The sequence below is a fragment of the Segatella hominis genome (assembly GCF_004535825.1).
Taxonomy (GTDB): domain Bacteria; phylum Bacteroidota; class Bacteroidia; order Bacteroidales; family Bacteroidaceae; genus Prevotella; species Prevotella hominis.
This window is the reverse complement of record NZ_SGVY01000012.1, coordinates 1-57671: the sequence shown is the minus strand read 5'-3', so window position 1 is coordinate 57671 and position 57671 is coordinate 1. Positions and strand designations below refer to the sequence as shown.

The following is a 57671-nucleotide window of genomic DNA, read 5'->3' as shown; positions in this document are numbered from 1 at the left end:
TTTGATTCCTCAGATTATTTTTGGCTGATTCCAAATATATCACGTATTACTTCCTTATCATCGAAATGATGCTTTACGCCCTTAATTTCCTGATAATCTTCGTGACCCTTTCCTGCAACGAGGATTACATCGCCCTTCTTGGCCATCATGCAAGCTGTACGAATCGCTTCCTTGCGATCTACAATGCTAATGACTTTCTTCATCTGTTGCGCATTCAGACCTGCAAGCATATCGTTGATGATGTCCTGTGGCTCCTCGAAACGTGGATTGTCACTGGTGATGATCACTTTGTCGCTCTGCTTTACTGCCTCCTGTGCCATGAGAGGACGCTTACCCTTGTCTCGGTTACCGCCAGCTCCGCATACGGTGATGACTTCACCTCCCTTGCCGTCCAGTACCTCGTGGATAGCATTGAGCACATTCTCCAATGCGTCTGGAGTATGTGCATAGTCAACGATTGCGGTATAGCCTTCTGGTGATTGGATTGGTTCCAAACGACCGTTGACACTATGCAAAGTGCTCATTACTACGAGTATATCTTCTGGCTGTTTTCCCAGCATAATGGCTGCGCCATATACGGCAAGCAGGTTGCTTACGTTGAATTTGCCAATAAACTGCACCCCAACTTCTCTGCCATCTACCTCAAGATACATACCTCCGAAATGGCATTCCAGAATTCTTGCCTTGAAGTCTGCCATGCTTCTGGTAGAGTAGGTTTTGATAGTTGCCTTGCAGTTCTGTACCATAATCATGCCGTTCTTGTCGTCAGCATTCGTAATGGCGAAAGCTGTCTTTGGAAGACCATCGAAGAATGCTTTCTTGGCATTACGGTAGTTCTCGAATGTCTTGTGATAGTCGAGATGGTCACGGGTCAGATTGGTAAAGATACCGCCTGCGAAATTCAAACCGCCGATACGCTTTTGTGCAATAGCATGAGAAGAACATTCCATGAATGCATATTCGCATCCTGCCTCTACCATTTTCCCAAGAAGTTCATTCAGTTCTATCGGGTCAGGTGTGGTGTGGTCTGCTGGTATTGCCTCGTCTTCAATATAGTTGCATACTGTAGAAAGAAGACCGCATTTATGACCGAACTTTCTGAACATATTATATAATAAGGTGGCGATGGTCGTCTTTCCGTTTGTACCGGTGACACCTACAAGTTTCAATTTTCTGGATGGGTCGCCATAGAAGATGGTAGCAGCTTTTCCGACTGCATCTTCTGTAGAAGCTACTTGAATATAGGTAACCCCTTCAACAGGTTCCTGAGGTAAATCTTCACACAATATGGATTTAGCCCCAAGCTCAATGGCCTTTGGGATAAATTTGTGTCCATCTACTTGTGTTCCCTTCATTGCAACAAAGAGATGACCATCCTTAATCTTTCGAGAGTCGATGTTCACTCCTGTGACTTCGATTTCTGCATCTCCGATTATTTGGATCGGTTTGATGTTTTTGAGCAATTCTTGTAACTTCATATATCGTTTCTTTTTTTATATGTTACTATTATATATATTAAATAGGTATATCATATACCTTATTATATTGACTTTAGCGTTTTGCTGCAAAATGTAGCAGTAAGATGTAATCTGTGCTCATCACTCAAGTGTGATGACACAGAAGGCACCTTGCTTAACCGGTTTGCCCGCCATGAGGGATTGTTTGGTAACTTTTCCTCTTCCGTACAACCTGGTTTTTATGCCTCTGCTTTCCATCATGAATACTGCATCTCGGGCTCCCATACCGATGATGTCTGGTACCGTTCCCTTACCATATTGCTTTTGCTTTTCAAGTTTCACATAACGGTTGCCAACTTTTTCGGCTTTTCCCCAAATTGGATTTCCTGTCAGGTAACTTCCGCTCCAGTTGGTATTGGTCTTTATACCGAGATGGGTCAGGACGTAGTCAGCAGCCAGTATGTTTCCGTTCTTAACATCTGGTATGATGACTGATGCAGAGTCTTGTGCATCTTTTACATCCAGTTTCAGACTTTGAGCCATGATACCTTCTGAGATTTCATGGAAGACCTTACCACTCATTCCGCCACCTGATGCAGGAAGTCCTGATTTCTGTATGCAGACGATGCAACTGTAGCGTGGGTTGTCTGCAGGGAAATAACCGGCAAAACTCAGGAGGTAGTTGACGCCACCTGATTTATAACCGCCAGCACCTTTAGACATTTGGGCAGTTCCGGTCTTTCCTGCAACGAGGAAGTTAGGTGAACCTGCTTTCTTTCCCAATCCGATACTGACCACCTGCTCAAGGATGGTCTGTATCTTCTTGATGCTTTGCTCCTTGGCTATACGCTCATGGAGAACTTCCGGTGGAAATTCCATGATTGTTTCTCCATCCTTGACAACCTTCGTTACAAAACGGGGTCTCATCATCTTGCCGTTGTTGGCGATTGCGTTGTAGAACGTGAGCGTAGAGATAGGCGGAACTTGCGTCTCGTAGCCGATACTCATCCATGGCAAAGCCGTCTTACTCCAGTTGTCGTACTGTCCATGACTGTTTTTGTGAGGCATTCGGATTCTTGCCGGTGTTGCACCTACAAGTGGAATTTTTAAATCATCCGCCAGACCTATACGATGTATGCCTTTTACAAACTTTTCAGGGTTGTTGCGATAATGATCATCGATGATTCTGCTCACGCCGATGTTTGAACTGTACCATAATGTCTGGGCAAAAGTAAGTCTTCCATATCCTCCCTTTCGCCAGTTATGGTCTTTCATGTCTCGTCCGTACATCGGCCATACACCTCCGCCGGTCTCTACAGAGTAAGTCGTGTCAACCACGCCGTCATCGAGAGCCACCAGTAACGAGGCGGTCTTGAATACCGAACCTGGTTCTAGCAAGTCGCTGACAGCATGGTTGTGGATTTCTCGGTATTCGCCATCAAAGCATTTTTCCATGTTTACAATGGCTTTGATGTCGCCAGTCTTCACATCCATCACGATGGCTACGCCTACGTTTCCGTTGATTTCCTTCAACTCGTTAATGACCGAACGTTCTGCAAGGTCTTGCATGCCGACATCAATTGTGGTTACGATATCTGCACCATCAATAGGTGGAGTATCGGTAATGTCAAGGAACTTGTTGCGAACTTTTCTTCTGTGTACAATACCATTGGTACCGCGAAGAATGGAGTCGTACGACAATTCCAGTCCGAATCTCGCCGTATCTTTAGCACCGAACATCGCTCCGATAGTTCTGCCAGCCAGCGAACCATACGAACGTTTACGGGCATTGTATTCCTCCCAATGGAATCCACTCTTGTTGGTTCCAAGTCTGAAGAGAGGCAAATCTTTCACTTCCGTGAAGGTATTGTAGTTGATACGCTCGTTGTAGATCACCCAATGCCTCTTCTTCTTGGCTTTTCCTTCTTCCAGGTGAGCCTTAAACTCTGCTGCACTCTTGTCTGGGAATATTTTATGAAGTCCATCGCAGATGGAATCTTCCTTGACGTTCCATAAGGAGTCTCCTTTTGCCTCGCTGAGGGCAACAAAGTCCATGAATACCTTGAACTCAGGCAAGGAACTGGCAAGGAGTTGTCCTGTACAGCTCAGGATATTTCCTCGGTTAGGCTTAACGGTCACCGAGTCTTTCTTCTGTCTGCTGGCTACCTTCATCCAGTAGTCGCGCTTGGCAGTCATGATATATAGTGACTTGCCGACTACTAATACGGCAAAGAAAATCAGGCCAAATGAAATGGCACGATATCTGGGCATCACTTTTTTTGCATCAAACTTGCTCATTGTTCGGGTACATTTATTATATATGGAGGTTGTGTGGCAATGTGCAGAACGCTGTCTTTATTGTTTTTGAGCATTTCTAATACGTTGCTTTCACGACTCTTCTCTGTTATCTGGCTACTGCTGGAAAGTGCTTTGTATTTAGCATCCTGTAGTTCTTTTTGCAATTGGTCTATTTCTATCAAGTCTTTTTGAATACTATATCTGTTGGATATGTAAATGATGACGAAAAAAACGACCAGGATGACTAACCATATCTGCCGTCGTATGATGCGCGCAGTCAGGATGTCACCACCAAGGATTTTACGTAGCGAGAAGTTGGAAGATAGGGGAGCTTCACCCTCTATCGCCTGTTCTGCGATAACTTGTTTCAGTTCAAGTTTATCGTTGTTTTCCCTCGGCTCGCCTTTAGTCTTGTCTTCCTTCAGTTCCTGCTTGGACTTATCTTCTTCGGCCTCCAGCTTGGACTTGTCTTCTTTATTGTCTTCCATCATTTCTTTTCTGCGATTCTAAGTTTGGCACTTCTGCTTCTTGGGTTTCTTTCCAGCTCTTCAGCGTTAGGGACGATTACCTTATTGTTGATAAGTTTAAACGGTGTCTCTATTCTGCCGAAGAAGTCTTGTGTGATTTTTCCCTCGGAATTGCCTGATTTCATGACGTTCTTGACGATTCTGTCTTCCAGAGAGTGGTAAGTGATGACGGAAAGTCTTCCACCAGGTTTCAATATTTCTGTAGCAGACTTCAGCATTTCCTTGAGTGCATCCATTTCGTGGTTTACTTCGATGCGGAGCGCCTGGAAGAGCTTAGCCATATCTTTCTTCTCCCGTTCTCTCTTGAAAAGCGGCTCTACTGCCTTGATGAAGTCGGTAGTAGTCTCTATCCTTTTTTCTGTTCTGGCTTTGACGAGAGCAGAGGCGATACGTCGGGAATTCTTTAGTTCTCCATAGAGATAGAAAATATCTGCCAGCCTGCTTTCTTCATAGTCATTCACAATGTCTGCAGCAGTTTTTCCAGCTCTCTTGTTCATTCTCATGTCGAGTGGGGAATCGTATCTGAAAGAAAAGCCACGTGTCTCGTCATCAAAATGATGACTGGAAACACCTAAGTCTGCGAGCAGACCATCGATTCCGTCCACACCATAGTATCTCATCCAGTTTTTCAAATATCTGAAGTTGGAACATACAAAGGTGAAGTCTTTATTGGCCACAACATTTCTTTCTGCATCAGCATCTTGGTCGAAACTGTAGAGATGACCGTTGCCGTTGATTCTGGCAAGGATTTCCTTAGAGTGTCCACCACCTCCAAAGGTAACATCCACGTAGATGCCACCTGGTTGTATATTTAGGCCATCTATACTCTCGTTGAGAAGTACCGGCACATGATATGTTTCTGCTGTCTTTACCATCTCTCTTGTAGCTTAATCTTCGTTATTAAATGACATTACTTCCTGTAATGCCTTACTGAACTCTTCCTGTTCCATGAAGGTTTCTCCTTCTTCCTCGTTTTTCCAGATTTCTATGGTATCTCCCATGCCGACGAAGCGGATGCTCTGTTCTATGTCAGCCTGTTTGAGCAGTCTCTTCGGAATCAAAAAACGTCCGTTGCCATCGAGCGTCAGCAAAATGGCGTCTGCTATGAAAGTTCTGTATATCTGCTGTTCCTTGGCATTCCATCGGTTGAGTTTCTTTCTCAACTGGTCCAGCAGTTCATTCCATACGGATTCTGGATAAACGACCAGGCAGGGCTGAAAGACGTCTTTTCTGAGGACAAGGTTTTCCTCGCCAGAAACTTGTAGAATCTTGCGGAAAGAAGCTGGCAGGAAGGCACGTCCCTTCGCGTCAGTTTTAGCCTCTATGTTGCCTAAAAAACGCATACGTACATCTTATATAAAAGAATTCGGGTTCAAAGGTACACATTTTTCCCCATATTCCCCCACTTTTCCCCACAAATTTTTAAAAACTTAATAAAAAAGTTGATTGTGTGGGGAAACGAGCTTGTTTCGTAAGTGTACTTTGATGCGAGGAAAAACGTATTAAAGTGGGCAAAAATAAAGAGAAAACTGCCTTTTTCCAACTAAATTTATGTGTTTTTTGATTTTTTTTCGCAAAAATGGCACGTATTTAAAAAAGTTGAGTTATTTTTGCAGGTAGTTTAGCTGAATAATGAAATGAGTGAAGCAATAGAAAAGACAATCGACATAGATAGGATACTGAAAGGCAAGATGGGTGCAAAGGCTAAATTTGTGCCTGGATTTGTCGTGTCTTGGCTCAAGAAACTCGTTCACGAAGACGAGGTTAATAAGTTCTTATGGGAAAGTCGCCATCTGTCGGGTACGGAGTGGCTGACTGAGTGTGTGAAATATCTGAAGATGGATATTGAAATTGTAGGAGCAGAAAACTTGCCTGACAAGAATGATGGCAAGCTCTATACTTTTGTTTCTAATCACCCTTTAGGTGGTCAGGATGGAGTGGCTTTGGGTTCCATCATCGGACAGCATTATGATGGTAATTTCCGTTATCTGGTGAATGATCTCCTGCTCAATCTTCCTGGTTTGAAACCTGTGAGCATCGGTATCAACAAAACCGGACGTAACAGTCGTGACTTCCCTCGTATGGTAGAGGCTGGTTTCCAGAGCAAAAATCACATGTTGATGTTTCCTGCAGGACTTAATAGTCGCAAGCGTGATGATGGTACGATTCATGACATCCCTTGGAAAAAGACTTTCATTTCTAAGAGTGTTGAATATCAGAGAGATGTCGTGCCGATTCATTTCGGCGGTCAGAACTCAGAACGTTTCTATCGTATTGCCAGATTTAGTGACAAGCATCTGCCGTTCAATCTCGCCATGATGTTTCTGGTAGATGAGATGTACAAGAATGTGGGCAAGCATTTCAGAATAGCAATAGGAAAGCCGATTCCGTGGCAAACTTTTGATAAAAGTAAAACGGCTACAGAGTGGGCGCAGTATGTAGAAGATAAAGTTTACGAATTATAGGATTTCTATAAAAAGAAAATGGAAGAAGAGATTATACAACCAATAGACAAAGCCTTGCTGAAGAGTGAGTTAACTCCCGACAAGCAACTTCGTATGACTAATAAAAGTCATAACGAAATCTATATTGTAACGGCTAATGATTCTCCTAATGTACTGAAGGAAATCGGCCGCTTGCGTGAGATTGCTTTCCGTACCGCTGGTGGTGGTTCTGGAAAGTCGATGGACTTGGATGAGTTTGATTTCGGAGAGAATTGCTATAAGCAACTCATTGTCTGGAATCCCGAGGCTGATGAGATTATCGGTGGTTATCGCTATTTGTTGGGAAAGGACTGGAAATTGGGTGAGAACGGACAGCCTATATTGGCTACAAGTCACATGTTCCACTTTTCTGATAAATTTTTAAAGGAGTATATGCCTTATACGGCAGAATTGGGTCGCTCATTTGTTTCTCTTGATTATCAGAATGTGCGCAAGAATTCGAAAAGTATCTTTGCTTTAGATAATCTATGGGATGGTTTGGGAGCCTTGACGGTTCTTTATCCTGAACTCAAGTATTTCTTTGGCAAGATGACGATGTATCCTTCCTACATCCGTCGAGGTCGCGACATGATTCTCTACTTCCTCAAGAAGCATTTTGATGATAAGGAAAACCTGGTTATTCCGATGAAACCTCTTCGACTGGAAACTCCAGAATCTGAGTTGGCTGCTATCTTTACAGAGTCTGATTTCAAGGCAGACTATCGTATTTTGAATAGCGAGGTGCGTAAACTTGGTTTCAACATTCCTCCGTTGGTTAATGCCTACATGAATTTGAGTCCTACGATGAAGCTCTTCGGCACAGCCATCAACTATGGTTTTGGTGATGTGGAGGAGACCGGCATCTTGATTGCCGTTGATGAAATCTTGGAAGAAAAGCGTGTGCGCCACATCAATACGTTTATCCAAGAACATCCTGAAGCTCTTAAGATTACGAGTGGAGCTAACAATGTTATTTATAAAGAAAAAGACAATTAACCATGATATTTTGTGCTCCCATTTCCTCTTCTTGAATAGGTGAGGAAGTGGGAGCGTTTTTTTGTTCTTATGTAATATGAAAAGTAGAATTATTCTATTTTTACTAACATTTCTCTTGCTGATAACACTAAGTGCCTGCAGGCATCGATATCCTAAGGTCTTGGTAGAGACGGATTGTTTGATTTGTTCGAATCCCCAAATAGCTTTGGCAAAATTGGATTCTATTGCGAGTAACATGGATACTACAAAAACGGAAGACGTTATGTATCTTCGTTTGTTAAAGATGATGGCGAAGGATAAATTGTATATGCCTTTAGGAAACTTAGATAGTATTAGTACATTGGTGGATTTTTATAAAACCAATGATGATTACCCATTGTTGGCAAAAGCGTATTATTTGTTGGGAAGGAAACAAAGCGATATGGGAAATTATCCATCTGCTTTAAGAAGTTTTCGAAAAGTCGTCGCTCTGTTGGATGAGAATGAGGATATAAAGCTACGAGGCTTAACCAATGCACAGTTAGGAGAAATCTTTGGACATGAAGAAAATCTTAGCTTAGCTATTTCTTTTTTCAAAGAATCCTACCGTTGCGATAGTATAATGAAAGATAAAAAAGGTTTATTGTATGATTTGAGGGACATCGGGCTTTCTTATGATTATTTGGGTTATATGGATAGTGCTCTGTTTGTTTATAATCGAGCAATACCCCTAGCGAAAGAGCTCAAAGACAAGGAGTTGGAACGTGAAATATATCTTCAAATATCAAATTGCTATATAGATAATAATTCAGATTCGGTAGTAAAATATATGTCTTTAGTAAATTCGATGTCAAGCACATGCGATGCCGAGGAGATATATGTAAAAGCGGTTTATCATCAGATGAAAGGTGATGATAGTTTGGCTGCATCTTTGTTCCATAAAATATTGCCGATTTCTGAAAGAACTTTCAGACTTGAAATTTTAAGGAGATTAATATGTATAGATGGCAACCAATTGAATGTTCAAGAGGCAAATAAATATGTAACAGAGTACTTTGAACTATCGGATTCTTTGAAGCGGATAGATGCTGACGAACAAGCAGCTAAAGGTAAGGCATTGTTTGATTACGCTTATCAAATCGAGAAAGTGGCTGAATTGGAAATACAAAATAAAAATAAACAGTTAGAGTTGTTGGCGCTAATAGTTAGTGTTGTAATAATATTTTTCTCATTTTCCTTTTATTGGGAATTGAGTCTTGTAAAAAAGTTGAAGCTTCAGAATAAAATCAAAGATTGGAAACTCATGGCTTTGGGAAAAACTTCAAGTAAGAAAGGTTTTATGTCAACTAAATGGAATTATTACTTAACAAAAAACAAACATTTAACAGATGAAGAATGGGGGAAGTTGGAGATGGAAGTAGAACAGTCTTATCCTAAATTTAAGGATAAATTATATAGTTGCAATAAACTGTATAGTCAGCAGTTTCATGTATGTCTGTTAGTCAAAATTAAAATGCCAACATCAAAGATAGCAATATTGACTAGTAAAGCTCCTTCTACAATATCAACGACAAAACAGCGGCTCTATGAAAAGATAACTTCTAATAAAGGAAAAGCAGAAGATTTGGATGATTTCTTGGAACTGATTTAGTCGATGAAATCGGAGGTTTTGAAATGTGAATCTTAATGCGAATACTGGTTTGATGAATTTTCTCTGTTTTTTTATACTTTTGCGGCATTGAATGTTTTAATATTAAAAAGTATGAAAAAAGTATTTTTGTTATTTTTAGCGTTAGGGCTATTTATGAGTGTTGGTGCTTCAAATATGAACGGAAGACGTGTCGTTATGAGACCAACGGCAAATGGGTGGTTTAGCACCCATAGACCACATCGTGTTCCTGCTAAGGAACTTGTGAGTCTCTATCAAGAGAATGATATTTTGCATATAAATGCAGAAGTTGAGTTAATGATGACGATTACAATTAAGGATGAGGAAGGTAATGTTCTTTCTCAGACAATTGTATATAGTTCTGAAAATGATGTTGTTGTTCCAACCGATGGAACCATTGTTGAGGTGAGCTATAATGATATTGATTTAGTGGGTATATTGTACTAAATTTTGTAAGGCTTATGAAATTAAAAAATAAATTATTATTATTTTCTTTTCTATCTTGTAGTTTGGAATTTAGTGCCCAAAATAAGATAGGCTTTAGCTATGATGAGGCAGGAAATCGAGTAAAAAGAGAAATTATTATGTGTCAATCTCAGAGTAATGCTAAAAAACGATCTGTTTCGTATTCTGATATGGTTTCAGATAGGCAAATTAAGATTTCTCCCAATCCAACAAAGGGAGTACTACATGTTGAGTTGCTGAATAATAAGGAACAAGTAGCTGGGAATATTGCTGTTTATTCACTTTCAGGGGCAAAAATTACGTCTTGTCCTATAGCGAACAATAGGGCTGATGTTGACATTAGTTTTAGTGCCAGTGGCATCTATGTGCTTCGTATAAACATAGGTGAGTATTCTAGTAGTTGGAAAATTATAAAGGAATAATATCATGAAACAAAGAATACTTTTTCATTCAGTACTGACAATGCTGTTGGTGTTGATGCAATTTTCATTTGTGTTTGCGGATAACATATCTACAAGCAAGAGTGTTGGTACTCCAAAGGGTGTATTGGAAGTTTCTGCAACGGGAGCAGCGACTTATACAATCCCTATTAGCTGCCCGAAAGGTTATGGCAAGATGACACCTAATTTGTCTTTGGTGTATAATAGTCAATCTGGTTATGGGTATGTTGGCTATGGTTGTAATGTCTCGGGCTTGTCTGTGATTACGCGTGGTTGTAAGGATATATATCATGATGGAACGGCATCTGGGGTTAAATATGCAAATGACGATGCTTATTTCTTGGATGGTAAACGGTTGATTTATCAATCTGTTGAACAAGGTGAAGCAGTGTATGTTCCGGAAGGTGAGCCTTTTTCCAAGGTGATTTTTCATGTCAACGAAGGCTGGCTGGAACTGAAAACCAATGACGGCCTTGATTATTGTTATGGAAAATGGTCTGATTCTAGACAAACGATAGATAATTTATCAGACAATCCAGTGAATGCATGGTATTTGACTTATGTCTCTGACACCCAGCACAGATTTATGCGTATCTATTACTCAAAACGTTCCTTGTCCATTTATCCTTCTTCAGTTTCCTATGGAATGGAGGGAGGAGTGACTAGCACAATTCGTTTTACTTATGAGAATATAAAAAATAAGAATACCGCTAAGTTTAATATGGGTGGTACGGAGGATGCTATTCTTGTGCGGCTAAAAAACATAACCACAGAGACTAACAACCAGGTGTTTCGTAAGTATGAGTGCGTATATGACTCTACGCTGGATGCTTCTGGTGTTAAGTACTCTCGATTAACACAAGTAATAGAGAAAAATGGCAAGGGAGAGGCTTTGAATCCGATTCAGATAACTTGGAAAGGTCTTCCTAATGTTAGTTATAAGATGAACTTGCCAGAGATTCAATTTCTGCGTACAAGAAATATAAATTCCAGAATATTCTATAGTGGGGATGTAAATGGTGACGGTTTATGTGATGTCATAGAATTTACAGATGTAACAGATGAGAGTAATAGAAGTGTATATGCAACTTATTATTTGGCTAATCCTAACAAGGATGGAACGTTGCGTTTTGGTCTTTCAAAATCCTACAATTTAGGTCCTAATTTCTCTACGAAATGGATAGGCAGCAATAGCTCCAGTTTGCTCATGGACATTGATGGAGATGGCATCAACGAGATGGCTTCACCGTCAATAAACAGTGCTAAGGGTGTGCCTGCTACGGTATTTGCCAGGTATTATAAATATGGTCAAACGGATCCTATAGGGCATGCTTTCAATCTAAAGGTAAGCGAGGGGATGCCTCTTTTTATTTCCTTTGATGCAGACAAAGATGGAAAGGATGAATTCATAGGTTTAGAAGTGGACGGAAAGAACGGAAAGTATGCTGGCTTCTTTGACAAGTTGGCTTCTGGCACAAACTTTGAAACAACTGATTTTACTTTAAGTTTGCCACAGCAGCCTAAGCGTCTTTTTGTTGGCGACTACAATAATGATGGCTTGGCAGACCTTTTGGTTCTCTATCAAGATGGTTATACTGTCTTTTATAATCAAGGAGGTAGAAATCTGCGAACATTATTTGATGACAACCATAAGTATAGTTCGAATACCATCTCGGAAAAATGGCGTATAGAACAAGGTGACTTTGACGGTGATGGCTTGGTGGATTTTATTTATGCAGAAAAAAGCGGTGATACATATTTCGCCTTGAATAAGGGAAATGGAACATTTGAAACGAAGTATGCCATAAAACTTGATATGGTAGATAAAAAGACCGGGCAGGATGATGAACGGTTCTCTTTCTTGACTTTTGATATGGATGGTGATGGAAAGATGGATTTGTTGGCAGCAAAGACGGACTATGGTTATCATGGCGGAATTTTTCATACAAAGCATTATACTTATAGGGAGACTAGAATGGAATGGTTGCGTTCTAATGGTAACAATTTGGTGTTGGATAAGACAGTACTAACTAATAATGAGGATGATGCACGTAATGGATATGTTATAGCAGGTGATTTCACGGGGAATGGACATACTCAAGTTCTCAACTATGGCAAGAATATTTATGATGCAAATCCTTCCGATGTGGTTAAGTTGAGAATGTATTGTAATACTAATCTCAATGTAGCTTCTGGGAAAATATGCAAGATTGTGGATGGCTTAGGGAACGAGAGTACGTTAAATTATGCATCTTTGTTGGATAGGTCAGTAAACCTTGCTACTTTAAATAATTATGGACTTTCAACTTCAAATTCGAGTTCGTATCCTGTTCTTCATGTCTCTGTTCCTCTTTCTGTTGTAAGGAGTATGCAGTCCAATGGTAATGTCATTAATTATCAATATGGTAATTTGAAAGTGCATGTGTTGGGCAAGGGCATGTTAGGCTTTGATAAATTGATTGCCAAGAATGAAACAACAGGCGAAACAGTCGAAAATATCGTTGAAAAATGGGATTCTATATATTGGACACCCACAAAAACGAGAGTACGCACTCTGGTGGGAGAGGATTGCGCATATACAAATTCCACTAATACCGTAGTTCCATTGAACCATACTTATTTCTCATATATGTCCCGTCAAGATAATACGGATTTGGATGATGATTATACTTATTCTGAGTATGTTTACAATACGCAGTATGGTTATTTGATGTCTCAAAAGACAAATTATAGAAATGACAGTATGTATAAGTTAACCAGATATGATAGCTATGTTAAAATAGGTAGAGTTTATCTTCCAACAGAGATGATAGAGAGCAAAATGCATGCTGATAGTAATGAAGAGACGTTTATAAGAACCTTTTGGGGATATGATGACTATGGACAAATTGTGCTTAAGGAAAGACATGGTCAATCAATCTTGACCACCCATTACGAACGAGATAAGTTTGGAAACATTGTTTCCATGCGACAAGTAGGTGATAAGGTTTCTTCTGTTCAAAAAAAATACAAATATGATTCGACTGGTAGATTCCTTGTAAAGGAGTATAGCGTTCCTTCTTTTACAACGATATGTTATTCGGTCGATAATTGGGGTAATATTACTTCTCGAACGGATTTAACAAACGAGAACCATCCATTAGTAACAACTTACACTTTGGATAATTGGGGCAATGTGATACGTACAGAGGCACCAACTGGCGTAATAAAAACGGTAACAAAAAAATGGGGTAACTCAAAAGAACGCAGGTATGCTGTTGTAGAAGAAGAAACTGATATGCCTGCTGTTACAACTTGGTATGATAGCCTGGGAAGGACAGTAGAGAGTAGTTACTATGGTCTTTTGGGTACTCCATTCAAAAAGGCCTACAGCTATGATAAGAAAGGACTCTTGATTGAGGAGACTCAACAGAAAGGAGAAAATTGTATCAAGGACACAAAGAACTATGATGCAAGAGGTCGGGTAGTTTCTGAAATAAACAATTCAAAGAGCATATCTTATTCTTATTGTCCAAAAACAGTGACGACTCGGGTAGCAGAAAAAACATATACGAAATCGTGGGATGCCTGGGGTAATCTCAATTACATAGAAGATCCTTTAAACACGGTCTTTTTTACCTATAGCTCAGTAGGAAAGCCTGAAAATGTAAGTATAGGAAAAGTCTCCATAAAAATGGGCTATGATGATGTTGGCAATAGACTTCGGTTGGACGATCCTAATGCTGGAACCATACTGTCAAAATATACGGCAGACGATAAAGTTCTATCTACAACAGATGCAAGAGGTGTGGTTACTAATTACGCATATGACGAGTTTGGACGCTTGTCCTCTATTAATGTAGGTGGCATCGTTACGACTTATCAATATGGTGGAAGTTCAGACCGTATGCAACTAAAAAGTATTACGCAAGGTGATAAAAAAGAATCTTATGAGTATGATGAATATGGGAGAATGATAACCAAAAGGAGAACGATTGGTAATAAGGGGTCTTATGAGTACAATTATTCCTACGACTCCTCTAATAGGCTGTTGACAAAAACATATCCTGGTGGGTTAGTTGTGTATTATGACTATGAGGCAGGCTTGTTGAGAAGGATTATGACTAATAGAAATATTGTATATTTTTTGGCAAAAGACGATGGATATGTACAAAAAGTAACTGTAAACGATGGTAAAATGCAGTATGATTCTACCCTGGACGAGCGTGGTAAGCTCTCTAATATAAACGTCAAGAATCCGTTGACAGGTAAAGAACTTTTCGACATGAACTTGTCTTATGATGCCAATACAGACAACCTTATGTCTCGTACCGGTATGAGACCTGAAAAGGAAACTTTTGCTTATGACAAGCTGGACAGACTCGTCTCTGTTTCTCAAGACGATTCCACGATAATGAATGTTAAATATTCAGCGGATGGCAATATTTTGTACAAGACCAACGTTGGTACTTATGAATATGGACTAAAACCTCATGCAGTGATGAACGTAGAAAATCCAATAGGCTTGATACCTCATGCAAGCTTGACAACCCAATTCAATGAATTGGGTAAGGTTGAGCGTATTGAAGACGGCAATACCTTGCAGTCTTTAGAAGTGGAGTATGGACCAGACCAAGAACGTTGGATTTCTACTTTGTCTCGTAATAATCAGATGGCAAGTACTCGAATATACTTTGACGATTATGAGAAAACAACAGACTCGACAGGAACTCATGAGATTTACTATCTGGGCGACCGTTCCATTTACATTCGGGATAATGGTGGCGATTTTAAGTGCTATTTCTTGGTCAAGGACAATTTGGGCAGTATTGTCAAAGCTTACGACACAGATGAGAACCTCGTGTATGAGGCTTCTTATGATGCCTGGGGCAAGCAGACCGTCACGAAAGATTCAATAGGCTTGTATCGTGGCTATTGTGGTCATGAGATGTTGAATGATTTTGACATCATCAACATGAATGGTCGTTTGTATGACCCTGTACTCGGTCGTTTTTTGAGTCCGGACAACTATGTCCAAATGCCAGATAACAGCCAGAACTTCAATCGTTATAGCTATTGCTTGAATAATCCGTTAAAGTATATTGACCCAAGTGGCAATTTGTTTGGTATAGATGATGCAATATGGGCATTTGCGTTTTTTGGTGCAACATCAAATGCTATATTGGCAAATAAATCTGGAAAATCGCCTTGGAGTGGAGCCTTGGTAGGTGGTTTGTCATCATTGGCAAGTTATGGGGTAGGTTCCTTGTTTGGACATAGTATGGGTACCTTTGGTCACGAATTATTGCGTGCAGGTGCTCATGGTCTAACTTCTGGAACATTAAATTGGATAAATGGTGATAATTTCTTTACTGGTGCGGCGAGTGGAACAGCAGCGTCACTGATGGGGTCAGGTGCTCAGTCTCTTCGTTTTGGGGCAGAAGGAGTTTTGGCGGCCGCTTCAATAGGTGGTGGCATTGGATCTTTGGCAACAGGGGGCAATTTCATGGATGGCTTTGGAATTGGTTTTAATATAGGCTCTTTAAATCATAACGGAAAAGCTGGAAAAATAATAACTATTGAGAGAAAATTACCTCCAGTTGTGTGTGTCGCAGATAATTTAAGCTATCGTAAAACATTTGGGTATTGGTTGTTAGGAGTTGGTAGTGGAGCATCTTCTGGTCCTTATAGAATGTGGAATCCTGATGCGATAAGTATGAGTGTCGGTGGAACTGTTCAAATAGGTTCGTTTCATCTAGGAGGGGATGTTGGCTTGATGATGGGACCTGGTAAATTGTATCCTTATATAAATTATGATAAAGGTGTTGATATCACTTCTTGGGGATTTAATATCTCTTCGTCTTTAAATGTCAATATGTATGTCAATAAGGGTGATATGCCTTTGTCTTTGTCGGCTTTGGAAGGACAAGGGTATAATGCTGGCGTGAATTTGGGAGTGGGTTCTTTGGATTATGGTGTTGGTGTTGATTGGCTTGGTCTTCCAACAAGTGCCCAATACAAATCATATGGTATAGGTATTGGACCTGGTGTCGGTGTCCATGGTAACTTCTCAACAACACAATATCTTGTACATTATTAATAACATTGGCTATGGAAGATTTAAAAAATATAATTAAAATTGTAGGTTGTTTAGTTGGCGGATTGTTGTTCTTCTATTTTTATTTCTTTATTTTGCCTTCTAGGAATGAAGATATTGACAAAGATGTGTTAGATAACTGTTTACCTTTGCAGTATGACTTTAAAGTAATGTCGTTTTATAGTGACCGATATTATAATTTTGAGGGTAGAACAAAAGAAGGGCGTGTTGTCAGGTACAAATTACCTCGTAATTGGAGTCTTGAAAACGTATGTACAGAAGGGGATAGTATTCATAAACTGGCAGGTGAAAAAGAACTTTATTTGATAAAAACAGACACAGTTATTAAATTGCCATTAAAAGTACATGGTGAAGGAATATAATTGTTAAGGTTTTAGATTGGAGTAATTTATGAAACAGCTAAGAAAAAAAATATCAATAATATTGAATGGATTGAACATCGTTGTCGGCTGTGTATTGCTTGGTTATGTGATGTTCCGTTTTTCACACAAACAATATGTTATGGATGATGATGTAAAGGAATATTGTGTGTCAATGCATTATGATTTTAAAATTTTGGATGCTAATGAAAATTCATTTTACAATTTTTATGGCGTGACACGAGAAGGAAAACGAGTAACCTTTAAGATTCCAAAAGTTTGGAATCTTAAAGGTGTTTATTCCGTAGGTGATAGTATTTGTAAAATCTCAGGAGATAGTGTCCTTCGTGTTGTAAAATCAAATGGTGTCGTGTCGTTAAATCTAAATGAATAAGCTACTCTCCATGCCTTTGACTTTGGGTATGGACTTCATGGTGGCGTTGTAGAAAATCCTTATATATTTAATTTTTAAATTATGGATGATTTTAAAAATATATTTAAAGTTGTTTCTGTTCTTCTGCTTGGAATGGCTTGGTTCTTTTTTGAGTTCCATTTGTCTGATACAGATGCGAATAAAAAAAAGCAACTTATAGAGACAGAACTTCCCAAGGAGTGTGATTTTCGTATAGAAACGTGTGAAGAATACCGTGGCTTTAATTTTATGGGAAAGAATAAATTTAATGAAACGAATTTCTGTAAGTTTTCTTCTTCTTGGGATTTAGATCAAAAGTATCATATTGGTGATAGAATTGTGAAGAAAAAAGGTTCTTTAGAAATCTTGCTGATTCGTCAGGATATTGATACTATTAAGGCTCATTTGTATTTCAAAGGAGATGAAATCTTGGAAGAAAAGCGTGTGCGCCACATCAATACGTTTATCCAAGAACATCCAGAAACTCTTAAGATTACGAGTGGAGCTAACAATGTTATTTATAAAGAAAAAGACAATTAACCATAATATTTTGTGCTCCCATTTCCTCTTCTTGAATAGGTGAGGAAGTGGGAGCGTTTTTTTTGTCTCTGTACCCACTTTTATTTTTCCCTGCCCACGGAAAAATTCTTGCGTGGGCAGGGAGAAAAATATACCAGGGCAGAGAAGGGAATTGATAACTACCATCTTACAGAAATCTATATTGCTTATTCCCTAAGTACAAATGACTTGTTTACAACTCGTATCTCTGATAGATAGAAATCTGTGTTTCGGGTTTACGGGTGGCGTCTGACTTGTGCACCTTTGTGCTTTTCGGGGGCACAATTGTGCTTTTACCCGAGCACAAAGGTGCCCTTACCTTGGCGCAATAGTGCCCTTTCTTAGGCATTTTACTATCTTGACGAAACAAGAATATCTGCTTGGCATTCTGTTCTCTTGTTTCCTTATTATAGGAAATGTTAGTAGCGGTATTTATATAAAATGTATGTGGTGGGTTTTGGAAAAATCTTTACAGCAAAGAAAATTTAAAATCGGAATGCGATTTTATCCTTCACCCTTCATCTTTTCTCCTGAAATGCCGATAAACACAGGAGATCTTAGGGTGAAGGGTGATTTTAAGTTATTTTCCTTGTAACCGCTTGGATGTCAGGTGCTTATGATATATTGATGAAGGGTGATGGGTTTTTCTCGTTTCGCTCTTCAAATTTTCGATTACCTTCCGGATTACACAATCGGCAAACTGATACCATTGATTTTCTGATAGATGTCTAATGCGTAGATATCTGTCATGCCGCTGATGTAATCTATCACGGCCATGATGCGCTCTTCCAAATCGGGATTGTTGATGTCGTATTGGCTGCTTACACGGCGGATGAGTTGCTGGGAATAGAAACGGGTCGGGTTGATGGCGGCATCAATAAACACCTCCATCAGCGTAGCCATAATTTTATAACCAGACAGTTCTATGTCAAGTACTGGTTTGCTGTGGTAAATCTTGGCAAAGGAAATCTTTTCGCATTGCTTGTAGGCATTGCGTTGTTGCTCTGCAATATGGTCGATGAGGCTCCCCTGGAAAGTACCGGCAAGTATTTCGTCCTCATGCTTGATGAAAGTCTTGACGCATTCGTTCTCCAGTCTGCCGATAACGCTGGCTCGCATATAAACCACCTTTTCGTTTTCATCGGTTACCCCTTCGTCGATTATTCGCTGTCGAATCCTGCGCTGGGTGTCCTCATCAAAGAAAGCTAAAAGCAACTCTTCTGTTTCCTTGAATGATAGGATTTTCAACTTGTGGGAATCCTCAATATCCATGATTTCGTAGCAGATGTCGTCTGCAGCCTCTACCATATATACTAAGGGATGACGGGCATACTTGAGTGGTTCGCCAGGTTGGGAAAAACAGGTAATGCCCAATTCTTCCGCGATTCTCTGATACGATTCTGTCTCGGAAGTGAAAAAACCGAACTTGCCGTGACTTCCAGCCAGACTGCTGGCAAATGGATATTTCACGATGGAAGCAAGCATGGAATAGGTCATCACAAAACCGCCCTGACGTCTTCCCTTAAAACAATGAGTAAGGATGCGGAAGGCGTTGGCATTTCCCTCAAAATGGGTAATGTCGTCCCAAAACTTCTTGCTAACCTTGTCTTTAACAGCAAGTCCTGCTCCTTCAGTAAAAAAGGTCTGGATGGCTTTCTCGCCTGAATGGCCGAATGGAGGATTGCCTAAGTCGTGGGCAAGACAGGCTGCACTCACAATGGTGCCGATTTCCTCGAAAAGAGTGTCTTTTAATTCAGGACGTTTCTCTATGATGCGGCGGGAAATATCGTTGCCAAGCGACATTCCTACACTCGCCACTTCCAGACTATGGGTGAGGCGGTTGTGCACGAAGATGCTACCTGGCAGAGGGAATACCTGCGTCTTGTTTTGCAAGCGACGGAAAGCTGAGGAGAAAATAAGGCGGTCGTAATCGCGCTTGAATTCAGAGCGATCGTCATGGCGCTCGGCATGCTTATGCTCTTGTCCGAAACGCTTGTTTGATATGAGTTTTTTCCATTCCATGACGCAAAAATACACCTTTATTTGCATAATGCAAAATAAAAAGCACTTATTTTTGTTTAAAATCTTGCATTTTTCTTTCAAAAATTCCTTATTGTGCTCAAAAAGCAGTATTTTTGCACAATCTATGCTGTGCTTTACTTTAAAAAGCCAAGCAACTTGAAATATTTAAAAGTGTAATTATGATTAAAATCCAGATTATCAACAAGGGGCGCCAGCCTCTGCCAACATACGCCACACCTCAGAGTGCGGGCATGGACTTGCGTGCTAACTTTGACGAGCCTATCGTACTCCATCCCATGGAGAGAAGACTTGTGCCTACAGGACTTTATATGGCTTTGCCTGCAGGATTGGAGGCGCAGATTCGCCCTCGCAGCGGTCTTGCTCTGAAGCATGGCATTACCGTGCTCAATACTCCTGGAACAATCGATGCAGACTATCGTGGTGAAATCATGGTATTGCTCATCAATTTCTCTCAGGAAGATTTCGTTATAAATGAGGGGGAGCGTATTGCACAAATGGTTATTGCCAAGCACGAACAAGGGGAATTCGTTGAGGTGGAAAGTCTTGATGAAACTGAACGTGGCGAAGGCGGATATGGACATACTGGAGTCAAATAAGAATATAAGGTATTCTGGTGTTAAATCAATATTTTTTAAGAGGAAACGATTAACGTGAAGATTAGTGCTAAATATATAGCTTTGGGAATGGTGGCTCTGTTGCTCGGAACTGCCACTTTGCCATCTTTGGCGCGTAAGAAAAAGCAAATTAAAGCTGTTGCTGCTGAACAGGATACAATTCCTGCAAATGATAAGAAACGCTTTGATTACTTCTTCCTGGAGGCCATTCGCCAACAAGGTGCAGGCAACTATAGTGCTGCCTTCGACTTGTTGGAGCATGCCCGTGCCATCAATCCCCATGCGGCTGAGGTGTATTATTTCCAGTCGGTGTATTACTCACAAATGAAAAAGGACTCCATCGCTTTAGCCTGTCTGGAAAAGGCTGTTAGTCTTAATCCTGAAAACCAGACCTATCCGGAGCGACTGGCGCAGTACTATATTGGCAATCAACAGTATGACAAAGCGATAGATTCGTATGAGCTGATTTATGCGCATAATCATGATAATACGGATGCTTTGCGCATTCTTCTCCAGCTTTATCAGCAGAAGAATGATTTCCAAAAAATGCTTTCTACGATTGCCCGATTAGAAAAGGAAGAGGGCGAGAGTGAGCAGTTTACCCTGTCTAAAATGCGTGTCTATGAAATGATGGGGGATAGCAAAGCTGCTTATCGGGAATTGGAAAGCCTTTCTGATAAGCACCCTCTTGATATGGTCTATAAGACGATGTTGGGTAACTGGCTGATGCAGCACGACAGACAAAAGGAAGCATATAAGCTCTTTACGGATGTTCTCAAGGAGGAACCTGACAATGCCTATGCGGAGTCTTCGCTATATGATTATTACAATGCTACTGGTCAGAAAGAACAGGCACGACAGATGCTGGACCGTATCTTGCTGGGAAAAAATACGGAATTGGAAACAAAAATCGTGATGATTCGTTCTTTTATTCAGGAGAATGAACGTAATGGCGGTGATTCGACTGAGGTCTTGAATCTCTTCACGAAGATACTCAATGTGCCTAAACCTTCTGGTGAATTGGCAGAACTGAGAGCTGCTTATATGGACTTGAAGAAGATGCCGCAGGATTCTGTAGATGCTGCTTTCCAGAAAGTTCTGACGATTGCTCCCGATCATGCGAGTGCCCGTTTGCAACTGGTACAAAGTCTATGGGAACAAAAGAAATATGATGAGGTTATTGACATGACCAACCAGGCTCAGGCATACAATCCTGATGAGATGGTATTCTATTATTTTGGAGGAATGGCGCATTATATGAAAGGGGATGATGATGCTACTCTCGTGACTTTCCGAAAGGGATTGGCACAGATAAATGAAAAGAGTTCACCTGCCTTGGTATCTGACCTGTATATGATTATGGGAGATATCTTGAACAAGAAAGGCTTGGAAGATGAGTCGTTTGCTGCCTATGATTCCTGTTTGCAATGGAAGGATGATAATGTGGCTGCGCTCAATAACTATGCTTATTATATCAGCTTGAAGGGAAAAGAGTTGCACAAGGCGGAGCAGATGAGTTTTAAGACCATCAAGGCGGAACCGAAAAATGGTACTTATCTGGATACCTATGCCTGGATTCTCTTCATGGAAGAGCGTTATCATGAGGCAAAAATCTATATCGACCAGGCTATTGCCAATCTGGATTCGACTCAGAACAACAATACCGTCATCGAGCATGCTGGGGATATTTATGCTATGAATGGACTAACAGAAGAAGCTCTGAAGTTTTGGAAACAGTCGTATGATGCTGGCAATAAATCGGAAGGTATCATGACGAAAATTAAGAATAAAAGATACATCACGGAGGAAGAAATCAAGAGAATGACAGGTGGTTCGACTGTAACTCCTGATCGCAAATCTCAAAGTCGAAGTGGTGCGAAAAAGAATAATAAATTGAGAAATGGAAAGAAAAAATAAAAACTTCGTCAAAGTGATAGCTCTTTGTCTGCCGCTTTTACTGGGTGCATGTGGTACCAAGAAGGTTGTAGAAGGGAATGGTTCGACTTCTACTTCCCAGTCCCAGAATGCAAATTCCAGTCGCGGACATCAGAGTGAAGCGTTAAAGAAATTGGCCTTCGTGCAGAAAGTTTCTGACAATCAGGTCTATTCTAAGAATATTGTTGGCAATATGTCGTTCAGTCTTCAGATGGGCAGCAAGGACATTTCTGTGCCAGGTGCTCTTCGCATGAGAAAGGACCAGGTGATTCGTATCCAACTTTTTATTCCTATCTTAGGTACAGAGGTTGGCAGACTGGAATTCACTCCAGACTATGTGCTGATTATCGACCGTTTGCACAAGGAATATATCAAGGCGGATTACAATCAAGTGGATTTCCTGAAGAAACAGGGAGTTAATTTCTATTCCTTGCAAGCCTTGTTCTGGAATCAACTCTTGTTGCCTGGTAACCAGAGAGTTTCTGAATCAGACTTGAAGAAATTTGATGCCGACTTGGATGCTGCCGGCGATGTGGTGCCAGTTACTTTCAAACAGGGGAACATGACCTACGCCTGGGGTGCTGACCGTAATACAGGTCGTATCTTACAGTCTGATGTGAAGTATAAGACAGCCAACAGCAATTCGGTGCTTCATATAGACTATAGCAATTTTAAGAATGTAGGAGTAAAACAATTCCCAGCCTCTCTGAAACTGAAGTTTATGACCGATTTGGCGAAATCTGACAAAGAAATGCAGATTTACATTGATATGAATGCGGTAAAGACAGATAGTAATTGGGAGGCAGAGACTAAGGTGTCAGATAAATATAAAAAGGTATCTCCTGAGGATGTCCTCAGTAAAATCATGAATATGTAATGAGACGTATATTATTATTCATATTAGCACTTTCTTTTACGCTTTCTCCTTTTGCGCAACATAAAACTACGAGGAAGAAAGCGACCGTAACTGCTCACAAAAAGGCAGATCGTAAGACTCCTCAAAAGAAAGTTGTAAGAAGAAAGCCGGTTGCCAGGAAAACAACTCATGCTACCCCTTCTCAAGCAGAGAGAAAGGCTGCTACTTATAGCAATGCTTCTATCAGAGGATTGCAGGGGCAGCGTGCCAATATCCAAAAGAAAATCAGGGAGCAGGAACTGGCTCTTCGTAGGAATAAGGAGGATGTGAAGAAACGCTTGCAAGACCTGATGGCTATCAATGGTGAGATAGATCAGCGACAGAAGAATATTGAAGGCATCCAGAAGGATATTCAGCATATTGAGGGCAATATCGGTATTTTGAATGCCCAGCTCAAGACCTTGGAACAGCAGTTGCAGGACCGTAAAAACAAGTATATCCGCTCGATGAGATATATGAGCCGTCATCATTCGGTACAGGAGAAGCTGATGTTTATTTTTAGTGCCAAGAGTTTGTCTCAGATGTATCGCCGCCTGTCTTTCATCCGTCAATATTCTGCTTTCCAAAAAGCTCAGGGTGAAGCTGTTAAGGCGAAACAAAACCAGGTGAATGACAAGCACAGACAACTACAGACGGTCAAGGGTCATAAGAATAATCTGTTGTATAAAGGAAAACAGGAGAAGACTGTACTGGAAGGAAAACAGCAGGAACAGAAAGTGGTAGTTCAGGGACTTCAAAAGCAACAGAAGACTATTCAGGCTGTTATTGCAGACCAGCGCAAGAAGGATGCTGCCATCAATGCTCAGATTGATCGGTTGATAGCACAGGAAGTTGCAAAAGCCCGTGCCCGTGCTGCAGCTGAGGCTAAACGCAAGGCTGCTGCAGCTGCTGCAGCCAAAAAACGAGCTGCAGAATTGGCTCGTAAAAAAGCTGCTGCAGAAGCTGCTGCTCGTGAAAATGCCCGACGAATTGCTGAGGCAAAAGCACGCGAAGCTGCTGCTGAGGCTGCAAGACGTAAGGCTGCTGAAGAAGCAAGATTGGCACAGGAGGCTGCAAAGAAAGCTCAAGAGGAAGCTGCCCGACAAGCTGAGGCTAAAGCAAAGGCAAAGGCTCAGGCTGCTGCTCGTGCTGCTGCAGAAGCTGCTGCCAGAGCTGCTGCCGAACAGGCTGCCAAACAAGCTGCTGCTGAACAGGCTGCCCGTGAGGCTGAGGCTAATCGTAAGGCTGCCGAGTTGAAGGCTAAAGCTGATGCTGAGCGCAGTAAGAAGGAAATTGCTGAGGCTAAACAGGATGCGCAGGAAGCGGCTACCCTGAGTACGGTTGACCGTATGTTGAGTGGTGGTTTCGAGTCTAATCGTGGTCGCTTGCCGATGCCGATTAGCGGCAGTTATCGCATTGTGAGTCATTTCGGACAATATAATGTAGAAGGCTTAAAGGGCGTCACACTGGATAATAAGGGTATCAATATCTTAGGTAAACCTGGTTGTGTGGCTCGTAGCATTTATGATGGTGAGGTTAGTGCTGTCTTCGGATATGGAGGAATGTGGAATGTCCTTGTTCGTCATGGTGCTTATATCTCTGTCTATTGTAACTTGAAATCTGTCAGCGTTCATAAGGGACAGCGAGTTTCGGCTCGTCAGGCTTTAGGTGCTGTAGGATCTGATCATATTCTCCAATTCCAGTTGCGTAAGGAAACGGCAAAACTGAATCCTGAAGCTTGGCTTGGAAGATAGAAAATATAGGGTGGCGGCTAACGAATTGCATAATTTGTTGGCCGCCATCTTTTGTTGTTATATATAAGGATTTTTTTTTGTAAGAAACACTTTCTTGAAAACCTGTTCAAAAGTTCAGATATTTGTGCAAACGTTTGCTCACGAAAAACTTGGGAATTTCTTAATATCTTGCTAATAGTTAGGGAATTTATGGATATTTTTGCAAACGGAATAAATTCGCAACTAAATATCTTAAACTTAATTATGCAAAAGAATTACTTATTATTTAACTTGCTTGTCTTGCTTTTTGGCATGACATTTAATGGCTTAGTTGTTCAGCCTTCTTCGGCTGCCGTAATGGCAAACGACTATACGCCAGCGGTTACTGAAGATGAGGTCTCTGTGTTTTTGGAGACAAGTTATGACAATGCCAAGATTTGGGCCTGGAATGACAAGGTTAAACAGTTTACTACTGCTGCTTGGCCTGGAGATGCCATGACCTTGATGGGAACTAAAGATGGCAAGAATGTCTTTAAATGGACATATACAGCTGGTACTGAAATTCCTACTGGTGTGATTTTTACTCATGATGGTGGGCAGAAGCTGAATGGCGGTGATCAGGAATTCAAGAATCATGGTTATTACGTAGAAGGTAAATATACCAAGACGATTGAAGGTCCTGCTGGCAAGGTGATGGTTTTCTTCGACAATAGTACAGCCAATCTTAAGGATGTTTACTGCTACATTTACAATGGTACTACTGCAGCGCAGGAATGGCCAGGTATGAAAATGTCACTTGACAACGAAACTGAGTATAATGGCAAAAAAGGTTATTATACAGTAGAAGTTCCTCAGGCATTCTTTACTGGTTATTTCGTTATTAATAATGGAGCAGCAGCTTCTAATCTTGCAGGTGAAACCGTTTATGTGAATGGTACTGTAACGGCTATCGAGACTACAACTATGACAGATGTCAAGAAGACAACAAATGATGCTTGGTACACCATCTCTGGTATCCGCATCAAGAAGCCTACTCAGGCTGGTCTCTATATTCACAATGGTAAAAAAGTAATCATCAGATAATAATAGCAGATTATGAAAAAGACAATCAATTATGGTCTTCTGATGTTGGTGATGCTGTTCACCATGGCATCCAACATCTTTGCAGACAACAAATATGGTCTTAAAGACAATATTCAGGATGGTGTCATCCTTCATTGTTTCGACTGGACATTGGCAGATATCCAGGAAGAAATTCCTAATATCGCCAAGGCAGGCTTTACTGCCGTTCAGACTTCTCCTGTTCACGAAAGAGCAGGTAAAGGATCCGTCTGGTATGATGTTTATCGTCCATACGACTTTAAGATAGGTAATGGTCTTGGTACTGAAGCTGACCTGAAGGCTCTCTGTGCTAAGGCTCATGAGTATGGGGTTAAGGTGATTGTGGATGTTGTTGCCAACCATACCGACCATCCTAACGTGGCTGCACGATTGAAGGATGAGAGTCTCTATCATGAACGATTTGGTGTGGGTAACTGGAATGACCGCCATCAGGTTACATTTGGTATGATTGGAATGTGGGACCTCGATACCAACAATCCTACTGTGCAAGCCATCATCAGTCAGTACATCCAGGACTTGAAAGCCTGTGGCGTGGATGGTATCCGTTGGGATGCTATCAAGCACATCGGTTTGCCTTCTGAAGGCGATTCTTTTATGAAGAATGTGGTGGATCAGACCATGTACAACTATGGTGAAATCCTTGATGGTACTGGTGGTAATGATAATATTCTTTTCCCAGAGTATCAGACATACATGAGCATTACTGATAATGGTTATGGTAACGGCTTTGCCAATTCTTTCGCTGGTGGTTCTATCAACGAGTCTGTAGGTAATTTCAATCAGAGAAAGGCAAAGACAGAAAAGTTGGTTTATTGGGGTGAAAGCCATGATACTTATGCCAACGATGGTGGTGAGTCAAAGAATAAGAGCCAGAATGTTATCGACCGTGCGTATGCAGTCGTAGCTGGTAATAATGGAGCTACCGCTCTTTATTTCTCCCGTCCTGCTCAGAAGGCAAAGAATGATATCAGATTTGGCGATAAGGGAAGTGTTCACTTCAAAGATGCTGAAGTAGCTCAGGTAAACCACATGCACAACGTTTGTGCCGGCGAGCCTAACTATTATGTAAAAGGTAATGGCGTTTGTGCTCAGGTTCGTAAGAGTGGCGCTATTATCGTATTGGGAAGTGGTTCTGACCGTGACGTGACTGTAGCCAATGGTGCTGGCGACGGCAAGTGGCTCAAGTCTGGTACTTATAAGGATATGGTAGGCGGTGGTGCTTTCACCGTCAATGCTTCTACAATCTCTGGTCATGTTGGCGAGTCAGGTATTGCTGTCATCTATAATGCTGGTCCTATCGTGCTGACTCCTGAGGTTGTTTTCAATCCAGCTGATGGTACAGCCTTCTCTGATGAGTCTCTCACTGTGACTGCTACTCCTTTGAATGCTGTTTCTGCCTGGATTCAGGTGAATGATGGTGCTAAGCAGACTTTTACTGCAGCCAAGCAGTTTACTGTAGGTGCTGATGTTGCCTATGGTAAGAATGTTACTATCACTTGGGGTGCAACCGACAAGGATGGCAAGACCGAAAGTGGTTCGGTAACTTACAAGAAAGTGAAGGCTTACGTTCCTGAATTGGGCAAGGCTGATGAAATCTCCTGTTTCTTAGAGACATCCAATGCGGCAGCAGCCGTATATGTATGGAATGACAAGGTTAGTCCTGTAATTGAGCATGCTGGTAAATGGAATGATGCTATCAATAAAAAGTTGCCTCTTGTAGGTAAGAGCGTTTCTGGAAAGAATGTCTTCAAGTGGACTTATGATGGCACCGAGACAAGTGCTCCTACTCAAATCATTTTCTTGGATGGTAATGGAAATAAGATAACTGCTGACGTGGAGTTTGTCAACCACGGCTACTATGTTGACGGAACATACAGCAATACTGTGACCAAGGTACATGAAGATGAGATCGTTGATCCAGAGTATGTTTACTTCGATAACGCTTCCAACTGGGAGAATGTTTATTGCTACTTCTATAATGGTAAAACATCTTCTACCGCATGGCCAGGTGTAAAGATGACTTACGATGCTTCTGCTTCTCATAATGGTAAGACAGGATGGTATAAGGCAATGATTCCTACAGCATACCTCAATGCTAAGTTCTTTATCAACGATGGTACTCCTGGTACTGCTATCAATGGCGCAAATGCTTCTGCTGAAAAGGTAGTAAACGAAGGTGCTGTAGTGGCACCAACTCCAAACCCAAACCCAGAGTCAACTCCAACTCCAACACCAAAACCAGAGCCAGAGCCAACTCCAGCACCAGAACCAGAGCCAACTCCAACTCCAGAGCCTGAACCAACTCCAGCACCTACCCCTAATCCACAGAGTCTGGATGCTCAGTATCAGACCAATCCAAATGGTGCAGGTGTTAAGAAAACCATTACTGTAGATGGTGATATCAGCGATTGGGATGAGAGTATGATTATAGCACAGGGTGCTGCCAATGACGACCCACGTGTATATATGGATGCTTCCATGCACGAGAATCCTGTCGATCTCTATGCACTTTATGGTTGCTATGACGATAATAACCTCTATCTGATGTGGGAGATGACCAACGTTCAAGATGTGGTAGCTCCAGAAGCAGATTTTCCACTCAGTAATGGTGTGCTGTTCAAAAATTACAATATGCCATTCTTTATCGGCATCAACACCAATAATGCCTCTACAAGAATAGGCAATCATTGTAAGACTACAGCAGGTGGAACTCTATGGGATAGTGGCATTACTTGCGAAAGCCCAGTCAACAAGGTAGTGGTATTCTCAACCAATAACACCAATGGTCCATTCATTTATGGTGGAAGCAGTGCAGGATTAAATGCTTTAGAAGAGGTTGCCTATAAAGAGACAGGTGTTGTTGTGAAGTATGGTATGGGTATTCTCAGCAAAACGATAAAGGGTGTTAAAGAATGTTATGGAAAGTCACAGAACCGTCTTGTAGGTGATATGACAAAGGGTACATCTACTTATGTAGATTTCAATACCTTAGGACACAAGTCTTCCCAATACGATTTCCATTACGAAATCTCGATTCCTTTAGCTAAGCTTGGTGTTACAGCTGCCGATGTGGCAAGCAAGGGATTGGGTGTGATGTTAGTAGCTACCTTTGGTACAAGTGGTATGGACTGTCTGCCTTACGACACAAGTATGAGCGACAATGCCGATCAGTCTTATTCAAGAGATCCTTCTACTACAAACGAGAAGGAAGATGACGACAATATCACCGTTCCTTTCGCTTATATTGGCAAGTCCTTGTAATGTTATATAGATAAGGTATAATAAATAATATAATAGATGAATAGAATTGAGCTCTTAGATGGCAGCGCCATCTAAGAGCTCTTTGTATTTGGCAATAGCATCAGCTATTTCGCTTATTCTGATAAACTCATCTGCGGAATGGGAGCGGGAAGACTCGCCTGGTCCCAACTTAAAGGATGGGAACGACATCAGCGCCTGGTCGCTAAGGGTAGGACTGCCGAAAGGCTTCATCCCCATGGCTATACATTTCTTAATAAGAGGATGCTCAGGATCAATACGGGATGATTTCAAACGGAAACTGTGAGCCTTTACTTCGCTCTTCAAGTGCTGGCAGATAAAATGATAGACCTCCTCATTGTCATAAAATTCATTGGTGCGGATATCTACCAGCATCGTACACTTGTCTGGAATCACATTGTGCTGAGTACCTGCATTCACTACCGTTAATGTCATTTTGGTAGGACCTAAGAACTCGCTTACTTTCTCAAACTTGTAATCACGAATCCAGCGCATATCATCCAGTGCCTCATAGATAGCGTTTACTCCTTCGTTACGGGCAGCATGACCGCTCTTGCCATGAGCGATGACATCTAAGACCATTAACCCCTTTTCTGCTACAGCTGGATTCATGCCAGTTGGCTCACCAACGATGGCGAGGTCTATCTTAGGCAATAGCGGTAGAGCACGGCTGATACCATCTTTGCCCGATACTTCCTCTTCAGCAGAAGCCAGATAAATAAGGTTATAGCTCTGTGGCTTCTCTGTAAGCATTCTGAATATCTGTAGTAGTGAGCATAGTCCGCCTCCGCAGTCGTTGCTGCCCAAACCATAAAGAAGGTCGCCTTCTATGGTAGGAGCATAGGGGTGGCGCTGCCATGAGTCTACAGGTTTTACCGTGTCAATATGTGCATTGAGCAGCAAAGTAGGTTTGCTTTCATCAAAGTGCGGGTCAATCACCCAAATATTGTTGGCTTCCCTCTGAGGTGCAAAACCATAACTGCGGATCGTCTGTTCCATGATATCTGCAGCATCCTTTTCATTACGGCTTACAGATGGGGTGGCGATGAGCTTCTTCAGCAGCTCAACGGCATCATTGGTGAATTGTTCTTGTGTCATCATAATCTCCCTCGTTTTTGAATTCTGTGGCAAAGTTACGAAAAAAAGAGCAGACAAAATGGAAAAAATGCCATTTTTATTTTGTTTTGTCCTCTATTTGCCGTATCTTTGCACCCATATAAATAACAAAAGCTTATGCAAATCAATAGTCATCTTTCAGTACTGATTCACGACTTGGCTAAAAAGTACGGTGATAAACCAGCGCTTACTTTTAAGAAGTTTGGCGGTGAACAATGGCAAACTGTTTCGTGGAATCAGTTCTCTCTGAGAGTGAAACAAGTTAGCAACGCATTGCTCAACCTGAACTTGAAGCCTCAGGACAAGATTGCCGTGTTCTCACAGAACTGTGTACATTATCTATATACTGATTTTGGAGCATACGGAGTGAGAGTTTGTGCTATTCCTTTTTACGCTACAAGTAGTGAGCAACAAATTCAATATATGGTCAACGATGCCCAAGTGCGTATCCTCTTCGTAGGTGAACAGGAACAGTATGACAAGGCTCATCGTGTTTTTGCGCTTTGTCCATCTTTGGAACGCATCGTTATCTTTGATTCCAGTGTACGTATCAGTACTCATGATCCCGCAGCTTTATATTTCAAGGATTTTATCAAGTTGGGTGAGAATCTTCCTCGCCAGACTGAAGTGGAGGAACTTTATAAGCAGGCAAATATGGATGATTTGGCTGATATCCTCTATACCAGTGGTACTACTGGTGATAGCAAGGGAGTGATGCTTACATACGGACAGTATCATGCTGCCTTGAAGGCAAATGATGAGTGTGTCCCTGTCACCGAGAAGGACCGTGTCATCGACTTTCTGCCTTTCACACATATCTTTGAACGTGCATGGTCTTACCTCTGCTTGAGTGAAGGTGCACGACTTTTTATCAACACTTACCCTCATGAGATACAGGAAAGCATGCGAGAGGTTCATCCTACTTGTATGTGTAGTGTGCCCCGATTCTGGGAGAAAGTGTATATTGCTGTGAAGGCTAAGATGGATGAGGCTCCTTCGTTCAAAAAGAAACTGTTTAATCACGCTTTGGCTGTTGGCCGCAAGCGTAATGTGGAATATCTTGCCAATGGTAAGCGTCCTCCTTTGACACTTGAACTTGAATATAAGGTAGTCAATAAGACAGTCTTGAGCATGGTGCGCAAGCAGTTGGGCTTGGAGAATCCTAATATTTTCCCTACTGCTGGTGCTTACGTGAGTCCTGAAGTTGAGGAATTCATCCTTTCTGTTGGTATCGGAATGGTGGTAGGTTATGGCTTGACCGAAAGTCTTGCTACGGTTTCCTGTGTTCATCTGGATAAGAAATTCACCATTGGTTCCGTAGGTCGTCCTATCTCTAATATTCAGATTAAGATAGGTGAAGACAATGAGGTCTTGTTGAAAGGTCCTACTATTACCAAGGGCTACTACCATCGTGATACGACAAATGCAAATGCGTTTGACGAGGAAGGTTTCTTCCATACAGGTGATGCCGGCTATATGAAGGACGGAGAGTTGTACTTGACTGAACGAATCAAGGATCTCTTTAAGACTTCGAATGGTAAGTATATTGCTCCTCAACAGGTAGAATCTCTGCTCTTGGTGGATAAATTCATCGATCAGGTAGCCGTGATTGCAGACCAGCGTAAGTTCGTTTCTGCCTTGGTTGTACCTGAGTTCCGATTGGTAGAAGACTGGGCTCGTGAACATCATATTCCTTTCTCTGGAAGAGAAGAACTTTGTGCCAACGAGAAGGTACAGAAGATGTTGATGGAGCGCGTCAAGATCCTTCAGCAGCATTTGGCTTATTATGAGCAGATCAAACGTATCACGCTTTTGCCTCACCATTTCTCTATGGAAGCAGGAGAGTTGACCAATACGCTGAAGATTCGCCGACCAGTTATCAATAAAAACTATAAGGCAGAGATAGACAAGATGTATGAAGAGTAACTTCATGGTGAAGTATCGGAAAAAGAAACAGGAAGTTATTTAAAGGATAAGGTAATAAAAATGATAACAGCTGACCAGTTGAAAGATGTGATGGATCGTGCTGACGCTCTCCATCGTTATCTGAATATAGACCAGAAAAAAGTAGAATTTGAGGAGGAACAGCTCCGCACTCAGGCTCCTGACTTTTGGGAAGATCCTAAATATGCTCAGGAGCAGATGAAGAAAGTAAAAGGCATCCAGAAATGGCTGGATGGCTATAAGCAAGTACGTCTCTATGCTGACGAACTGCAACTTGCTTTCGACTTCTATAAAGATGAGATGGTGACCGAAGAGGAAGTGGATACTGACTATGACAAGGCTATCAAGGCGATAGAAGATTTGGAATTGAAGAATATGCTTCGCCAGAAGGAGGACCCTATGGACTGTGTACTCAAGATTAATTCTGGTGCCGGTGGTACGGAGAGTCAGGATTGGGCTTCGATGTTGATGCGTATGTATATGCGCTGGGCTGAGGCTCATGGATATAAGGTGACCATTACCGACATGCAGGAAGGTGATGAGGCTGGTATCAAGAGTGTTACCATGACGATTGAGGGTGGCGAGTTTGCATACGGCTACTTGAAGAGTGAGAATGGTGTGCACCGTCTGGTGCGTGTATCTCCTTTCAATGCTCAGGGTAAGCGTATGACCAGTTTCGCCAGTGTCTTCGTTACCCCATTGGTAGATGATACCATCGAAGTGTTTGTAGATCCAGCCAAGTTGTCTTGGGATACATTCCGTTCCAGTGGAGCGGGTGGACAGAATGTCAACAAGGTAGAGTCTGGTGTCCGATTGAGATATTGGTACACGGATCCTGATACGGGTGAGGAAGAGGAAATCCTTATCGAAAATACTGAGACGCGTGACCAGCCGAAGAACCGTGCCAAGGCATTGTTGCTTTTGAAGAGTCAACTCTACGACCGTGCCATGAAGAAACGTCTCGAAGCTAAGGCTAAGATAGAGGCTGGTAAGAAAAAGATCGAGTGGGGAAGTCAGATTCGAAGCTATGTCTTCGATGACCGTCGTGTGAAAGACCATCGTACCAATTATCAGACATCGGATGTTGATGGTGTAATGGATGGTAAGATAGACGGATTTATCAAGGCATACCTGATGGAATTCCCTTCCGAGAATGAAGAATAGTAATAATAACCTAATATTAAAAGACTATGAGTAGTAATAAGGACTTAAGAAGAGCAAAGCATGCTGCTTATGAGAAGAAGCAGGCTGCGAAAGGTGAGAAAGTCATCAAGTGGATATTTGGCGTGTTGATAGCTTTGGCTATTATCTTCGCTATTTATGCATCTTCTATCGCATAATTTATGAACCGGAAATGGGAAGTTATCTTTATCTGTGATTTCCTGTTTCTAATATGGAAACTATGAGTGGATTAGAAATTGAAAGAAAATTCCTCGTAAAGAAGGGCGACGCATATAAAAGCGCCGCCTTTTCTAATAGCCATATTCAGCAGGGCTATATTCCTGCTGATGGAGCTACGGTGAGGGTACGTACGCGTGATGACAAGGCTTATCTTACGATCAAAGGTAAGTCTGTAAATGGAGGAATGACGCGTTATGAGTTTGAAAAGGAAATCACCATGGATGAGGCTCAACATCTCTTGCAACTTTGCAAGGGCGGTGTCATCGATAAACGTCGCTATCTGGTGAAGAGTGGTAAGCATACTTTTGAAGTGGATGAGTTCTATGGAGACAACCAAGGTCTTGTCATGGCTGAGGTAGAACTTAGTGATGAAAACGAAGCCTACGTGAAACCGGATTTCATCGGAATGGAGGTGACTGGTGATAAGCGCTTCTATAATTCACATTTATTGAATTTCCCTTTTGTGGTTTGGCGCAATACTCTACCAGAAGAATATCGTTAAGGGGTACGGTTTCTGTCGCTTTTTCGGAATAAAAGTAATAAAAAAGTATCTGAAAAGGCATAAAATTGCAAAAAGTGAACAAATTTGAGATATTTACTTTCGATTTATACGTTTAAATGCGAATTATTTTATAATTTTGCACTCGTATAAAGAGAAAGTATTTCAAATGACAGAAAATAGTAGAGGAAGTTTTGGTAGCAAGATTGGTTTGATACTTGCTACAGCTGGTGGTGCTGTTGGACTTGGTAATGTATGGCGTTTCCCTTACATGGCTGGGCAGGAAGGTGGTGCCGCCTTTATTTTGGTATATATTGGTTGTGTACTCCTGTTGGGTATTCCTTGTATGATATCCGAATTTATCATCGGTCGTCATGGAGCATCCAATACGGCTCGTGCTTATACCAAAGTGGCCAATGGTAATTCATGGAAATGGATCGGATATCTGGAGGTGCTTACTGGATTCCTGATCACGGGTTATTATGCAGTTGTATCTGGTTGGTGCTTGCAATATGTCTATGCCAGCGTCATGGGAGAATTGCATGGTGATCCAGCTTTTGTGGCTAATTACTTCAAGGATTTCTCTTCAGATCCAATCCGGCCTGTCATGTGGACGGTGGTAATTTTCCTGATTTGTCATTTCGTGATTATTCATGGAGTGAGAGGCGGTATAGAAAAAGCATCTAAGATCATGATGCCTATCCTGTTTATCCTTTTGCTGATCATCGTGGCAGCTGCTTGTCTGTTGCCAGATGCAGGAAAAGGTGTTGAGTTTCTTTTGAAACCAGACTTTGGAAAGGTAGATAGAGGCGTTTTCTTAGGTGCTTTAGGACAGTCATTCTATTCCTTAAGTATAGGTATGGGCTGTATCTGTACATACGCATCCTATTTTAGCAGACAAACCAATCTCTTCAAATCGGCATTGCAGATCTCGCTCATCGATTTTCTGGTCGCGATTCTTGCCGGTCTGATGATTTTCCCTGCAGCGTTCTCGGTAGGTGTATCTCCAGATAGTGGTCCTTCTTTGATTTTCATCACTTTGCCGAATGTATTCAATGAGGCTTTTGCTTCTATTCCTGTTCTGGGATGGCTTGTTTCCTTGTTGTTCTATATACTTTTGTCATTGGCTGCACTTACTTCGCTGATGTCATTGCATGAGGTGAATACTTCTTTCTTCTATGAAGAACTGAAGATAGACCGCAAGAAAGGAGCAATTATCGTTACGGTTTCCTGTGCAATTATCGGTGCTTTCTGTTCGCTCTCTTTGGGTGCTACAGATTCATTGACCTTCTTGGGTAAAACCTTGTTTGATTGGTTTGACTTTGTTACAGGACAGATCTTCTTGCCTATAGCCGGTTTCCTTACCTGCTTGTTCATCGGATGGCATGTACCGAAGAAGTTAGTGAAGGATGAGTTTACCAATTGGGGAACCTTAAAGGGAAATCTTTTTGGTATTTATCTGTTTTTGGTGCGGTTCGTTTGTCCTATTCTAATTCTCTTGGTGTTCCTGAATCAATTGGGAATCCTGGACGGAATCTTGTAATTAATAACCCATGAGTACTTTACCATGATGAATATGGAGTACTCATTAGAATTTTAGCGAAATGGAAAATAGAGGAAGTTTTGGCTCCAAGCTGGGAGTCATTCTGGCTACTGCTGGTTCTGCAGTAGGTTTGGGAAATGTCTGGCGTTTTCCCTATATGACTGGACAGAATGGAGGTGCTGCTTTCATTCTCATTTACTTGGTATGTATCTTCATGCTGGGTATTCCTGGTATGGTAGGTGAATTTATTATCGGACGTCATTCTGCTGCTAATGCAGCGCGTTCTTATCATAATCTTTCAAATGGAAAACCTTGGGGAATATTAGGTGTCATGGGAGTTGTTACGTCCATGATTATCCTGGGTTTTTATGCGGTAGTGGCAGGATGGTGCCTGCAGTATCTTTATGCTTCGTTGTTGGGAGGTATTCATGGAGATGTCAGTTATGTGAAGCAATATTTTGTAGAATTCTCTTCTGATCCCATCAAACCGACTTTTTGGACGATTGCTTTTATCTTGATTACCCATTGTGTGGTAGTCAAAGGTGTGCGCAATGGTATAGAGAAAGCTTCCAAAATATTGATGCCAATGCTTTTTGTCTTACTGATTGTTTTGGTCATCTCGTCTTGTTCTCTGCCTGGTGCATTCAAGGGTATAGAGTTTCTGTTGAAGCCTGATTTTTCAAAAGTGGATGAGAATGTGATGCTGGAGGCTTTGGGACAGGCTTTCTTCTCCTTGAGCCTCGGTACCGCTTGTCTTTGTACCTATGCTTCTTATTTTAGCAGACAAACCAATCTCTTGAAATCTGCCACTCAGATAGCATTGATAGATACGATTATTGCCATCATGGCGGGACTGATGATTTTCCCAGCAGCATTCTCTGTAGGTGTTAATCCGGATAGTGGTCCTTCACTCATTTTTATCACTTTGCCTAATGTTTTCCAACAGGCATTTGGTTCTATGCCTGTTGTGGGGTATGTTATTTCTGTACTGTTTTACGCATTGTTGGTGTTGGCAGCATTGACTTCCACTATTTCTATGCACGAAATCGGTACTGCCATGTTTTATGAGGAGTTGAAAGTAACTCGCAAGAAGGGTGCCTGGGTAGAGACTATCACCTGTTGTATTATTGGTATCTTCTGTTCTTTATCTTGTGGAGCCATGCCAGAACTGAGTCTCTTTCATTTGAACTTTCTTGATTTCTGCGACCATCTTACTTCTCAGTTGTTTATGCCGCTGGGTTCCTTTGCAACCTGTATTTTCTTAGGTTGGTATGTGCCGAAAAAAGTGGTCAGCGATGAGTTTACGAATTGGGGAACTTTGAAAGGTTCTCTTTTCGGTGTTTATCTCTTTATGGTGCGTATCGTTTGTCCATTATGTATATTAACTATATTCCTGCATCAGTTAGGAGTGTTTTGATTTGAAATCCAAGAGGGTGTGTCATAAGTCTGTGACGCACCCTTTTTTAGAATATGATATAGGGCTTAAGTCTCTCGATTTCTGCTGGTGGAAAGTTCTTGAGGAGTTTTAGTTCCTCCAGACTTTTGAAAGGACCTCTTAACCGTCGATAGTCGCAAATTTCTTTCGCTTGGTAGAAGTTGAGGTAGGGGTGACGTCGAAGTTGATTGAGTGAGAGAGAATTGATATTCAACTTTCTCACTTCTCCAGGAGTAATTTTGATGAAAGACAGAGCTTCTTCTGGCAGTCCATCTATTTCCTTCAGCTGGTTAATGGATGCAAAGCCTCCTAATTGTTCTCTGTATCTTGTGATGCTTTTAGCATAATAACTGCCAATGCCTGGAATCTTCTTCAGTTCTGTTGTGTCGGCAGAGTTGACGATGACATGTTGCCCCGGTCTCAGTTTTTGTGGATAACTGTAGATGTTGTTTCCATTAGCATTTGTAGAATTAGCGCCATTGTTTGCTTGTGAATACGTACTTGTGTTTGCACCATTTTTGTATGGAGAATTTTGATAGCCTCTTTCTTTGCCTCCTCTGCTATTTCCATAGTAGTCGGATGCAGGCCGGTAATCTTCACCTATTATAATATAAGGTGCCAGTACTTCGTATTGTTTCTTGGTAAGTCCGTACAGACGGGCAAAATCTGTTTTTTCTCTGAAGATGCCGCCTTTAGTACGAAACCTATAGATACTTCGTACTTGCCATGATTGTAAACCGAGTTTGAGAAGCTGGGTGCTGTCGGCAGTATTAGGGTCGAAAGGAAACAACTCATGAATTGTTCCCTCTACCTTATAATATAAAGGATGCTTTTCGCTAATGCTTTTATCTGCAGTTGATGATTCTTGGTGATTATCGCCAGTTATGCTTTTGGGGTTATTATCTGCAGAATAGTCGTTTTCCAAACTTGATTCTTTCGTATTGACTTTTCCCACAATGATAATGAGAGTAAGACAAATGATGATGATACCGAGCAGAACCAGAATGGCTTGTCGGTCGTTACGCTGTAGATAAAAGAAATCTTTTAGTTTAAGCATATCGTTTTCGCATTTAAAGTTGAAATATAATCTAATGAAGAGTTTACGGGAAGTAAACTCTTAGTTTGGTCGGGATTACTGGACTCGAACCAGCGACCTCATCGTCCCGAACGACGTGCGCTACCAACTGCGCTAAATCCCGCTTTTATTGGCTGCAAAAGTACATAAAATCTGATATATTTCAAAATAAAAAGGCAAATTTTAAACTTTTTTGAAAGAAAAGTGCGGAAAAATTTGGTGGAATCAAATAAAAGTACTACCTTTGCACCCGCAAATGAGAATTCTTGTTTGTTCATATTAGTTGGTGCCATAGCTCAGTTGGTAGAGCAAAGGACTGAAAATCCTTGTGTCCCCGGTTCGATTCCTGGTGGTACCACTTCTTATTAGAAGCCGAATCTTCGTAACAAGATTCGGCTTTTTTTATTTCCCTAATGTTTTTATAGATTTCGTTTTAATGGCACATTGACACTTATGAAAACGTTTGCGTGTAAAAAGTGAAACGAAAACGTTTGCTGTATCAGAATTTTGGCTACCTTTGCAGCGTAAAAGTAAATCATAAAAACCAAAATAATATATATCTACTAAACATTTTAGTTTAAAATGAAAAAAAATTATTTACTGCTTTTAGCGGGTATGTTTGCTTCCGTTGTTTTTGCGAACAACAAGCAGACCGTTAAAATTGATGGTAATGTCTCAGACAAAACCGTCACCGAGATCACCTTCGATGGTGATAACGTAACGCTCAATTATGCGGACAATTCTTCTGAAACGAAGGATATGTCGCTTGTGTCTCTTTCTTTTTCTTATGATTCTACTACAGGAATCAACAAGATAGAAGAGGTCAAGAAGTCATTGCAGGGTAAGGTTTTTAACCTAAATGGTCAACTCGTAGGTAATTCTCTTGAGGGATTGTCTAAGGGTATCTACATCGTGAATGGTAAGAAAGTAATTATCAAGTAAAAAAGGAGGAACGTAAAATGAAGAAAATGGTATTTACTTTGGCACTCCTCTTGATGAGCTTGAGTGCAGCCATGGCTCAGACATGGACATTTGGTGCAATGAGCGAGGCTGATAAGGCTTTATGTGCAGCTGATGCCAATTGGGTATTGGGAACTGATCGCTACGGCTATACCTTAGCTTTGGAGAAAGCGGCTCTTGTTGCAAATGGCTCAGAATTGGCTTATACTAAGGGCTTGAAGTTTACTGCTGGTGCTCCTGCTGATAAATCCGAAGGAAAAGCAAAAGTCCGCTTGAACTATGGCTCTTCTCGCTTGGAATTGAACGGAAATGGTGTTTCTTTGATTATTCCAAGTCTGAAGGCTGGTCAGAAAGTAACAGTTAGCTGCAAGACTGGTAGTACTTCTACTGCTCGTTGTTTAGATGCTGCTAACTTGACTTCGGTTTCTGGTTCTTTTGGTACTCCTACAAAAGATCAGGTTACCAACGTTGGAACTGTAACTGCTGATGGTGATGTTGTGTTGAAAACCAATGGTGGTGGTATGAACATTTATAGCATCAAGGTTGAGACTGTAGGTGGCGGATCTACCGTTACTCCTGGTTCTACCGACAAAATTACCAATGCCGTTGCTCGTAACAGCAAGGTCAATCAGATGTATGTTACCACCAATGCTGGTGATGTGAAGTATTATAATACTGCCGACTTGACAAGTGTTAAGTTCGAAGGTGACAAGACTATTATTACTCCTAAGTCTGGTGCAGAGAATGATGAGTATGATGCTTCTGTTCAAGCCATCAGTTTTGCTAAGAAGGCCGATCAGGGCGAAAGTGGTGATGTTGAAAATCCTGCTGGTGTGATTCAGATTACTGAGGCAAAGGGCTGGCAGGAGTCTGCCTACTTGAAGTGGGCTCCATTCGAGGGCGCTTCTTCTTATAATGTATATGTAGATGACAAGAAGATTGATGCTCAGCTGATTCGTCAGTATAAATCTTACTATCGTGCTGATGTTCTCGGTTTGAAGGCTGGTACTTATTCTGTAAAGGTTGTTCCTGTCAATGCTGAAGGTACAGAGATTGCTGGTGCCAATACTGCTTCTAACTTGGTAGTAAAGAGCTACAATCGTGAGGGCTTTGCTCATTTCAAGTATGATGGTGTAGGTGCTTATAATAATGATGGTACTTTGAAGGCTGGTGCTAAGGTTCTGTATATTACAGCCAAGACGGCCAAGACTGTTTCTACAACAGTTGATACAGGCAAGCCAGAGACTATTACGGGTCTTCAGGCTATTATTGATGCTTATCAAAAGGGTGAGGATACAACTCCTATCGTCTTTCGAATCATCGGTAAGGTAAGCCTTTCTGACTTGGACGGAATTTCAAGTTCTGCAGAAGGTTTGCAGATTAAGGGTAAGGGTGCTCACTCTGAAATGAACATGACTTTCGAAGGAGTCGGTGATGATGCTACTGTATATGGATTTGGTTTCTTGCTTCGTAATACCAAGAGTGTAGAGTTCCGTAACTTTGCTATCATGCGTTGCCTGGATGATGCTATGTCTCTTGATACTGATAACTCTCATGTATGGATTCACAACATGGATCTCTTCTATGGCAAGAAGGGTGGCGCTGCCGACCAGGCCAAGGGTGATGGTACTGTAGATATCAAGGGTGACTCCCAGTATATAACTGTAGCATACAACCGCTTCTGGGATAATGGTAAGGCTTCTATGTGTGGTATGACGAGTGAAAGTGGCCCTAACTATATCACTTATCACCACAACTGGTTCGACCATTCAGACTCTCGTATGGCTCGTATTCGTACTATGAGTGTTCACATGTACAACAACTACTATCAGCACAATGATGTTTATGGTATTGGTGCAACCAGTGGTTCAAGTGTATTCATGGAGTCTAACTACTTTGATGCAACCAAGCGTCCTATCATGAGCTCTCTGCAGGGTACTGATGCTATGGGTGATGGTACTTTCTCTGGTGAGAAAGGTGGTTTGATTAAGGCATACGGCAATGTATTTGCCAACAAGCCTGATAACTTCAGCTATATCCCATACTCAGAAAACAATACAAGCTTCGATGCCTACGAGGTTTCTGATCCAAGTGAGCAGGTTCCTACAAGTGTAAAGACTTTGGTAGGTGGTACTTCTTACAACAACTTTGATACCAACTCAAGCCTCATGTATGCATACGCTGCAGATAAGGCAGAAGATGTTCCTTCTATCGTAGAAGGTTTCTATGGCGCAGGTCGTTTGAATCATGGTGACATTGATTTCGTTATTCCTGATGAAACAGTCGTAACAAATGGTCACCAGCAGCCATGGCCTGCTTTGGCAAGCATTCTTGATGCTTATACTTCTGGTGTTGTTAAAGTGTTCGGTGAGAGCAATGCTTCTGGCGAAGGTGGTTCTACAGAAGGTGGCGAGACAGGTGGCACTGGCGGCTCTACTGGTGGTTCAGAAGGTGGCAGCACAGTAACTCCTATTGAGGGTACTGTAACATGCAGCTTTACTGTGAACGGAAAAGAGGCTGTTCCTTCTAATAGTGCATTTGTTTTGACAGGTGAAGCTAAGAATGTTAAAAAGGAAGAAACAGTTATTGATGGTACAACTTATATAGCAAGTCTTAAGATGGAAAGTAAAACTGAAGTTTCTTTCACCACATCTCAGAAGATGACTCTGTATGTATATTATGGCGTTTCTGGTACAAAAACTAATGTAAAGGTAGATGGCGTAAAGCTGGAAGGAGCTCCTACAACAGTTGTGCTTGAGGCTGGCGCCCATAAGATCACAAAGGGTGATGCAACTACAATCGCTCTCATTAAACTTGTACCTGTAACAGAATAATAAACACATGTTTTCCCCAATGAGGGAAAAATATATGAAATGAAATCAACTAAGGGCTGTCTTTTCTTGATGAGGACAGCCCTTTTTTCTCAAAACAACAAACAAAACTAAACTTTGCAATGAAACATATAAACCCTATTCTTTTAGTACCATTCAAGGTAACTTGCCGTAAAACCATCTTGGCTGCTGCTTTATTTTGTGGCTTCTCAATGATGGCAAATGCACAGATTCAGGATGGTCGTGACTTCTCAATGGATGGCTTTGCTGCCTACGAAGGTGTTCCTGGTTCTAACTGGTATCGTGCAGGTGGTACTACTGGTGGCGCTGGTGGCAAGGTGGTAAAGGCTGATAACTTCTCTCAACTGCAGGCCTATCTCCAGGCAACTGACCCATATATCGTTATCGTAGATCATGATATTACTACAGGCATCAAATGTTACGTTGATGGTATCAATACAGGTAAATTGCTTGATGACCAAAGTGGAAAAAGTGGTGTGGAAACAACATATGGTGAGCGTATTATGGTAGCCCCCAACAAGACTTTGATTGGTGTGGTAAACCCTGCAACAGGCCAGGCTCCTCTCTTCTCTCATATCACCTTCGTGATGCAGTCTGTTGATAACATCATCATCCGTAACTGTCGTTTCACCATGAAAGGTGTACCTGTGCTCAGAACTGGTGAGAATAAGATTGTGGCTTGGCGTAATGGTGCACAAGTAGAAGTGGGCGACCCTGACTGCATCGGAATTCAGGCTGATAAGGTAAGTGCCAAGACCAACTGGGGTGGACATATCTGGGTTGACCACTGTGAGTTCTTCAATGGTGATGCTGCCAACAAAGACCGCTATGATGGTTTGCTCGACTGTAAGAATAATGTGCAGTGGATGACTTTCAGCTATAACTATTTCCACGACCATGACAAGAGCTGCTTGTGGGGTAAGGGTGATACTGATGTCTACGAAAACTGTCGTACCATCTCTTTCCACCACAATTTCTTTGATAATATCCAAGGTTCTCGTCTTCCTCTCCAACGTGGTGGTCATGTACATTATTATAATAACTATATGCGTGGTTGTGAGGATGGTTGGGATATTCGTACGGGAGCTGTGGCATACGAAGAGGGATGCTATTTCGAGAATACAAAGTCGCCTATCCGTTCAGACAGAGGCGGTAGCTTGAATATTTCTAAAGCTGAAGGTTATGACTGCATCTATAAGGGTTGTAACAACTTGATGGAGGGTTACACCAATATTGATGGCGCTAAGATAAGTAAAAGTTTTGGTGTGACCAAAACCGATTGGGTTCCTACTCAGACCGTAGCCTCTTACACCCAGCATTATCTCGACAAGACGGTGGATGTTCCTGCCATCTGCGAGAAGTATTCTGGTGCAGGTAAAGTGGAAATCTGGAAGGCTTATACCAATGAGATTCCAACAACAGATGTAGCAGAGTTCGATCATGCTATCAAAAACTACGATACAGCCAAAACTTTTGATGCTAACGGAAATACCATGTCTGGTGCTACTACTGGCATCTTATTTGCAGAAAAAACATCAGAAGCAGGAACCTCTCGTATAGAATATTATGATTTGGCGGGTTCCCATCTTTCTGCACCTCAAAAAGGAATCAATATTGTAAAGAAGATCAACTTTGATGGTATTGCAAGCGTAAAGAAAGTTATTTTCTAACGAGAAAGTTGTTTCTAATAAGTGATTTTTTTCATAGAGATATGGATAGAAACGGATAAAAGTTTCTTGCCAGATTAACTACAAAACGGACAAAAGCTCGATAAAAACAGGCTTTTGTCCTTTTTTTATTTATCTTTGTCTGATATATGTCTTGTTGTTTTTACGATATTTAGTACTTTTGCAAGCGAAACAATTCAATAAAACAATAAACCTAAAAGATTAAACTAACAATGAATGTAATCTTGAGTAAATCTAAGAGAAATATTTTTTCTCGTGGCATTGTTCTTCATCGGGTATTATCCGATAAGCAGATTCTTACGGATGTTGTTGTCATCGGTTTAAACCAATCAATTATTTGATTATTTTTGCATAAAAAATGAAGAAATTATTTGGAAAAGCCATGTTGCTGGCTACAGCGCTCTTGTTCTCTATCACAGGAACAAGTTGCAGCAGCGACGATTCTCCAGTTCCTGAAAAGGAGAAAACATACGATATGAGCGGTTTCGCTAAGGGAGCCGATGTCAGTTGGCTCACAGAAATGGAGCAGGACGGTGTGAAATTCTATAATCAGAATGGCAAGGCAGAGGAGTGCATGTGGCTTCTTCGCGACCTTGGTACAAATGCAATCCGCCTTCGCGTGTGGGTAAATCCGGAAGGTGGTTGGTGCGGTAAGGATGATGTCATCGCCAAGGCAAGTCGTGCACAGGCGCTCGGCTATCGCTTGATGATTGATTTCCATTATTCTGATACTTGGGCAGATCCGGGAAACCAGAAAGTACCTGCTGCTTGGCAGGGTTATACTTTCGAGCAGATGAAACAGGCGGTAGCTAATCATACCAAGGATGTATTATCTGCCTTGAAAGAGAGAGGTGTCACCAACGTAGAATGGGTACAGGTGGGTAATGAAACCCGTGATGGAATGCTCTTCAGCAGCGATAAGGCTATAACCGGTCAGGTATCAGAGAATGCAGCCAACTTTGCTGCTTATGTCAATGCTGGCTATGATGCCGTGAAGGAAGTTTATCCACAGGCTAAAGTCATTGTGCACGTGGATGAGGGTAATAATCTCGGCCGTTATACCTGGCTCTTTGGTGAATTGAAGAAGAAGGGAGGAAAATGGGATGTCATCGGTATGTCACTTTATCCAGAAGATAACAATTGGCAGGAATTAACCACCAGTTGCCTGAATAATATCAAGACTTTATCAGAGATGTACAATTGCAATGTCATCGTTTCAGAGATAGGTATGTGGTGGGGTTCTGATCAGGCTGCGCCAATGATGGAGAAGATGGTGGATGGCTGCAAGGCTATTCCTACCTGCGAAGGTATCTTCTATTGGGAACCTGAGGTTTACAACAACTGGAAGCCTGCCAACTATAGTACTTTGGGTTGGGGTGCTTATACCAAGGGAGCTTTTGATAACTCCGGTAAACCAACTGCTGTATTCGATGCATATAAATAAGAATATTAAATAAAAGATATGATCAAGAAAAGCATTACTTTCATGTCTCTCGCCCTGGCGTTCTCTACCATGTGCCAGGCGCAGAGCCGAAAAATAATAAATTTACCATCGTGGGATTTCTCCCGCGATGGCAAAGTGTGGTCTCAGGTAGCCGTGCCTCACGATTGGGCTATCTCGGGTCCTTTCGATAAGAAATGGGACCTGCAGATGGTGGCTATTGAGCAGAATGGTGAGAAAGAGAAGTCTGAGAAGTCAGGCCGCTCGGGTGCGCTGCCTTGGATAGGTGAGGGGATGTATAAGATGAACTGGACGGCTCCAAAGGGTTACAAGCGTGCCGTCTTGGTTTTCGATGGTGCCATGAGCCAGCCTGTAGTCACCGTAAATGGAAAGGAAGCTGGCAAGTGGGCATATGGTTACAATGCTTTCCGTATCGACATCACTCCTTTTATCCAGTTTGGCAAGAATAATCTGATAGAGGTACATCTTAATAATGTAGAGGAGAGTAGCCGATGGTATCCGGGTGGCGGTCTTTACCGTCCGGTATCTGTTGAACTGTATGGCAATGAAAACTTCTCTACCTGGGATACTTTCGTGCGTACTTTGAAAGCCAACAGACAGGAAGCTGAAGTAGAGATAAATGCTCTTTTGGATGGAAAGATAGGTAAGTCTGGCAAGACAGTCATCGCCTTGTTTGATGAGAAAGGTACTAAGGTAGCTGAGCAAACCATCCAGGGTGCTACTCCAGAAATCAAGACTACCCTGAAGGTAACAAATCCTCAGCTCTGGTCTCCGGAATCTCCTTATCTCTATCAGGTGAAGTTGACCCGATATGAGGGAAAGAAGGTGGCTGATGTCCAGACCTTGAAGACCGGTATCCGTACCATCTCGGTATCCAAGGATAATGGTTTCCAGCTCAATGGCATTACCCGCAAGATCAAGGGTGTCTGCCTGCACCACGACCTTGGTCCGTTGGGTGCTGCAGAGAACAAGGCTGCCCTCATCCGCCAGATCAAGACGATGAAGGAGATGGGTTGCGACGCCATCCGTACAGCCCACAACATGCCTTCTACTATGCAGATGGAAATCTGTGATTCCCTCGGCATGATGGTAATGGCTGAGAGCTTCGATATGTGGATTTATCCTAAATGTAAGAATGGTTATGCCAAGTTCTTCAAGGAATGGAGCGATAAGGACATCACCAACTTGGTGAAGCATCATCGTAATCATCCAAGCATCATCATGTGGAGCATCGGCAATGAGATTCCTGAGCAGTGGAGCAAGGAAGGTATGGAGATAGCCAAGCATCTGCAGAACCTCTGCCATCAGTATGATCCATCTCGTCCTGTCACTCAGGGTATGGATAAGGCTGAGGCTGCTTTAAAATCAGGCTTTGCACAGGTGATGGATGTTCCCGGTTTCAACTATCGCGTACATAAATATTATAAGAATATAGGGCAGTTGCCTCAGGGCTTCCTGCTGGGTTCAGAGACGACATCTACCGTCAGCTCCCGTGGCGTGTATAAGTTCCCTGTCGAGGTGCGTGCCAGCGACAACAACCCATACCCGGATGGTCAGTGCTCCAGCTATGATACAGAGTATTGTTCTTGGAGTAATCTTCCAGATGATGATTGGAAGATGCAGGATGATTACAGTTGGGTGATCGGTGAATTTGTCTGGACGGGTTACGACTATCTGGGCGAGCCTACTCCTTACGATACCTACTGGCCAAGCCGCAGCAGCTACTTTGGCATCTGCGACCTCGCTGGTCTTCCAAAGGATAGATATTATATATATCGTTCCCGCTGGAATGAAACTCAGCATACCACCCATCTTCTTCCTCATTGGAATTGGGCAGGTCGTGAAGGACAGGTAACTCCGGTTTATTGCTATACAGATGGTGTGGAAGGTGAACTTTTCGTGAATGGCAAGAGTCAGGGCAGAGTGCGCAAGGACAAGTCAAGTCGATTGGACCGCTATCGCCTCCGCTGGAATAATGTGAAGTACGAACCAGGTGAGATTCGCGTGGTTACTTACAATCAGTATGGTGAAAAAGTGGGTGAGGATGTCAAGCGAACAGCTGGTGAGCCTACCCAGATGAAGTTCAGTGTGGAAACTCCAGACCATGAGCCTATCGCTTGTATGGTAGAGGGCTGTACAGACGAACACAATCTGCTTTTGAATGCTGATGGCAATGACCTCGCCTTTATCACCGTGAGTCTCTTGGATAAGGATGGCAATGAATGTCCGCTTGCCGATGATGAACTGACTTTCGAGGTAACTGGTGCTGGAATCTTTAAGGCTGCATGTAATGGCGATGCAACTTCGCTTGAGCCTTTTACACAGCCACAGATGAAACTTTTCAGTGGAAAACTGGTAGTTGTTGTACAAAGTAAGAAACAGAAGGGTGATATCACGCTCAAGGTGAAAGATACCCAGAGAAATATAGAAAAGACGATGGTCTTGAAGTGTATTTAATTCTTTTTATGCCAATATGTTTGCGAGTATGCTTAATAATGTGTATTTTTGCACTTATGAAGTTGACTCTTAAGCATATTGGCATGTTTTTTATCATGCTTTTTTTGAGTTGTGCTCTTAATGCACAACGTTTTGTTAATGTGTCTCTGGCTGAGGCACAGACGGTTTGTTCTATCCAGCAAGACGGTCAGGGCATGATGTGGCTTGGTACAGAGAATGGACTTTACTGCTATGATGGTTATCATAGTTATAAGCAATATACAGAGCATACTTTTTCTAATACCCGCGTTTATGCAATGGCTGTAGATAGAGAGCAGTTATTTCTCGCTACAGACAAGGGTATGATGTGCTTCAATCTGCAATCTAATTCTTATGTACAGCCGTCTGCTGATGCAACAAAGGATAGTGGAAGAAAAAGCACTTTGGAACAGAGAGCGATTCTCCTGAAATACAGACAGATAGTTTTTGGCAGCGAAGTATATGCTTTGCTGGATACACCTAAGGGATTGCTCGTGGGAACTCTATCGGGTTTGTATTCAGTAAAAAAGCAGGCTTTAAACGGAAAGAATTCTTGGGCGAAATTGAACAAGCAACGTATCCTGCTTCCCGACAGTCAGCAACCTCTTGTCAATGCCTTGGCTTACGATGCCAAGCGCCGTTGCTACTGGATAGGTACAGAAGGTGCCCTGTATTGTGCAGACTTACAACTGAAGAATTTTACCAGGATTTCTCAGTTGAATGGTAATTCCGTCAAGTGTTTGGCAGAAGAATCCAATGGCAATCTGTATATTGGAACAGATAATGGACTCTATCGCCTGTCTTTGGACAATTCCATTCTGCATTTCGAGCACGACTCCCGTGATGCTTCTTCCATTCCTAATAATATCGTCTGGTCTTGTTTTGTGGATAAGTGGCAGAATGTGTGGATAGGAACGGATAATGGTCTATCCCGTCTTTCCACGCATACTTATTTCCAATATACCTCGCTTGATAAGATAACTCTTTCGGGAGAAGGTAACTGTCTGCATGAAATTTGTCAGACCAGAGATGGAGAATGGTGGTTGGGAGGAACCAATGGCTTGATTCGTTTTGGAATGAATGCCAGTCAAAATGCATCGGATGGCAATGTTGCCTGGTATAAGCAGAACAGTTCGTCTTATCCCCTGAGTCATAATCGTGTTCGCAAAATCTATGAAGATCGCAAGGGGGACGTATGGGTATGTACGGATCATGGAGTCAACTACTACAATCGCCAAACCAAACAGATGCATAACTTTATCGTCTGCGACAAGACTGGCAAATATTCTACAGCCTGGGCATACGATGTGCTGGAAGATAAGCAGGGCAGAATGTGGATGGCTTCCTATATGGGAGGCATCTTTGTCATCAGCAAGCAGAGACTTCTGTCTTTGATGGCTCAGGCTTCAGGTTCTATTACTATCGTGGCTGATTATCATTTCTCCGACCAAGGTAAGAATGCACTCTCTGGTTTACATGTAGGACAGATGGTGATAGATGCACAAGGTATGGTTTGGGCTTCCAGTTTCAGTAGCTTGGACCGTATCAATCCGCAAACTATGAAGGTGGTTCCTGTTGAGCACAAGGATGATATCAACTATTTGATGGCAGATTCTAAGGGAAATGTCTGGGCAGGTGGAAACACAGAGGTGAAATGTTTTGTGATAAATCCTTCTGCCAACCACTCGCAGCTGAAGACGAAGACATGGAAGATAGGCGGAAAAGTGATTACTATGTGTGATGTGGATGGCAAGACCTGGGTGGTATGCGGTAAGGAATGTTGTATCATCGATTTGGATGGCAAGAGTTCCCGTTTCAAGATTCCTTCTTCTATTGCTCCTTTAGCCATTTTCTATTCTAAGGCTCAGCACATGGTAATGATGGGTGGCAACGATGGCTATATCTGTCTGCGTGCCGATATGCCGATGGAGAAAGGGTTGCAGACCAAACTGATGTTGGCAGGTATTGTGGTCAATGGAAATCAATGGCAAGATGCAGCTCCTCGCAATATGAAGGAGTTGGAACTTGCAAGTGATGAGAATAGCTTTACCCTTCAGCTGACAGATCTTCCGTTCTCCGACCATCCTTCTGCTGTCTATGCTTATCGGTTGGAAGGTAGTGATTACGACTGGCATTATCTGAATAAGAAAAGGTTGGATATCAGATATAATGGTTTGCCATATGGTAATTATCATCTGAAGGTGCATGTCGTGGATGGTGAGGGTAATATAGGAGCCGAAGTGTATTCTCTTGATATTACGATATTGCCACCATGGTATCTTTCCATTTGGGCAGAGTTAGTTTATCTTTTGTTGGCTATTGTATTGGCTTGGGGAATCATGAAATTCTATCTGGTGCGTGAGCGCCTGGTGGAGGAACGCAGGCAGAAGGCTGAAATCCTGGAGCAGGTAGAGGCACGTATCAGTTTCTTCAATCGTCTGTCAGAGGATTTGAAGACCGCCGTGACTCATCGCTCATTTGATGAGATTCTGGAACTTACCAACCGTTATTTAGGTGTGAAGATAGAGAAAAAGGAGGCAGAAGTACCTGCTTTAAATGCTGCAGACCAACGGCTTCTGAAGGAGATTACCGAGACGATAGAGACCCACATGATAGACTCTGACTTCAATGTGACCACCTTGCAGGAGATATTAGGTATTGGAGGCAAGCAATTGTATCGTAAGTTGAAGGCGATGACAGGAAAAACTCCTGTAGAGTATATCCGTGAACTCCGAATGAACAAGGCTGCCGTGATGTTGAAAGAAGGTAAGTTCAGCGTTTCTGAAGTGATGTACACGGTGGGCTTCTCCAACAACAGTTATTTCTCTAAGTGCTTCTCCAAGGCTTTTGGTATGACGCCGACAGAGTATATGAAGAGTTAAGTAAAGAATTAAGTGAAGAGTGAAGAATTCAATAGTAATTAGGGTATGAAGACGATACAACCGATATTGACCATTACGGGTTCTGACAGTACGGGTGGTTCTGGTGTCCAGGCAGACATCAGGACGATCTCTGAGTTGGGAGGCTATGCAGTTTCTGCCATCACTTCCATTACCGTGCAGAATACCTTGGGTATTCAGGCATTCTTTGATATTCCAGCCGAGATTGTTTCGGGACAGATAGAGGCTATCATGAACGATATTCAACCGAGCATTGTGAAGGTGGGTATGATTCGTCGGGTGGAGACGCTTGAGGTTGTGATCGATGCCTTGACGAAATATCGCCCGGATTATATCATCTATGCCCCTGCCATCTGGTCAAGTAATGGTGATGCGCTGATGACGGAGGATGTGGTAAGTCAGATCAAGTATCGTTTGCTGCCGCTCTGTTCCGTGGTGGTTGCCCGAAAGAAAGAAAATGATATTATTCTGCAAGACACCAAGTTGCTGCGCATGGCTGAGGGTCATGGAATGCAGGTGTTCCTGCTCGATAATGCCAATTCTCATGGTCTTACCAACCGTTTTTCTTCTGCCCTTGCCGTGTATCTGAACCGGGGGAACAAGATGGAGGAGGCTTTGGGGATGGCACAGGATTTTATCAATGTAGAGTTGACACGTGAGAGTAATCTGCAGGGGCGTAGTTCGGAACTCTACAATCAGTTTATCTCTCAGGTCAATAATTTCTGTCGCACTTATAGTGATGTGCATTTCTATGCGGACCAGTTGAATGTGAGCAGCCGTTATCTGGCTCAGGTTACCCGCCGTATCTCTGGTAAGACACCGAAGGCAATCATTGACGAGTATATCGTAAAGGAAATAGAACGTGAACTTTCTACTACAACCCATACTGTACAGGAAATAGCCAATACCTTCGGTTTCTCATCCCAGGCTCATCTCACCAAGTTTTTCAAGAAAATGAAAGGAGTTACTCCTTCTGCTTTCAGACAGAAGGGGTAGAAGAACTGTACTTTATACATTTGGGAATAGTACTTATACATTTAGGAATAGCCCTTTATACAAAGTGACGCAAAGTTTGTAGAAATCAGAACTTTTTTCTTGTTTTTCATCGAAAAGTGTTTCCTTTGTAGCCGTAATTAAGAAAATGAATAAAATTATGGCAGAAAATAGACAAGAATTGAACCGCAACTTGGCTCAGATGCTCAAGGGTGGTGTGATCATGGACGTAACAACTCCAGAACAGGCAAGAATCGCAGAGGCAGCAGGTGCATGTGCGGTAATGGCTTTGGAGCGTATTCCAGCTGATATCCGTGCAGCAGGTGGTGTTTCTCGTATGAGCGATCCTAAGATGATCAAGGGTATTCAGGAGGCTGTTTCTATCCCTGTAATGGCTAAGTGCCGTATCGGTCACTTCGCTGAGGCTCAGATTCTTCAGGCTATCGAAATCGACTATATCGACGAGAGCGAGGTGCTCTCTCCAGCAGATAATGTTTATCATATTGACAAGACTCAGTTTGATGTACCATTCGTTTGTGGTGCCAAGAACTTGGGCGAGGCACTCCGCCGTATCGCAGAAGGTGCTACTATGATTCGTACCAAGGGTGAGCCAGGAACTGGTGATGTTGTTCAGGCTGTTACCCACATGCGTATGATGCAGAGCGAAATACGCCGTTTGGTTTCTATGAGCGAGGATGAACTCTACGAGGCTGCCAAGCAATTGCAGGCTCCTTACGACCTGGTGAAGTATGTTCACGAGAATGGTAAGTTGCCAGTAGTTAACTTTGCAGCAGGTGGTGTGGCTACTCCAGCCGATGCTGCCCTGATGATGCAGCTCGGTGCTGAGGGTGTATTCGTAGGCTCTGGTATCTTCAAGAGCGGTAACCCAGCTAAGCGTGCTCAGGCTATCGTGAAGGCAGTTACCAACTACAACGACCCTAAGATGCTGGCTGAGTTGAGTGAGGATCTCGGTGAGGCGATGGTTGGTATCAACGAGCAGGAGATTGCGCTCCTCATGGCTGAAAGAGGTAAGTAATAGATGATGATGTTTTAATTGGAAGGCCCCTCCTGAAAAGAAGGGGCTTTTGTATTAGGAAAAATATGAGAATAGCAGTATTAGCTTTACAAGGGGCTTTTGCTGAGCACAGACAGAAGTTGGCTCAGTTGGGTGTGGATAGTTTTGAGGTGCGCCAGTTGAAGGATTGGGATCAGCCCAAGGATGGCTTGATTATTCCTGGTGGCGAGAGTACTACCCAGGCAAAACTCTTGAATGAACTCGGATTGATGGAACCTGTGAAGGAGGCCATTGCAGCAGGCTTGCCTGTTTATGGTACTTGTGCTGGTTTGATTCTTCTTGCCAAGAAGATAGAGGGTGAGCCAAGTCATCGCATTGCTTCCATGGATATCACGGCTTTGAGAAATGCCTATGGTCGCCAGTTGGGCAGTTTCTACATCGAGGCTCCGATGAAGGGTATCGAGGGAAATATCCCTATGACTTTCATCCGTGCTCCATATATTAAAGAGGTGTGGGGAGATGCCGAGGTTCTTGCCGAGGTAGATGGCAAGATTGTAGCTGCCCGTCAGGGTAACCAGCTGGTTACCGCCTTCCATCCTGAATTGAACGAAAGTTTAGAGATACATAAGTATTTTCTGGGGATGTGCAAGAAGTAGGCTTCATCCCATGATGAAACAGGCTTCGTTGACCAATGAAACAGGCTTCATGGGCACATGAAGTTATATTGCCAAGTATCTTAGGATACATTGCCAAGTATCTTAAGATACATGAGCAAGTATCCTAAGATACTTTTTTGTTGAATGTCAGATACTGTTATTGAAGGCTATTTCCGTTCCAGCAACCAGTCAATGGCCGACACAATGCGGATGCTTTTACCGTCAATCTTATAATCACGAGTGCTGGTAAAAGCAATGAGAGTCAACTTATCACAACGCAAGACAGAAGAGGTTCTGATGAGCGAATCCGTCTCTCGCTTGAAAGTTTTTTCTCCCTCTATATCGTAGGCTACCTGAATGAGTTCCACTGCCTTGTCTTGATTACATACAACGAAGTCGATTTCCTTAGAACGTGGATTCTCCTTGTAATAATAAATATCCAAAAAAGAGTTTGTGCATCGGCGCAAAAGTTCAATGTAAACGACATTTTCCAAGCGCCACCCAATGTTCTCTGCTGCAAACGCATTGTCACGATTATTTTGAAGACCAGAATCTACGATATAAGCCTTGGCATTTCTGATGCGCTCCTTACTCTTGAAGGAATGCTTGGTGAGTAGTTGTATAAGGAATGCTTGACGCAGATAATCCACATACTTCTTAACTGTCACATCCGACATACTCAGGATTTTTGCTAAATCATCATAATTTACCTCTTGGCAAACATTGTTGATAAGGTGGTTGGCTATCTTTCGCAAAGCATTAACGTTGCGTATGTTGAAACGGCGCTGTATATCCTTGGTAACGATGGCTTCCATCAAACTTTGTACATAGCCACGCTTGTTGCGCATATTTTGCATCTCAGGAAATCCTCCATCGGCAATGTAGTCCAAAAAGGCTCGCTTCCTTTCAGCGTCAGCCTTGGTGGTAATGCCAACAAGGTCAACATGATGAAACTTGCAATATTCATAAAAGGAGAAAGGGAACAAATGAATCTCATTGTAACGCCCTGTGAGATGAGTGGCAAGCTCGCCACTCAACAATTTAGCATTGCTGCCAGTCACCACTAAATGTAAATTGCTGCGAAGCAGACGATTGACAAATAAGTGCCATCCATCTACATCTTGAATCTCATCTAAAAATATATATTTGATATCCGTGCCATACACTTGATAGATGCAAGAGAGAACGGTATTCAAGTCTTCTGTTTTCAACTTAGCCAAGCGATCATCATCAAAGTTGGCGTACCCATATTTCACATGATGCTCCAATAAAACCTTATGACAAAGTGTTGATTTGCCACTTCGTCTCACACCGATAACCACTTGTGCAAGCGGACTATCTAATTCAAAAAGGCTTTCTTCATATCGGCTGACCCACTTTTGGGGTTCATAACTTTGAACATATTCCTGTTGCTCAGCTAAGACTTGCAATATCACTTTTTCATCTACCATAATTGCTCTATTTGAGGATTGTTTCTTATTTCGATTACAAAAGTACAATAAAATGTTTAAAATCAGTATGTTAGCGTATTTAAACTTTGCTAAAATGCATATTTTTATCCTTCAAACTTTGCTAAAATGCATTTTTTTTGTTCTTCAAACTTTGCTAAAATGCAGATTCTACATGAACGAAATGTCTTATACGTGAAAACTAAAATGCGTTTGATATGGAATAAAAAGAAAAAGAATCAGATAATATAGAGTTGAAACTTCTTGATATCCAATCCAAGTCCAATTTGGAGCGAGTTTGTTTTGTTAACACATAGATAAATTTCTCTTGCAAAATCGCCAGTGAAGCTGTAGAAAGACTTCGTTGGCGATTTCTCAATATATAATCTTACTCAATCATATTCTTGAGTATCCATTTCCTGAAGAATGGGTCTTCTATTTCATATCTGTCACTTCGGATGATATAGCCTTTCTTGCTTAAACGCAATAAGGCACTGGTCATCGTGCTGGTAGGTTGGTTCCTGTCTTGTGCAGGATTGTTGCCCTCGCAGATGCTGACCATAACATACTTGTCTGTCTTGTTGAAATTCAGCCATAAACGTTCGTAGTCTAAATCATGGGTCGTTATGATATCTTCTACGGCGAGTTGGAGTACATCCTCGTTTTTACCAGCTACCAGGTTGTTCCAAACTGCGAATGAAAGCTGTTGCGTGTAGTATGGATGGCAACTTGTAAAGGTCAGTATCTCGTCTGCAATTTGAGCAGCCTGCTCTGATACATCTTCCAATCTGTCTGCAATATATGACTTGAAGTCTTCGTATGGAATCTTGTTGAGTCTCATCAGCATTCCAAAATGATAGAATGGAGACTTCACCCGTTCAAAGATATCTGTCATCATCGATTCCTGGCTACCCAGAAAGATGTAATTGATGCCTGTCTGTTCCTGCATGATGGAACGGAGCTGCTTATCCATGTTTTTGTCGATTTCCAGGATGCTTTGAAACTCGTCCAAGACAACAATCAGTTTGTTTTGAGGTGTAGATACCTTCTGGATTGTATTTAAAACATCTTCTATTGCTGTTGTTCCACTGTCGGTTGATGGTTGGAATGAAACCGATAGCTCGTCTGTCATAGGATTCATATTGATAGAAGGAATGATGCGGAAGTTACGAAGATAGTGCTTCATCTTTTCAAGTTTGAACTGATTGAGCAGTTCCTTCAGAAGCTTTCCCGCAAAATCTTCTTTGCTGAGCACGGCTTGCATATTGAGCCATAGGTATGGTCGCTGGGTTTGGATAACAGCCTTTTTTACGAGACTTGATTTACCAAAACGTCGTGGTGACATAAGAACAAGGTGGTTCTCGCTCTTGAGAAACTGGACGATGTAGTCCAGTTCTTTCACTCTGTCTGTAAAGTATGGGGCATCAACTAATGAGCCAAATTTAAACGGATTTTCCATAATCGAAATTTTTCGTAACGAAACTTTTCGCAAAGATACGAAAAATAAAGATGCTCAGATGATAAACTCCTTTAAATTATTGTTGTTTAACAAATCTTTTTGTGTAGAGCTTTGCATATTTTGGAATATGGCTTATACTTTTGCGAATCATCCTTTATACAAAATGACTCAATGTTTGCAGAAAATGGAATTTTTTTTCTGTTTTCAGTGAAAAATGTTTCCTTTGCAACCGTAATTGAATAAAAATATAAGAATTATGGCAGAAAATAGACAAGAATTGAACCGCAACTTGGATCAGATGCTCAAGGGTGGTGTGATCATGGACGTAACAACTCCAGAACAGGCAAGAATCGCAGAGGCTGCAGGTGCATGTGCAGTAATGGCTTTGGAACGTATTCCAGCTGATATCCGTGCAGCAGGTGGTGTTTCTCGTATGAGATCCTAAGATGATCAAGGGTATTCAGGAGGCTGTTTCTATCCCTGTAATGGCTAAGTGCCGCATCGGTCACTTCGCTGAGGCTCAGATTCTTCAGGCTATCGAAATCGACTATATTGACGAGAGCGAGGTGCTAACCAGCTCGTTACCGCCTTCCATCCTGAATTGAACGAAAGTCTGGAGATTCATAAGTATTTTCTGGGGATGTGCAAGAAGTAGGCTTCATCCCATGATGAAACAGGCTTCGTTGACCGATGAAACAGGCTTCATGGGCACATGAAACTATATTGCAAAGTATCTTAGGATACATTGCCAAGTATCTTAAGATACATGAGCAAGTATCCTAAGATACTTTTTTGAATGCCCGATACTTTTTTCCGATAAATGTTTGCCGTTTACAAATATTCATCGTATCTTTGCATTATGAAATCTTCGTTACGTAAAACTCATAATGACGTAAATGCTTATGGTACAGGTAAATCCATTTATTATAGAAGGATATCTTTCGCCGGAATACTTTTGCGATTGATGGCATTCTTGCCCAGCATCGCTTTGCCTATCAAGCGTTGATATACCAGTTGACAGCCAAACAGAAGCAGGTACTCACGGCTATCGCTTTGGAAGGAAAACCCTCTTCTCTGATGTCTCAAGAGTTTTTGCAGAAGTATCGTCTTGGTGCAAGCACCGTGCAAGGTGCGGTCAAGACTTTGCTTGACAGAGATTTTATCACGCAAGATGATGGGGTATTTCAGTTATGCGACAAGTTTTTGGAGCTGAGTTTAAGGGGATAATAAAGGAAGCAAATGTATGAACTTTAACGATGCGTTGTCTTTAACTGAAAGTAGTATACACCTTTCTTGTTATACTTACTGATTTACTATACACATAATTTACTTTCTTACTAAAATACTATACACAATCAGAAAAGCCTTACTGAAATGGTTTACACATCA

Annotated in this window: 40 protein-coding genes, 2 tRNA genes and 2 pseudogenes; 33 read left to right on the top strand and 11 right to left on the bottom strand. The window is 41.9% G+C overall.

Annotation, left to right across the window (positions count from 1 at the left end; all coding sequences use genetic code 11):
- Positions 1–14: 14 nt before the first annotated feature.
- The 5 genes from EXN75_RS06285 to mraZ all read right to left on the bottom strand — a co-directional run bounded on the left by EXN75_RS06285 (position 15) and on the right by mraZ (position 5625).
- Positions 15–1478 carry a UDP-N-acetylmuramoyl-L-alanyl-D-glutamate--2,6-diaminopimelate ligase gene (locus EXN75_RS06285; protein WP_134843180.1) on the bottom strand — a complete coding sequence of 488 codons (1464 nt, stop codon included), beginning with the start codon at positions 1476–1478 and terminating at the stop codon, positions 15–17.
- A 120-nt stretch (positions 1479–1598) separates the two neighbouring features.
- Entirely contained in the window at positions 1599–3755 is a 2157-nt protein-coding gene (locus tag EXN75_RS06280) for a penicillin-binding protein (RefSeq protein WP_118118464.1), read from the bottom strand.
- Positions 3752–4246 carry an FtsL-like putative cell division protein gene (locus EXN75_RS06275; protein ID WP_370453529.1) on the bottom strand — a complete coding sequence of 165 codons (495 nt, stop codon included), beginning with the start codon at positions 4244–4246 and terminating at the stop codon, positions 3752–3754. Before EXN75_RS06275 ends, EXN75_RS06280 begins: the two co-directional genes overlap by 4 nt.
- The gene (gene rsmH / locus EXN75_RS06270) at positions 4243–5157 is read right to left on the bottom strand and encodes a 16S rRNA (cytosine(1402)-N(4))-methyltransferase RsmH (protein ID WP_134843179.1); all 915 of its coding nucleotides are present in this window, start codon (positions 5155–5157) and stop codon (positions 4243–4245) included. The genes EXN75_RS06275 and rsmH overlap by 4 nt, the downstream gene beginning before the upstream one ends.
- A gap of 12 nt (positions 5158–5169) precedes the next feature.
- Complete coding sequence (gene mraZ, locus EXN75_RS06265) at positions 5170–5625, bottom strand: division/cell wall cluster transcriptional repressor MraZ (protein WP_022110211.1); 456 nt, start codon at positions 5623–5625, stop codon at positions 5170–5172.
- Between the two features lie 294 nt (positions 5626–5919).
- Between mraZ and EXN75_RS06260 the strand changes: the two genes are divergently transcribed.
- The 9 genes and pseudogenes from EXN75_RS06260 to EXN75_RS06220 form a co-directional block, all read left to right on the top strand.
- The gene (locus EXN75_RS06260) at positions 5920–6747 is read left to right on the top strand and encodes an acyltransferase (protein ID WP_022110212.1); all 828 of its coding nucleotides are present in this window, start codon (positions 5920–5922) and stop codon (positions 6745–6747) included.
- An 18-nt stretch (positions 6748–6765) separates the two neighbouring features.
- On the top strand, positions 6766–7761 hold the full coding sequence (locus EXN75_RS06255; protein WP_134843178.1) for a GNAT family N-acetyltransferase: 996 nt from the start codon (positions 6766–6768) through the stop codon (positions 7759–7761).
- 205 nt (positions 7762–7966) lie between these two features.
- A complete protein-coding gene (locus EXN75_RS06250) occupies positions 7967–9391 on the top strand; it encodes a tetratricopeptide repeat protein (protein WP_134843177.1) in 1425 nt (474 codons plus the stop codon).
- A gap of 111 nt (positions 9392–9502) precedes the next feature.
- On the top strand, positions 9503–9856 hold the full coding sequence (locus EXN75_RS06245) for a hypothetical protein (protein ID WP_134843176.1): 354 nt from the start codon (positions 9503–9505) through the stop codon (positions 9854–9856).
- A gap of 14 nt (positions 9857–9870) precedes the next feature.
- Positions 9871–10296, top strand: a complete 426-nt coding sequence (locus EXN75_RS06240) for a T9SS type A sorting domain-containing protein (protein ID WP_134843175.1) — start codon at positions 9871–9873, stop codon at positions 10294–10296.
- Between the two features lie 4 nt (positions 10297–10300).
- Positions 10301–16393 carry an FG-GAP-like repeat-containing protein gene (locus EXN75_RS06235; protein WP_134843174.1) on the top strand — a complete coding sequence of 2031 codons (6093 nt, stop codon included), beginning with the start codon at positions 10301–10303 and terminating at the stop codon, positions 16391–16393.
- A gap of 11 nt (positions 16394–16404) precedes the next feature.
- Positions 16405–16773 carry a hypothetical protein gene (locus tag EXN75_RS06230; protein ID WP_134843173.1) on the top strand — a complete coding sequence of 123 codons (369 nt, stop codon included), beginning with the start codon at positions 16405–16407 and terminating at the stop codon, positions 16771–16773.
- 28 nt (positions 16774–16801) lie between these two features.
- Complete coding sequence (locus EXN75_RS06225) at positions 16802–17164, top strand: hypothetical protein (protein ID WP_118118450.1); 363 nt, start codon at positions 16802–16804, stop codon at positions 17162–17164.
- Positions 17165–17602: 438 nt separating this feature from the next.
- Positions 17603–17722, top strand: a pseudogene (locus tag EXN75_RS06220) (hemolysin); the annotation flags it as partial.
- 702 nt (positions 17723–18424) lie between these two features.
- On the opposite strand, the gene EXN75_RS06215 reads toward EXN75_RS06220, so the two are convergent.
- A complete protein-coding gene (locus tag EXN75_RS06215) occupies positions 18425–19762 on the bottom strand; it encodes a deoxyguanosinetriphosphate triphosphohydrolase (RefSeq protein ID WP_134843172.1) in 1338 nt (445 codons plus the stop codon).
- A gap of 179 nt (positions 19763–19941) precedes the next feature.
- Here EXN75_RS06215 and dut point away from each other — a divergent pair, with 179 nt between their 5' ends.
- The 6 genes from dut (at position 19942) to EXN75_RS06185 (ending at position 29343) form a co-directional block, all read left to right on the top strand.
- Entirely contained in the window at positions 19942–20379 is a 438-nt protein-coding gene (gene dut / locus EXN75_RS06210; protein ID WP_118118089.1) for a dUTP diphosphatase, read from the top strand.
- A 54-nt stretch (positions 20380–20433) separates the two neighbouring features.
- Complete coding sequence (locus tag EXN75_RS06205) at positions 20434–22314, top strand: tetratricopeptide repeat protein (RefSeq protein WP_233524690.1); 1881 nt, start codon at positions 20434–20436, stop codon at positions 22312–22314.
- Positions 22298–23209, top strand: a complete 912-nt coding sequence (locus EXN75_RS06200; RefSeq protein WP_118118090.1) for a DUF4292 domain-containing protein — start codon at positions 22298–22300, stop codon at positions 23207–23209. The genes EXN75_RS06205 and EXN75_RS06200 overlap by 17 nt, the downstream gene beginning before the upstream one ends.
- Entirely contained in the window at positions 23209–24981 is a 1773-nt protein-coding gene (locus EXN75_RS06195) for a murein hydrolase activator EnvC family protein (protein ID WP_118118092.1), read from the top strand. The genes EXN75_RS06200 and EXN75_RS06195 overlap by 1 nt, the downstream gene beginning before the upstream one ends.
- Positions 24982–25224: 243 nt before the next feature.
- Complete coding sequence (locus EXN75_RS06190; protein WP_167639465.1) at positions 25225–26043, top strand: starch-binding protein; 819 nt, start codon at positions 25225–25227, stop codon at positions 26041–26043.
- A gap of 12 nt (positions 26044–26055) precedes the next feature.
- Positions 26056–29343, top strand: coding sequence for an alpha-amylase family glycosyl hydrolase (locus EXN75_RS06185; RefSeq protein ID WP_134843171.1), 3288 nt, complete (start codon positions 26056–26058; stop codon positions 29341–29343).
- 54 nt (positions 29344–29397) lie between these two features.
- Here EXN75_RS06185 and EXN75_RS06180 read toward each other — a convergent pair whose 3' ends face one another.
- Positions 29398–30462 carry a M20 family metallo-hydrolase gene (locus tag EXN75_RS06180; protein WP_134843170.1) on the bottom strand — a complete coding sequence of 355 codons (1065 nt, stop codon included), beginning with the start codon at positions 30460–30462 and terminating at the stop codon, positions 29398–29400.
- A gap of 132 nt (positions 30463–30594) precedes the next feature.
- Between EXN75_RS06180 and EXN75_RS06175 the strand changes: the two genes are divergently transcribed.
- The 6 genes from EXN75_RS06175 to EXN75_RS06155 all read left to right on the top strand — a co-directional run bounded on the left by EXN75_RS06175 (position 30595) and on the right by EXN75_RS06155 (position 37281).
- Complete coding sequence (locus EXN75_RS06175) at positions 30595–32403, top strand: AMP-dependent synthetase/ligase (protein ID WP_118118099.1); 1809 nt, start codon at positions 30595–30597, stop codon at positions 32401–32403.
- A 60-nt stretch (positions 32404–32463) separates the two neighbouring features.
- Entirely contained in the window at positions 32464–33585 is a 1122-nt protein-coding gene (gene prfB, locus EXN75_RS06170) for a peptide chain release factor 2 (RefSeq protein ID WP_022110146.1), read from the top strand.
- A gap of 26 nt (positions 33586–33611) precedes the next feature.
- Positions 33612–33761 (top strand): hypothetical protein, encoded by a 150-nt coding sequence (locus tag EXN75_RS17620; RefSeq protein WP_167639464.1) that lies wholly within the window; start codon positions 33612–33614, stop codon positions 33759–33761.
- 62 nt (positions 33762–33823) lie between these two features.
- Positions 33824–34324, top strand: a complete 501-nt coding sequence (locus tag EXN75_RS06165; protein ID WP_118118169.1) for a CYTH domain-containing protein — start codon at positions 33824–33826, stop codon at positions 34322–34324.
- A gap of 166 nt (positions 34325–34490) precedes the next feature.
- Entirely contained in the window at positions 34491–35864 is a 1374-nt protein-coding gene (locus EXN75_RS06160; protein ID WP_118118101.1) for a sodium-dependent transporter, read from the top strand.
- Positions 35865–35925: 61 nt separating this feature from the next.
- The gene (locus tag EXN75_RS06155; protein ID WP_134843169.1) at positions 35926–37281 is read left to right on the top strand and encodes a sodium-dependent transporter; all 1356 of its coding nucleotides are present in this window, start codon (positions 35926–35928) and stop codon (positions 37279–37281) included.
- A 46-nt stretch (positions 37282–37327) separates the two neighbouring features.
- Here EXN75_RS06155 and EXN75_RS06150 read toward each other — a convergent pair whose 3' ends face one another.
- Together EXN75_RS06150 and EXN75_RS06145 are read right to left on the bottom strand one after the other, a co-directional pair.
- Entirely contained in the window at positions 37328–38356 is a 1029-nt protein-coding gene (locus tag EXN75_RS06150) for a helix-hairpin-helix domain-containing protein (RefSeq protein ID WP_134843168.1), read from the bottom strand.
- 66 nt (positions 38357–38422) lie between these two features.
- Positions 38423–38498 (bottom strand) — tRNA-Pro (locus tag EXN75_RS06145).
- A 161-nt stretch (positions 38499–38659) separates the two neighbouring features.
- Between EXN75_RS06145 and EXN75_RS06140 the strand changes: the two genes are divergently transcribed.
- The 10 genes from EXN75_RS06140 (at position 38660) to pdxT (ending at position 53375) form a co-directional block, all read left to right on the top strand.
- Positions 38660–38732: transfer RNA gene (locus tag EXN75_RS06140), tRNA-Phe, on the top strand.
- A 224-nt stretch (positions 38733–38956) separates the two neighbouring features.
- Positions 38957–39316: a subtilase gene (locus tag EXN75_RS06135; RefSeq protein WP_134843167.1), complete on the top strand. Its 360-nt coding sequence runs from the start codon at positions 38957–38959 to the stop codon at positions 39314–39316.
- Between the two features lie 17 nt (positions 39317–39333).
- Positions 39334–42168 carry a pectate lyase family protein gene (locus EXN75_RS06130; RefSeq protein ID WP_246031313.1) on the top strand — a complete coding sequence of 945 codons (2835 nt, stop codon included), beginning with the start codon at positions 39334–39336 and terminating at the stop codon, positions 42166–42168.
- 119 nt (positions 42169–42287) lie between these two features.
- The gene (locus tag EXN75_RS06125) at positions 42288–43856 is read left to right on the top strand and encodes a pectate lyase family protein (protein ID WP_134843166.1); all 1569 of its coding nucleotides are present in this window, start codon (positions 42288–42290) and stop codon (positions 43854–43856) included.
- A gap of 376 nt (positions 43857–44232) precedes the next feature.
- Positions 44233–45318: a glycoside hydrolase family 53 protein gene (locus EXN75_RS06120; RefSeq protein WP_134843165.1), complete on the top strand. Its 1086-nt coding sequence runs from the start codon at positions 44233–44235 to the stop codon at positions 45316–45318.
- 18 nt (positions 45319–45336) lie between these two features.
- Positions 45337–47793: a glycoside hydrolase family 2 TIM barrel-domain containing protein gene (locus EXN75_RS06115; protein ID WP_187349074.1), complete on the top strand. Its 2457-nt coding sequence runs from the start codon at positions 45337–45339 to the stop codon at positions 47791–47793.
- A gap of 95 nt (positions 47794–47888) precedes the next feature.
- Positions 47889–50693, top strand: coding sequence for a two-component regulator propeller domain-containing protein (locus EXN75_RS06110; protein ID WP_223176152.1), 2805 nt, complete (start codon positions 47889–47891; stop codon positions 50691–50693).
- 45 nt (positions 50694–50738) lie between these two features.
- Entirely contained in the window at positions 50739–51707 is a 969-nt protein-coding gene (locus EXN75_RS06105; RefSeq protein WP_134843163.1) for a hydroxymethylpyrimidine/phosphomethylpyrimidine kinase, read from the top strand.
- A gap of 157 nt (positions 51708–51864) precedes the next feature.
- Entirely contained in the window at positions 51865–52740 is an 876-nt protein-coding gene (gene pdxS / locus EXN75_RS06100) for a pyridoxal 5'-phosphate synthase lyase subunit PdxS (protein WP_117587530.1), read from the top strand.
- A gap of 65 nt (positions 52741–52805) precedes the next feature.
- Entirely contained in the window at positions 52806–53375 is a 570-nt protein-coding gene (gene pdxT, locus EXN75_RS06095; protein WP_134843162.1) for a pyridoxal 5'-phosphate synthase glutaminase subunit PdxT, read from the top strand.
- Between the two features lie 167 nt (positions 53376–53542).
- Here the strand turns inward: pdxT and EXN75_RS06090 are convergent, their stop codons facing one another.
- Positions 53543–54826 carry an ATP-binding protein gene (locus tag EXN75_RS06090; protein WP_134843161.1) on the bottom strand — a complete coding sequence of 428 codons (1284 nt, stop codon included), beginning with the start codon at positions 54824–54826 and terminating at the stop codon, positions 53543–53545.
- Between the two features lie 385 nt (positions 54827–55211).
- Complete coding sequence (locus EXN75_RS06085) at positions 55212–56282, bottom strand: AAA family ATPase (protein WP_134843160.1); 1071 nt, start codon at positions 56280–56282, stop codon at positions 55212–55214.
- Positions 56283–56538: 256 nt separating this feature from the next.
- Between EXN75_RS06085 and EXN75_RS06080 the strand changes: the two are divergent.
- Together EXN75_RS06080 and EXN75_RS18010 are read left to right on the top strand one after the other, a co-directional pair.
- Positions 56539–56857: pseudogene (locus tag EXN75_RS06080) on the top strand (pyridoxal 5'-phosphate synthase lyase subunit PdxS); the annotation flags it as partial.
- A gap of 439 nt (positions 56858–57296) precedes the next feature.
- Positions 57297–57509, top strand: coding sequence for a hypothetical protein (locus EXN75_RS18010; RefSeq protein WP_223176151.1), 213 nt, complete (start codon positions 57297–57299; stop codon positions 57507–57509).
- Positions 57510–57671: the final 162 nt, after the last annotated feature.

What these genes read in the sequence shown, in the direction of transcription:
- EXN75_RS06130 (WP_246031313.1), top strand. Translation starts at nt 39,334, where the DNA reads ATGAAGAAAATGGTATTTACTTTGGCACTCCTCTTGATGAGCTTGAGT.
- EXN75_RS06280 (WP_118118464.1), bottom strand. Translation starts at nt 3,755, where the DNA reads ATGAGCAAGTTTGATGCAAAAAAAGTGATGCCCAGATATCGTGCCATT.
- EXN75_RS06090 (WP_134843161.1), bottom strand. Translation starts at nt 54,826, where the DNA reads ATGGTAGATGAAAAAGTGATATTGCAAGTCTTAGCTGAGCAACAGGAA.
- EXN75_RS06285 (WP_134843180.1), bottom strand. Translation starts at nt 1,478, where the DNA reads ATGAAGTTACAAGAATTGCTCAAAAACATCAAACCGATCCAAATAATC.
- EXN75_RS06235 (WP_134843174.1), top strand. Translation starts at nt 10,301, where the DNA reads ATGAAACAAAGAATACTTTTTCATTCAGTACTGACAATGCTGTTGGTG.
- EXN75_RS06225 (WP_118118450.1), top strand. Translation starts at nt 16,802, where the DNA reads ATGAAACAGCTAAGAAAAAAAATATCAATAATATTGAATGGATTGAAC.
- EXN75_RS06240 (WP_134843175.1), top strand. Translation starts at nt 9,871, where the DNA reads ATGAAATTAAAAAATAAATTATTATTATTTTCTTTTCTATCTTGTAGT.
- EXN75_RS06125 (WP_134843166.1), top strand. Translation starts at nt 42,288, where the DNA reads ATGAAACATATAAACCCTATTCTTTTAGTACCATTCAAGGTAACTTGC.
- EXN75_RS06160 (WP_118118101.1), top strand. Translation starts at nt 34,491, where the DNA reads ATGACAGAAAATAGTAGAGGAAGTTTTGGTAGCAAGATTGGTTTGATA.
- EXN75_RS06190 (WP_167639465.1), top strand. Translation starts at nt 25,225, where the DNA reads ATGCAAAAGAATTACTTATTATTTAACTTGCTTGTCTTGCTTTTTGGC.
- EXN75_RS06120 (WP_134843165.1), top strand. Translation starts at nt 44,233, where the DNA reads ATGAAGAAATTATTTGGAAAAGCCATGTTGCTGGCTACAGCGCTCTTG.
- EXN75_RS06245 (WP_134843176.1), top strand. Translation starts at nt 9,503, where the DNA reads ATGAAAAAAGTATTTTTGTTATTTTTAGCGTTAGGGCTATTTATGAGT.
- EXN75_RS06085 (WP_134843160.1), bottom strand. Translation starts at nt 56,282, where the DNA reads ATGGAAAATCCGTTTAAATTTGGCTCATTAGTTGATGCCCCATACTTT.
- EXN75_RS06105 (WP_134843163.1), top strand. Translation starts at nt 50,739, where the DNA reads ATGAAGACGATACAACCGATATTGACCATTACGGGTTCTGACAGTACG.
- EXN75_RS06175 (WP_118118099.1), top strand. Translation starts at nt 30,595, where the DNA reads ATGCAAATCAATAGTCATCTTTCAGTACTGATTCACGACTTGGCTAAA.
- EXN75_RS06185 (WP_134843171.1), top strand. Translation starts at nt 26,056, where the DNA reads ATGAAAAAGACAATCAATTATGGTCTTCTGATGTTGGTGATGCTGTTC.
- EXN75_RS06155 (WP_134843169.1), top strand. Translation starts at nt 35,926, where the DNA reads ATGGAAAATAGAGGAAGTTTTGGCTCCAAGCTGGGAGTCATTCTGGCT.
- EXN75_RS06215 (WP_134843172.1), bottom strand. Translation starts at nt 19,762, where the DNA reads ATGGAATGGAAAAAACTCATATCAAACAAGCGTTTCGGACAAGAGCAT.
- rsmH (WP_134843179.1), bottom strand. Translation starts at nt 5,157, where the DNA reads ATGGTAAAGACAGCAGAAACATATCATGTGCCGGTACTTCTCAACGAG.
- prfB (WP_022110146.1), top strand. Translation starts at nt 32,464, where the DNA reads ATGATAACAGCTGACCAGTTGAAAGATGTGATGGATCGTGCTGACGCT.
- EXN75_RS06150 (WP_134843168.1), bottom strand. Translation starts at nt 38,356, where the DNA reads ATGCTTAAACTAAAAGATTTCTTTTATCTACAGCGTAACGACCGACAA.
- pdxT (WP_134843162.1), top strand. Translation starts at nt 52,806, where the DNA reads ATGAGAATAGCAGTATTAGCTTTACAAGGGGCTTTTGCTGAGCACAGA.
- EXN75_RS06195 (WP_118118092.1), top strand. Translation starts at nt 23,209, where the DNA reads ATGAGACGTATATTATTATTCATATTAGCACTTTCTTTTACGCTTTCT.
- EXN75_RS06110 (WP_223176152.1), top strand. Translation starts at nt 47,889, where the DNA reads ATGCTTTTTTTGAGTTGTGCTCTTAATGCACAACGTTTTGTTAATGTG.
- EXN75_RS06165 (WP_118118169.1), top strand. Translation starts at nt 33,824, where the DNA reads ATGAGTGGATTAGAAATTGAAAGAAAATTCCTCGTAAAGAAGGGCGAC.
- dut (WP_118118089.1), top strand. Translation starts at nt 19,942, where the DNA reads ATGATTAAAATCCAGATTATCAACAAGGGGCGCCAGCCTCTGCCAACA.
- EXN75_RS06135 (WP_134843167.1), top strand. Translation starts at nt 38,957, where the DNA reads ATGAAAAAAAATTATTTACTGCTTTTAGCGGGTATGTTTGCTTCCGTT.
- EXN75_RS06255 (WP_134843178.1), top strand. Translation starts at nt 6,766, where the DNA reads ATGGAAGAAGAGATTATACAACCAATAGACAAAGCCTTGCTGAAGAGT.
- EXN75_RS06275 (WP_370453529.1), bottom strand. Translation starts at nt 4,246, where the DNA reads ATGATGGAAGACAATAAAGAAGACAAGTCCAAGCTGGAGGCCGAAGAA.
- EXN75_RS17620 (WP_167639464.1), top strand. Translation starts at nt 33,612, where the DNA reads ATGAGTAGTAATAAGGACTTAAGAAGAGCAAAGCATGCTGCTTATGAG.
- EXN75_RS06180 (WP_134843170.1), bottom strand. Translation starts at nt 30,462, where the DNA reads ATGATGACACAAGAACAATTCACCAATGATGCCGTTGAGCTGCTGAAG.
- pdxS (WP_117587530.1), top strand. Translation starts at nt 51,865, where the DNA reads ATGGCAGAAAATAGACAAGAATTGAACCGCAACTTGGCTCAGATGCTC.
- EXN75_RS06230 (WP_134843173.1), top strand. Translation starts at nt 16,405, where the DNA reads ATGGAAGATTTAAAAAATATAATTAAAATTGTAGGTTGTTTAGTTGGC.
- EXN75_RS06200 (WP_118118090.1), top strand. Translation starts at nt 22,298, where the DNA reads ATGGAAAGAAAAAATAAAAACTTCGTCAAAGTGATAGCTCTTTGTCTG.
- EXN75_RS06115 (WP_187349074.1), top strand. Translation starts at nt 45,337, where the DNA reads ATGATCAAGAAAAGCATTACTTTCATGTCTCTCGCCCTGGCGTTCTCT.
- EXN75_RS06260 (WP_022110212.1), top strand. Translation starts at nt 5,920, where the DNA reads ATGAGTGAAGCAATAGAAAAGACAATCGACATAGATAGGATACTGAAA.
- mraZ (WP_022110211.1), bottom strand. Translation starts at nt 5,625, where the DNA reads ATGCGTTTTTTAGGCAACATAGAGGCTAAAACTGACGCGAAGGGACGT.